Origin of the sequence: Mucilaginibacter gracilis (assembly GCF_003633615.1) — a bacterium.
GTDB lineage: Bacteria > Bacteroidota > Bacteroidia > Sphingobacteriales > Sphingobacteriaceae > Mucilaginibacter > Mucilaginibacter gracilis.
This window is the reverse complement of sequence record NZ_RBKU01000001.1, coordinates 2306854-2364524: the sequence shown is the minus strand read 5'-3', so window position 1 is coordinate 2364524 and position 57671 is coordinate 2306854. Positions and strand designations below refer to the sequence as shown.

Sequence of the window (57671 nt, the reverse complement as noted above, 5' to 3'; positions counted from 1 at the left end):
ATTTTCGGTATAACACGCACCAATTATCATACGTATTTGAGCCGATTTTCCGCCTTTCCATATATCCCAGGCCCTTTTCTGGTTCGAAATAAGCACACTCAGGTCGCTTTCGATATTTTTCCGGGAACTAATCACGTGCGGGATCTGAGCTTCGAGTCTGATTATCAGCTGTTCAGCCTCTCTTTTTGTTGCTAAATAATCATCTTCCTCAAACTTCCCAGCTACGAGTAAGTCCCGGGCTTGCGTGATCCTGGAGTTCGCTTCACGTATTTGGTCCACTAACTCCTTTCGTGCATCGTCTTCCCCTTTATGCTTCAACTTGTAAGCTTTCAGGATACAATCCAAGTAAAATTTGGTGTACCTTTCTTTAGGTAAAACCTCCACGAACTCCTTTTCAAAAACCGTATTCACATCACCCACCTTAAACCTGACAGGACATCCTTTAAAACAGTGGTAGTAATGGTAATAGCCATTGCGCCCTTTGGAGGAACTGCCGGACAGCATTTTGCCACATTCAGGACAGATGAGAAAACCTCGTAAAGGGATATGGTCACCAACGGCGATTTTTCTCGAATCTACTCTTGGTTTTTGCTTTCTGCCGTCCAGGATATCCTGAACCCGATAAAAAATAGCTTCTGAGATCAACGGTTCATGCAGACCGTCAGCCAGGTATTCTTCTTCGTCTTTATGTTTGGGCACCTTTATTTTGCCACAATAAACTGGGTTTCGGATCAAAGTATATAAATTATTTCTGCCACATTTAAGCCCTTTGTTAGTAACCGCTTCGCGGTAAACCTGTTCAGTCGTAAACATACCCTGGGCTATTTGGGTAAAGACCCATTTCATTGCAGATGCGGCGGGTTCTACCGGGCCAATGTATTTTCGTCCGTTTTCATAGGATAGATTGGCATAACCCAATGGCGCTGCCGATACCCATCGGCCTTCTTTTCTCGCTTTTCTTTGACCGTTGAACACATTGAGCGATCTCCGGTCATTTTCAACCTCCGGTGCTGCAAGATAAAAAGCCAGCATCAGTTTATTTTCCGGTACCGTCAGGTCCAAAGGTTGCTCTATCGCCTGGGGTTCTACGCCGAAGCGGCGTAATACATTGATCATATTGTAAGCATCACCGGCATTACGGCTAAACCTGTCCCATTTGGTAAACAGGATCAGATCAGATTTGGTCTTACTTTTTCGGATATTGACGAGCACTTTAGTCCAGACAGGACGCTTGAAAGTTTTAGCGGAATGATCCTCAAAATACACGTGTCGTACCGTGATATATTTGATTTCACAGAATTTCCTTAATACTTCTTCCTGGCTACGCTGGGAGTAACCTTTTTCAGCTTGTTCATCCGTGCTCACCCGGATATACAGATCGGCAACAGTCATCATAATAGTGTTTTTACAATAACTAATTTACCGAAAAATTCATGAAGGGGCAATTCGAATCAATATTTCTAGTTGATTAATAAATATTTAAATATTTTTTAATTAAAACAATATTTAAATATTTGTAAAACAACCCAAGCTTATCATGTCTGAATTTAAAACACCAAATGACTTAGCTGCTTTTGTTTTCTCGGAGCTCAACCGTTCGAAGATTCAGGATGCAAAACCCTCAGAAGAAATCCTACGGGAGATATTCAATACACTATATTACACCAGTCTTCAAACTGAAGAAGGGCAATTTATAAAAGTTACGGTGACGCTGCTCGATCATAATTCGACCGCGAAAGGTAAAGTGCTAGCCTACGATGATTGGGCTTTTTATCCTTTTAAACCGGCGATAGAATTTACGGTAAAAAATCTGGTAAAGCTATCTAAAGCTGCCGATCCCTGGAGTTCAAGCTTGGCGGTTTATTATAATGATCAAGGTGAACTTTTCATCAATGGCATGATCGATCAAACGATACATTACCAAAGTTTTCTAAACTATGAACGAGAAGAAAAACCTGCTCATCCTGGAATATTTCAGACCATGATCAATGGTATAGGCATCTTAAATGTCATGTTGGATTATCAACCGATTGCGTCTCTGAATCAAAATTCGTTAGTTAAACATTACCCAAATGTCTTTGGAATCGGCCCGATATCCGAATATCTCAAAAGGAATATACAATATAACCACAGTTTTTTTGAAGAGTTGATCGAAGAAAAGCTGAGCGAGAGTGATGTTGATATTTGTAACCGGCTAGTGTTGGACTACACCATCCAGTCAATCAGCAGAATTCTATTGAAGATTAAGAATTACCATCACGGCGGAGCGGTATTAATTACTAAAGATTTCAAAAAGGACTTAAATGTCAAGTATCAATTAGGATACGACAGGATCGAGCAGGCTATCATGCACATTTTAAAGGCCATAACGGATGAAGAATTTCTTGATGATGAAGTACGAAATTTACGACGGGCCGGAAGTGATATGCCGATCAAACTTCATCGCGATTATTTGGCTACGGAAGACGAAATTGATGAAAGTTATAATGAGCTTATTGGAGCGATCAGATTTACATCTTCCTTAAGCTGCGTAGATGGTCTGGTATTAATGTCGCCAAATTTGAAAGTGAAAGGTTTTGGAACAGTGATAACAGAAAAGGAACAGCCTCCTTATATACGTGTTAATAAAAACGCAACACCGGGTACAAGAATAACGAAAATAAGCCCTTCTCATTTTGGAACAAGACATCAATCAATGTTCGCTTATTGTTATAAACATCCAGATAGCCTTGGTTTTGTGGTCTCTCAGGATGGGGAGATCAGGGCCATTAAATGTGTAGAAGGCGAGGTCATGATGTGGGAAAATATCAAGGTCTATCAATTTATCAAAAGTAATAAGATGCCTAAACTACCATTACCACCCAAGCCACCAAGGAAGTAATATTTACTTCAGCTTCTTAGCCGCCAGATCACTGATCTTCCAAAGCTGATAGTTAAGATTGTACATCAAGCGGAAAGCTTTACAAGCATGTTCAAGTAATGCTGGCCAGTCCTTACTCATCGGCCATTTGATGATCAAAGAACCAAGATCAAGTGATGTGTAGTGCGGATAATCACCACTCATTTGGTCTACCTGGAACAACATAAAACTTCGGATCATTTGAAACACGGTACTGGTCTTGTTTTCAACGTAAGGTTTTTCTTTTGCGTTTAACCGACCGCCTCCTGTAAATTCAAACTCGCCTAAAGATTTCAGTTCGAGCAGTGCGGTCCAAAAATCATCAGTCATAAACCGGATATTTTCTGAATACAGAACCGGAGCTTCCAGATAAAAGTGATTCCATTCGACACCCCAATGGAAAGCGATGTCCATTTTTTTTGACCGCAATAGAAGATATTGACCAAAGGGAAACATGGAACATTTGGAATTATCCCACTCGTCTTTGAATTTACCATAGGTAAAGAAGTTTTTTGCAATTCCAATCAACAGCTCATTGGTTTGGTAAAATATTCGCACACGGTCATCTTCATCTACCGTCCCTGGTTCGTATAAAAGTTGTAGGTGTTCACCTAACTGATGTTCCCATGTTTCAAAATCTGGTTGGTTCTTATTGATCAGCGTGATTAAATCGGTCATAGTTGATGGTGATTAGCGGCAAATTTAGTAATCCGCTTTACTGACCTAAGTGAGGACGCAGAAAAACATTCCAATTTTCTAATCAATTCGTTATCTTGTCTATCAAAATCCATGTAATGTCGAAATTTGACCTTTATCAAAACTCGGACAAACGCTGCAACAGTTATGCCGGGGCCTACCGCATCAATAATCTCACGTTCGTGTTTTTTATTATTCCGCTTTTTTTTTCATTTAAAGCAACTGCTCAAAAGGCCGAACCAATTAAGTCTGATCGGGGAGAAGTTGTAACGATACATTCCGGCATTCTAAACGAAGATCGAAGGATACTGATCTACACACCGAAAGACACTGCCAATCCCGAGAAAAAATATCCGGTGATCTATGTTCTGGAGACCGACAATCATTTCGCCCAGATGGTAGAATATGCTAAATACCTCAGCCGGCAAGATGTATCTGTCATTCCGCCACTGATTGTTGTAGGGATAACAAATACGGACCGTAGCCGTGACCTTACTCCATCTCACAGCATTGTTGATTATTCTGGGAAACCGGATACCACTGCTCATGCTCCGTATAAGAATAGCGGAGGAAATGAGCATTTTTTGCAATTTATTCAGAAAGAACTCATGCCCTATGTCAATTCAAATTACAAAACTCAACCTTACCGCATTTTTGCAGGGCACTCATTCGGAGCGCTGACTACCATCAACTGCCTCATTAATTATCCGGATATGTTTGATGCATACATTGCCGTGAGCCCATCCTTTTGGTGGGATCAGAAATTCTTGCTGAAGCTCGCGGACAAAAAATTGAAAGCAGGATCAACTTTGTCGAAAACGCTTTTTTTTGCCGATGGCAATGAAGATTCTTCTTCACCCGGATCACCGTTTCATACCGCTGTGTTAAAGTTTGATTCCTTGCTCAAAAAGCGAAACATCAAAGGATTAGATTTCGAATATATGCCCTATCCAAGTGAGAGCCATATGACTGTTCCTATTAAGGCATACTATGACGGACTTCGATTTATCTATCACCAATGGCAACTTCCTCCGGTAAGTGATGAAAAGATCAATCCTGAGATCATTATAGACCATTATAAAGGATTATCGCAAAGGTTTGGGTATCCTATTTTGCCCGACGAAGCATATATCAACAACTTGGCGCAATGGTTAGTGAAAAATCCGGAAACCCTAAATAATGGCATTAAGCTACTGGAAATGAATACAATTAATTACCCGTCTTCTTCGAGAGCCTTTGCCGCTTTGGGCGCAGCTTATGCTTTGAAAGGAGAAAAGCAAAAAGCCATCGCTTCGTACAAAAAAGCCAGCGAGTTGAATCCCACGTCAAATCAAATTAAATCACTCATACAGGAGTTGCAGCAATAATAGCTTTCAAAAGAAATTTGAATGACATGATACCAGCAGAATTTATCGCAAGCGTACAATCAAAAACGGACCTGGTCGAACTCGTTTCTGAGTTTAGCGAGTTGACTTTAGTGGGTAAACAGTTCGTAGGCCCTTGTCCCCTACATGGCGGAACGGGTGATACTTTCACCGTTTCTATAGAAAAGCAGATTTACAAATGCTTTAAATGTGGCCAAGGTGGTAATGCGATCCGTTTTATGGTCGCGTATAAAAAGTTGAGTTTTCCTGACGCGGTGATCTTTCTGGCAAAACGTTTGAAAATGGACATCCCTGATTTTGAGGGGCAATGATGCTTTTATTGGCACCGGGGTTTAGCGGTGACTTACCCATTAAAAATAACAGGTGTGACCAATTATTAAAAATAGCCAGGTCTTAGCTTTTTGGCTATATTCAACTATGGAAAATAACAAAACCCATACCGTTGACGAACTCCGTTTACTTTACAGCATATCGCCCGCCAAGCTCAGAAAACACCTCAAGCTTAATGAAAAAATCTATACGGATGATGACGGAATAAGCCAATTGGAGGGCATGTTAAGAAACTGCAAGGTTATTTATGAACTCAAAACACATGATATTCCCGGCAGAAAAGTCTATGAAATAACCATCGGCGAAAAACAGGCTATATAGCGCTGGCAACATAAACTTTCTCCAAGACCCAGAAGGTCCGGTCGTAAAAAACGGCGCGCCCTGTGTAAGTCAACTTCCCCGGAAAAAGCATCCCGGTCAATTTTCGTTTATGTTCCGTGTCTGCTAATTTGAACGCCCTTGACAGCTCAGGTAATGTATTCTTGGGCTGGGAGAAGATGTCGTCCAGCTGCAAGTCCAGATCAGGCAGTTCATCCAGCGTGCTTTGCATACTTCCCAATTGGGCCTCGCCCTCAATTTTGATCTGCTGGTAATCAACTGGCTCCAGATCACCCGAAAGCATCAGATCCCTCGCTTGATGGATTCGCTCCTGCAATGATTTGATTTTTTGAACAAGCGTTTCGCGCTGGCTGGCGCTGATCCCTTGTTTGACGGCCAATCGTTCCTTAACGACCGCGCGAAATACAGAGCCGAATTTGGCCTGTGCCTTGAACTGATTTAAAAGCGCTATAAACGCGCTATGCACCTCTTCGGCTTTATATCTGCATGGACAGGAGCGAAAGCCGTGATAGTAGTAATAATAGGCGTTCCTGCCTTTACTTGCGCTACCTGATAGTACCCGGTCGCAGGAACAACGGATAAATCCACGTAGCGGCAGTTGACCGGGAACGAAAAACTGGCGTTTCTTTTTACGTCTTCCGCTGAGGATCAACTGAACATCTTTAAATAGCGTCTCCGAAATTAAACCTTCGTGTTGCCCCTCTGCCCAATAAGCAGGCTCGTCCTTCAAGGCCGGTACGATGATCTTGCCACAATAGATCGGGTTACGGATGAGCTTGTAGAAATTGTTCCGCCCGGTCTTTAAACCCTTCTTGACCGCTATTTTCCAGACCTGTTCGGTATGGAATTCCTGTTTCCGGATCTCTTCGAAGACCCAGCGGATAATGTCGGCAGCCGGGTATTTAGCAGCGATATATTTACGGCCATCGGCGGCGCTGAGATTGGCGTACCCGATCGGCGCCGATGACACCCAGCGCCCTTCTTTCCGGGCACGGCGCATACCCTGGAGTACGTTCAGCGCCCTGCGGTCATTCTCGACCTCGGGTGCCGCCAGGTAAAAGGCCAGCATCATTTTATTTTCCGGGATAGCCAAATCCAGCGGCTGATCGATCGCCTGAGGTTCCACACCAAAGCTACGCAACAGACTGATCATCTGGTAGGCGTCCCCGGCATTACGGCTAAAACGGTCCCATTTGGTGAACAGGACAAGTTGCCCATCCTGCCAGCGCTTTTTTTTTAGCCGTAACAAATAGCTTTTCCAGGCCGGGCGGTTAAAGGTTTTCGCGGAATGGTCCTCCCGGATCACCTCACGAACTTCAATGGCATGTTGCTCACAATACCGGCGCAGCATTTCTTCCTGGTTGCGCTGGGAATAGCCCTTATCGGCCTGTTCGTCGGTGGATACCCGGATATAAAGGTCTGCTGCACTCATCGCGTCAAGAAATCATCAATTAAAATGTCGGACAGTAGCGAAAAAAACGACAACAGCTGTTTAGCTTCCTGCGGTGTCAGGTGGATATCCTGCTTTTTCAGCAGCGATAAGATCTTTTCAGGGCTTAATTTGCTTTCCTGGTTCGTCATTACTGGGTTATTAGGCCACAATAATGCGAAAGTGTACAAACGAACAGCCGGGACTTTTCAGGGGACTTCCCGGAAATCGTATAGCCCTATTTAAAAACCACGAAGAGTGCAAAAGTAGCTAAGCCGAATAGGATAAGCGCTTTAAAATGCTATAATTGGCAGCCTTAAAAAATCAGGGCAGTCCCCACCAAAGTCCCCAATCCCAAAACCCCACCCTCCCCACCTTTGGCCTATTCAAAAACGAATAGCCATGAGCAGAACACATGAAAGACCCCACACCCCCTGGAATCCCAGGCTGAGCAATAAGCCCCACATCCAACGCGTCCGGGAGCATCCCCGGCACAGCATCAAAAGGCGCCTGCGCCTCTCCGTGTCACTCCATGAAATAGAAGCATTAGACACGATCATTCCCTAGCCAGAAGGAGACAAAAAACAAACAAAATCAAAAGCGGAAGCGTGCGAAGCAAACGGTGGCTTTTTCCCAGGAAACAGTAAACGACAGTTTACGGCAAGATGTATTTTCGTATACACGAAAAAAATCTTGCCCTCATTCTTCGGGGGAAACCGCTGCGGAACTTGCGGTTTCTGGACACCATAAAACATGTACTGATGAGCCGTAAAAAAGCCGAAGACCAAGACGAAATATTGAGCCATCCCATTATCATGCGGGTGACCGAAAAACAGTTTAACAAACTGGAACAGATCCTAGCCAACAGCAACTGCCAGTCTATAGGGGAAGTGGCCCGGATGATCCTGCAAAAGCAACGCATCCTTTACTTCCATAAGGATATCAGTTTGAACGGGCCAATGGAAGAATTAAGCTGCATCCGTAAAGAACTTAAAGCCATCGGCATCAATATCAATCAACTCACCCGCAGTTTCCATACGTCCAAACAGGAAGGACAGCAAAATTTTTTTATCCTGAAGGTAGCCGAACGCTATGAAAAGGTGGAAGAAAAAGTGGACAGGTTACTCATCATCATCTCCCAATTATCCGCGAAATGGTTGCAAAAATAATCACCGGCAAAAATATCAGGGGCTTGTTATTGTATAACGAGAACAAGGTGGAGGCCCACAAAGCCGAACTCATCATGGCCAGCCGCTTTGGCGGCGACATCGAACAACTGGGTTTCAAGAACAAACTCGCACGTTTCGAGCACCTGACCATGCTCAATAGCCGGGTGAAGACCAACGCGCTGCACATCATGCTGAACTTCAATACCTCCGAAAAGATCGGCACGCCTAAGCTCCAGCAGATCGCGGCCGCCTATATGGAAAAAATTGGTTTCGGCGACCAACCTTACCTGGTATACCGGCACAACGATGCGGCCCACGATCACCTGCATATCGTTAGCACCAATATGCAAATGGATGGCAAACGTATTGACCTGCACAACATCGGCAGGCTCTTATCGGAACCGGCCCGTAAAGAACTGGAAGTAGCATATGGCCTGGTCAAAGCGGAAGGCAAGGGCTTAAAGGAAGCCTTGGGCATCAAACCCATTGATATCGAGAAAGCGGTCTATGGTAAAACGCCGACCAAAAGGGCGATCAGCAATGTGGTCGGCGAAGTAACCGCCACTTATAAATTTACTTCTGTAGCCGAGTTGAACGCCGTTCTGAAACAGTTCAATGTGGTTGCAGACCGCGGCCGGGAAGATACCCTGATGTTTGAAAAGAAGGGCTTGATCTATTCCATCCTAGATCAGCAGGGCCATAAGATCGGTATCCCTTTTAAGGCCAGCAGCCTGAACGGTAAGCCAACATTAAAAAACCTGGAAACAAAGTTTGAGCGGAACAGAGAGCGACGTAAGCCTTTCAAGGAGGATCTGAAAAAGCGCATTGACACGGTATTCGGTAAATACACTTTCAACTGGCAAAGGGGACCTTTTTGAGTGGGCCAAAAGGGGTCATTTTGGTGTGTTTTATCCACCATATCCGCTAACATCGTGGATGGCGCATGAAATGATTTATGGAGCCGCCTGGAAGGATTTAATTGTTTATCCAAGCTTTGTAAATGATTCGTATAGTAGCAATGTCGCCATTCATCCAAATATAGTGCATGACCATTTACAATTTATAAAAGTTATAAAATTCAGAGTTGATGAATTGACTTCTCTCGGTATTAAATATTCAATTGGTAGAGTTGGTGAAATGCACCAGGGAAATATGTATTGGCGGCCAGCAAAAGGAGAAGAATTAGACTTCTCACTCTTACCGATGTAAAATAGAAGAACAATTTCATTTAGCTTACCCAACGTTTTTTACCATGCTATCAGTGTAAAAGAATCGTTCCGCTCAAATGAACTTAAATCGATCAATTCATTCCGAAGAAATGAAGCGTTGTTATTAATGATCACAAACAGAAACCAGGCATTAGAAAGCCTGGTTTCTGTTTTTTGGGAACGGTCTAATAAGCCCTAGGCATATTCTTCCATAATCCGTTTGGAGAGTTCATCTCTTTTGCGCTGATCTAATGAATCACACAATTGCACGTAGCGGGTAATGACATTTTTATTTTCAATGCATATTTTAATCAGGCGACCGGTCGATAAAGATGTAATCCCCTCCGTTTCAATATTAGTAATGGTGTTTTTACTAAAGCCCAGTATAATACTAAAAGTAGAAGCCGCGATCTTGTATTTTTCCCGAAAAAATATGATCTCGTCCGGTGAAGCTGCACCTTTGGCAATATGATAGGCGTTTTTCAGCGCCTTCAGATTTCTTTCCATTTGGCTTTTTGTATAATGCTTCTCTTTGACATTTTTATTGATCATCCCGGTCTCTTCATCAACAGCAAAATCCAGATAGTAGACCTCCTTGTATTCTAAGCGAATACCTTTATGTGGTTTAATGACCGTCGCACTCAACTCTTCAGTCGGAATGTTGTCTCTTGTCAATACTTTCTTTGTTTCCATGATCTTAATTTTTAAAAGGCTGTGTCATCGGATGATTAGGCACATGATTTGAAAACAGTAATATCTGTAAACCATGAACTTCCAAACCGTATTTTAAATAGATCTCTACCGCATCTTTCCCAATGACCGTACAAAATGCGCATACATCAAAATCCGCACTACCAGAGGGATCGATTCCCCGATAGTAGTTATCTGTAGACAAACCCAGGATAGCGTTCTCAATGTCATCGATCTCAATATCGAAATCCAATGACAGGTCTGTCAGCTCATCATTTGCCTTTTTCGTAAATGTAATTTCTATGCCGTCTGCGATTCGTTTTCGGGTTTCATCTAAAAAGTCCTGGATCAGGCTTACATTATTAACGGTGTAGGGTAATTGTCTCATTGGTTGCATTAGGAAAAATTGATAGATCAAAGTTACTATTATTTAGCATAATTCCCAATGATTGGGAATTGTTTTTTATTTTCTGTTTTTGATATGACAGATTTGGCTGATAGAGAGCGATGCCATAAACCAATATTCGTGTTTTGGAGGAACATTTATGATCCTATTGCTGCTTTTAGTCATTACTAAATTTCAAATGATGCCAACCCAAAGGACCAGCCGGAAAAGGTTTAATTACCTATTTTTAAAAACATATGCTAATTCCCCACTTGGTAGATATCGGGTATATTATTTTGATTTAAGATTATCTCACCCTAAATTTCAAAATAAACTCAACTACTGTAAAACGGAACCCCGACGAAACCAAAAAACAGTTGCTCCACGCGGTCGAAAGAATGCTTTTATTGGAGGGATACCGCGGACGGAGGTACTGCCATTTGAACATTTAGAAGGAATTCTTAGTGTTTCAGGGAGGTTTACAAAGGGAGGAAAGATCAATAACGATCACTACCCCTCTTGATCCATATCAAAAGAAGCTCTTAATACGGTATTGTTTAATGGCTATCTTTGTAAGTAATAGATTATAAATACCTGAATATGAGTGGTACGACACATGAGTTATATGATAAGAGACTAAAAAAACCTGTAGTTTATCGAGTTGTTGATTTAAACGAGGATATTACTATGCAGGAAATAGTAACGCTTAAAGTGGGAAAATGCGAGTTGAGATTTGATACACCAAATTTCACTTCAATTTTTTTTAACAAGTCAGAAAAAGAATTGTTAAAAGCTAAAGAAATTTATAAAACACTTATAAATCCAAAGCTGTCAAAAAGGGAACGCTTTGTTCTCTCAAAAGAAGACACGGTAATTCTATTTGACTATTTGGAACATGTTCAGTCTGCAATAACGATTGCTTTTACGGCAGTAGAGTGCCTGGCGAATGATCTGTTGCCAGATAACTTTGTATATGAGGAAAAACGTAAAGGCGAGGAAACGAGGCAATATGATCGTAAGGAAATAGAACGTTGGATTTCAACCATAGATAAGTTATAAGTAGTTGATAATTCATCTTCCTGACCTGTGCGCAATTTTTGCAGTACTTCTTTATTTGGCACCATCGCCATTTGTATCAGTCTTTTTAATTCCGGGTCGGTGATGCGTACCCTTGCCCACCGGTTATAAATGGCCTCCATTTCAATGGATAGCATATTGGTGATACCTAAAAGCTTATGAGCTTGTTTCAATTTATCAGTCGCGCTGGCGGTATGCCGTATTTTTAGGATACCCGAATTGTTTTTTAAGGCGGCATTAAGTGTGTTATTGCAACATATCCTTATCGGCGTAAACGCAATATTGATACTGCCCGAACCGTCATGCGAAGATGTGAGCATTAAATACTGTTCTATTAAATCATTACGCCCCACACGGATATATTCGGGTAGTTTGGCGGTGATAAAGATAACTTCTGCATTACCCAAAGCCCCGGCGGTTTCCACTTTACCCGCAGTGATCACCAAAACCAACTCATCGATATCTGAACTACACTCGGTTAAGACCTGGGCCTTGACCGAAGCGACATAGCTATTCTGATCGACCGATAAGGACCCGTTGTTACTGATCTTGGCAAAAGCTTCGCTGATGTATTCCTGCATGGCCAGGATCTCATCGACGCGCTTATCATTCCTAACCACCGGGTTCACTTGCTTCAGTGAACTGATGTAGGCATCATGCAAATGAAACTCCCCATTCATGATATCCTTTACCGTATTCAGGCCGGAATTCACGACCTGGTACCCTTTCTCCAAATACCCGATATAGACTTGTAGGGCCGCGATCTGCTGTAACAGGTATTTCTTTTGCGTAGCCTTTTGGTTCCACCACTCCTGGAAAGTCTGGGCCTGAACCTTGGGAGAACCAAGGATCAAGAGGCAGGAAATAAGACAAGCTAAAGCTCTAAGCTTCAAGCTTTCAGCACATCGCTTTTTTTCAATTGATCCCATAGAGCTGCTTGATCTGTTTAACTTCCAGTTGTGATTTGGATCGCTGGACACTCAGGGTAATGTTCTGGTTATTGAACTCCCGGAGATCGCTGTAATTGGCATCCATACGGGTGGCCGCCGCGTTGATCAGTTCCAGCCTCTTGGCATCGCTCATCTGCGTTTTAAAGGAATTGACCACGATAAACACCTGGTCCAGGTTTTTGACGCTCTCTTCCAAAATTCCTTTATAGACGCTCTCCATGTGCGTCAGTTCCTCCGGCGTGAAATGCTTGTCCTTGCCGAACAGGCCGATCGCCCAGTTGTAATCTTTGACAATCGCGGTTTGCGTTTCTGCCAGGTCTTTAATGCGCTGGTAGGTCGCGATCATGGATTTGACCTTCACCAGCTCATCATAATAGGTGGCATAGAGCTTCCGCTGCTTCTCTGTCCAGTCCGAGATCTCGTCCAGCTTCAGCTTGGAGAGCTGGTTCTCCACCACCTTTTGGGCGTTCTGCAACCAGATCGTCTTGTTCTGCAAACGCTGGACCTTCAGGTCGATCGCCTTGATCACTTTCTTAATGGCCGCCTTGATCACCTCGGCGATGATGACCTGCGCATTCGCCCCGGAGGGCAAGGCGACCAGGATCGTCATGGCACTAAGCGGCAGGGCCACCATATAGGTTCTTAATTTTTTATGCATAAAATTGTTTTTTAAGGTTTATAATACCGTTTGGCCCGACCGGATATCAGCGGCCAGGGCGGCGATGCCGGGATGGATGCCGCCGAATTTCCCGGCATATTCCATCACTTTCAGCTTCTCCTTTTCCTCCGTAGTATAGGTCAGGTACTCCTCCAGACAAAGCTCGTTGCGGTAAACATGCATACTTTGCCCGCCCTGATCCACAAAGACCTCCCGGTAATTCCGGCCCGGCTCATTGGCTTTATTGAGTGATAGCAGCATCGTCTTGGCCTTATCCGACAAGCCCAATACCTGCTGGATCTGGTCGAACTTGTTCATGAACTTGCGCATATCCAGGAGCAGCTTGGTATCGGAAAGGTTGATCACGGTCTCCTTAATGATCGGCGAACTGATCAGATCCTCCACCTCCTGGGTAATGAGCGCGGCGATCCCATTGAACTTCCGGATGGTCTTATACAAAAACTTGATGAAATGCGCCATACCCGACTTCGCGATCGCCACCCAGGCCTCATCGATCGCCAGGATCTTGCGCTTGCCTTTGAGCTTCCGCATCTTGGAAATAAACATTTCCATAATAATGATGGTCACCACCGGGAACAGGATCTCATGCGACTTGATATTATCCAGCTCGAAAACGATAAAGCGTTCGTTCAGCAGGTCCAGGTTCTCCCGCGCGTTCAGCAGGTAATCGAACTCACCTCCCTTGTAATAAGGGTTCAGGACATAGACAAAATTCCCTAAGTCGAAATCTTTCTCCCTGACATCGCCATGCTGTAAGACTTCCATGTATTCGCTCATCAGGTAATCATAAAAGGAGTTGAAACCCGGAAAAACTTCGGGATTTACCGACAAGTATTCATAATAACCGTTGATGGCACCGGAGATCGCCACGTATTCCGAACGGGTATAATTATCGCTGTCCTTCTTCCAAAGCGCCAATAATAAGGTCTTCAGGCTTTCCTTCTTCTCCACGTCCAAAACATCATCGGCGCCGATGTAAAAAGGATTGAAACGGATCGGGTTATCCTCGGTATAGGTAAAATAATAACCGCCCACCGCATCACATAAGCCTTTATAGCTGCCCCCGATATCGACCGTCACGCAATGCGTCCCCTCATCGTACAGGCTGCGCAGCAGGTGGTTCATCGCCAGGCTCTTACCGGCTCCGCTACTACCGCAGACAAATAAATTGCGGTTGGTGATCAGCCCGCTCTTCATCGGCGCATTGAACAGGTCAAGGTGTACCGGCCTCCCGTAAGCCCGGTCACCCAAACGCAGTCCCGAAGCGTCCGAACGGCTCATGCCTTCCAGGTTAAAGAAGCAGCTCGCCTGTTCGGCGAACGTATCGAAGGTATCGTTCATCGGAAAATCCGCCTCATTACCCGGCATACCCGCGTACCAGACCTGCGGCGCGCCATCCGTTTCCTGCTTGCAGACCGCATCCAGCTGCGCCATCGCCGAACCGACAAGGTTCTTCAGTTCCGTTCTTTCCCCGCTGTTATCCGACCAGGCCAGGACATTGAAATGCGCCTTGACCGGCAAGCGCTGCTGCGCGATCGCCTCATTCAGGAAATCGTTACAGGCATCCCGCGAGATCGCGTTCTCCCGGGAGTAAGCCGAAAGCGACTGCAAACGCAGCTTCTTCGCCTCCAAAGCCTTGATCGTCCGCTGCGCATCGCCGATGAACACGAACTGGTTATAGATGTGGTTACAGTCCAATAGGTGCCCCAAAGGCGAAGCGAAGCCGATGCTATACTTCGTCCGGTCGGTCGAATATTGATCATAATCGATCCTGCTCCCGCAAAGGGCGGGCAGGTCTTCCGCATCGGCCAGCGTATACAGTTCCAGCTGCTGGTCACCGACCCTGATCTCCTCCCTGATATGGATATCCCGGATCACCGGCTGCTGTCCCGGCCTCAGCAAGAACAAATACCGCTCAATGATCCCAGGTTTGTTCGCCGTACCTGCCAGCTCATCATCCGACAAACGTTTCAAAGCGAACAAGCCACTATCCGACAGGATCCGCTCGAACTGCCCGCAAGTGGCGATAAAGTTTTGGAACAAACGCTCATCCTTCGGTTCCACCGGCGCGATAGACTTGCGCAGGATATTGGCATAAGCCGAACTGGACAGCTTCCGCCCCGCAGGCTGCCAGGTCAGAAAGATATAGCAGCGGTGCTCCAAATAAGGCCGACCCGCGAAATGCCGTTCCGAAGCCGCAGCCAGCAAACTCTCTTTAGCCCGCCCCGCATCCGCCTTGACCACCGCCCTGGTAAACCAATCCATTTTATGAAAGACCGTACCCGGCAGGAATACCCGCATCGCTTTGACAAAAGCCTGGTGACCGGCCTCGAAATCGGCTCCCGATTGTGTACCGAACTCCGGCAACACCACCTCGTAAGCGATCGTTTGATCACCCTGCATCGAGATCATCGTCCCTTGCTCCACCTTCCAGATGGGCAGTATTTTTTCGATAGGGATCATGGGGCCTGCCTTTCTGAATTGCCCTGAATTCCTTTCAAACCCGTAAATGTCCGCCTCGAACGAAATTTAACGTAATCAGGCAAACCCCGCTTCGCGAAAAACTTACTCAAGCCATGTACCCCGAAACGTTTCGATAGCCTAAACACCGTAAAGACCAGCCCGCTGCCCAAAGCGAACACCAGGGGCAGCGTTACAAGCAAACCCGCGCCTAACAGGTACAAGGCCACGAACAGCAGCAGCAAGACCACCAGTCCCCCCGCCAGCCAGGCAATGTACTGTCCATACAAACCCCGAAATTCTATCGGCTTGTTAATGCCTTTGTTAATCTCATATACCGAACTCATAAAGCCCTCCCGTAATTTCCCTGCGCACAATACAGGCGCAGGGAACTCATTTTTAATGGTTAATAATCAGGTTAAATACCGAAGAACGATTTGAGCACTGTCGCTACCACGACTAAGAAGATACAGCTACCAAACCAGGCGGCTGCCACCTTATTCGTATCCGGTTCCCCAGCGGTTTCCACTTATTGAATACTTTGACAGCGCCGACCAAGCCGACGACCGCGCCGATGGCGTACATCAGGTTACAGCCCGATTCAAAATACCCTTTAACCTTATTGGTCGCCTCGTCGATCCCGGCCGAACCGTCCTGCGCGAACAGCGACAGCGAACAAAGGACATTGAACACCGCTAAACCCAGGCTTAATAAATACCTCTTCGCCGGAACCCTCCGGCTTAACACTTTTCCGATCTTTTTCATGCAGGATCATTTTTGTTTTCGTTTCCTTCCCGGCCGCACCTTGCGGCCCTGATTCGTGAAGGATTTGAAGATCAAAAGCTTGCCTACCTCAATCGATCATCATTAAAGCGCCGACAACAACTCTTCCGCCGAAATCTTAAAGTCCAGCGTTTCGGATTCCCCGACCTTTTCGGCTACCATCAGGTAAAAAGTTTCCAGCAGGGTGCTCTCCAAAAGCTTGGGATACAAACGCACCGAAGCATTGACCTCCCCGATCAGCTCCGCCTTGGATAGATCTGAAGCCTGAAACAAAGGCTTGACATCTTCCATCAGGTCAAATAACTCCGAACGCAGGATCTCCCCGGAATCGACCGGCACATCGTAAGACAGGTCCCTCGGCACAAAACCGAAATCACCTTGCCCGAGGATACTTACACCCTCGGCTTCCGAAGCCTTCCCCATCAGGTCACCGGGATCTTCTTCAAACTCCTCCTGCCAGGCATGCTTCAAAGGCTCTACCTCCGGCGTCTTCCCCGACAAAAACTCAAACACCTCTTTCCGGAAAAAAAGCAATAAAACGACCAGCAGCCAGACCAGGCTGAAGATCAAAGCAGCAACCAGGAATTGCTGCCATGTGAATGCATGTAACATAAATATTGTGATTTAACCCGGCACGGCATTGTCCCGGGATGATGAGATCAAAGGTTGGGAGAACCTTGTTTTTTGTTTGGGGAAATTCCTGGGAAGTCCCCAAACAAAAAATATAAAACCCTAATTATCAGTCGATAATTTACCATCATCACCGCCACGAGCCTTTTTGATCTTCGCCGCCAGCTGCGCGCGTTTTTCCTTACGCCTGCGTTTGGCCTCCTCCGCCTCCGGGTCATAGGTATTCTTTTTATCGATGCGCAGGTTGATCCCATGCCGCATCCTATCCAGGAAATCCGTCGGGCTGATCTTCTTGCGCCCTTCCAGTTCCTCGAACCGCCGCGCCGGCCTGCCGATCCGCACATGCAAAACCTCCTCCATCCACTCGAAGATCTCCGCCAAACTCGCATTCCCCTCATTCAACTGCTTCGTATCATAGATCCCGAAACCCAGCTCCACCAAATTGATCGCATCACCCGTCCAGCGCATCTCCCTAGTCCTTTTCCGGGACGATGCAGGCGCATGCACCATCGGCGGCGTGCCCGCCATCGCCTCCATCATGGAAGCGCTCAACAGCCCAAAGGCCCGGAACTTCGCGAACAAATACGAACAAGGCGTAGGGAACATCGCGTCGAACTCCGGGATCTCCGGCACCAAGCGGTTACCCGGCTCCGCCACACCCGGAACAAAAAGCAGCTCATCCAGCGAAGTATCCGATAACCGGTAATAAGCATGCTGCAAAGCATATCGCGAAGGGAAACGGTTCACTACCCGCAACTCATCCAGCCAGAAGGCTCTCACTTTTTTTGGCACCGCCACCGGCACAGCCGACCAGATCGCATACCATTCCTGGTGATAGATATACCAGGCATAAAACTTCGGCAATAGCACCTTAGCGTATAAAACCTGCTCTTCCACCGAAGCCAAAGGATGTTCCACCAAATGGCCCCTTAAAAAATCAAGCGATTTGCGGATCACCGCCAGGGCAGGCGTCACCCGGTCCAAGGGCGCATTGAAATGCGCATTGATCTTCACCAGCGCGTCTTCCATTACACGCAGCTCCCGTTCACATACGTCAAATAACATAGTTTAATTGGATTTAAATGAACCCGCTGACTCCCCGCAGGGATATTAACTATCAAAAAATCAGCAGAGAAACGTATGTCTTACACCATAAGCGAAAAAATTGGAAGCATCAAAAATGCAGTACAAAAACAACACCCCGCAATACGTGAAAACCCTTAAGCGGACAAAACACGTGTAATCCCCTGAAATGAAAAGTTAAAAAATTGGATATAAAAGCCACCATCGAAAAATGTACCTCAACCTGTCCAAAAATGCGGAGGCCATTTTTTTATGTACCTCTTCGCCAAGGATAAAGACAATGGCATTCAACAAGCCCAATAAGAAGTTTCAGGGAATGAGGCAAGTGGGGAGTGGCAGATCATGCCCGATGAAGCGGATGAATATGACGAAGATCAACTCCCGCCACTAAAAAACCACCCGACCCTAATGATCGGTCAATTAATTCACACCTGGTTCAGTTAGCAATATCTGCGATATGACCATTCAGAAATATCTTTTTGTTCCTATTTGCCGATATTGATCGGGATGCCGACAGATATACCGATGGAGAACTGATTATGGAGCGGGGATGTACCGCTCCGGGCGAGGTCGGTATATTCCTTTAACACATTCGACCATTTCACATAAGGTACGATCGATAAAAGGTTCTTACTGTCTTTATCGCTGCTGGTTACGTTAAAGATCGCACCCGCCGATAAGGCCAGCTTATCCTGGGTGATCCAGGGATTCCCGTGGCTGTATTTGACTTCCGCATAGATACCAGGTATATAGGATTTCTTCCAGAACATTCCATAAAAATCCGCGAACACATCATAACCGAACCCTTCCCGGAAATCGCCCTCGTAACCCGTACCCGTCTCTTCTTTGGTCAAAGTTTCGGTACTGGACGGAACTTTTCTTAAAGAGTTCAATCCTTTCTATATGCCTTATTATGAGATTATTATAAAACCTATTATCGCCTTAGTTACCCGAAAAGTTACCCTACAACTTTGGTTCTATTTTAGCGATTTTGGGAAAGAACTTGTTCTCTAATTTCAAAGTTAAGAAACTTTTTTCGACTTCAAAACAGGCTTTTTTTATTATAAAAGATAGATTGCATGAGTGGACATTCCGGCATGCTTGACCATGCTGTTCCGTGCGCATTAGATCAATGAGTTGCGTTGTCAGATGATAATTTCGAGCTTTTTAATCAGCAAGTTAGCATGGTCAAAGTGTAACATAATTGCCTGAGCGCTTTTCTGGAACGCTTTGGTCAATGGCTCCAGAATATCCAATTGCAAGAGTTAAAGAAGAAAAAATGATAGAATCAAACAAGTTTCAAACTTCATTTGGTTTCTGGTACACATAGCGTTTTTTTCCGCACTAACCATCCGGCTTAATTTGTTTTTCTTGACCAAACCGAGCAGGATGCCCGATAGCTGGTAGGTATAAACCGTAGTGTTGTAATTGTCCGCACAAAACTGTGCAGTAGCGGAGATGAATTCGGGAATATTCATCTCATAAGCTCTCTCATATTCCGCGAACAGGCAAAAAACATCGTTGTTGTATGCACTGTATTTAGCAGGTCCGACAACCTTCAGACTGTATGTTGTGTTCATGATTATTGTATCTTGCACTTTAACAAAAACGATGTCCTTGAAGCCACTGATAATGAATACTAATAAAAACATCCAGGCCCCTAAGAAGGGGCCTGGATGTTTTTTATCTAAAATGCGATCTAAGCATCCAGGCCATACTTTCGTGTGTTTCCATTAACCCGGTAATAAAATCACTTGTGCCGGCATCATTATATTCGGCAGCAAATGGATTAATGTTTCCGCGAATGAATTCAATGATACTTTCGTGATCTTCCAAAAGTTCTTTCAAAAAGCCCTGGCTATCGTTCTTACTATCGCTTTTTTCAGTTAGGTGGGTAAGTTGAAGCAATTGTGCTAAGGTGGCCGGTGCATAGTGCCCTATTTTACGGATGCGTTCTGCAACGCTATCCATTAGCTCGTCCAGTTCGCCGTACTGGCTTTCAAAAAAGATATGCATGGAGTGGAAATCGGGGCCTTCAATATTCCAGTGCGCGTTACGGGTTTTGGTGTACAGTACAAATTCGTCTGCCAATAATTTACTTAATTGATCTGAAACAGCTTTCCTGTCTGCTTCGTTGATGCCAATGTTAGGTTTCATGATGTTATTTTTTATGATTATATGAATAGATATTTTTTCAACTCGGCAGAAGCCTGCACAATTAAAGATTTCACGGATGGAACTGTTGCCAGTGCGTTCAGCAAACCAAAATCGTGAATCATACCATTATAACGTACGGTAGTAACGGTTACGCCGGCCTCATTCAATTTGCGGCCGTAGGCTTCGCCCTGATCTCTCAGGATATCGTTTTCCGCAACCTGGATCAAAGCGGGTGGAAGGTCTTTTAATTCGTCCAGTGTTGCGTTTAATGGCGATACCAATATTTGCGCGCGTTCGCCCGCGTCGGTAGTATATTGGTCAAACATCCATTTCATTAATGGTGCAGTTAAAAAACGGTCCTGGCCGAATAGTGTATAAGATTCCCAATCGAACCTGGCATCGGTTACCGGCCACATCATAATCTGCAGACTGATTTTGGGACCATTTTTGGCTTTAGCCTGCAGGGCAGTAACGGCGGTCATATTACCACCTACACTGTTACCCACAACAGCCAGACGGCTACCGTCAACATTGATCTCTTTTCCATTTTCAGCCACCCATTTAGTTGCCGCATATATCTGGTTAATAGCTATCGGATATTGCGCTTCCGGAGATGGGGTATAATTTACAAATACAGCTACCACGCCTGATGCCACAACCAGATCGCGAACCAACCGTTCGTGAGTAGGGTAGTCGCCTAATATCCAGCCGCCACCGTGTATAAAAATAAATACCGGCAATTCTTCAGCTACACCTTCGGGGCGAACAATGTTTAAACTGATTTCCTGACCATCGGCAGTGATTGTTTTTTGTGATACTTCAATGCCTGAAAGATCCACTTTAACAGATGCCTGTGCTCCAATTAAAACCTGTCTCGCATCTTCTTTGGATAAAGTTTCCAGGGGGGCACCACCGCTATTTAATACTTTTAAAAATTCTTTAACCTGGCGGTCGATGTGTGGGTCTGTTGCGTAATTTACAATTTCAATTTCTTCAGTGATTGTGTTTTTCATGATATTTAATTTAAAGTGTTTTATAATTTTAATTGCTTTGTTTGTTGATGTAAAAGTAGATGGCAACTGCCATGATCTGAATTGCTATTCGTTGAACAGGCATATTTTGTCGTTGGGATATGCTTTTAGTACTTTGGAGGAATTGCAAATAGCTTACGTTGTGGTAACTTGTTCACTAATGATTCCTCAATCCCTAAATTCGTAGCAATAACATCTTTTGGATTGCCTGCCAGCCACTGGCTCAGATCAATGGCCTCATAGTTCCCATTATTAAACCCGATCAGGATCCGGCAAACCTCATCACCCGTATTTTTAATATAGTGGCCTGCGCCCATGGGTACGTAACCAACATCGCCCGCATTAAAATGCTCAGTAACTGCTGTTGCTTCTGCTAAAAACACGGTCATTTCTGCCGTGCCGGCCAGGTAATATTGCCATTCGTCGGCATTAGGGTGCCAGTGCATTTCGCGCAGTGCACCGGGCTGTAATTCTATAACAGAACCCGTCATCGAAGTGCTGATAGGGAATTCTTTGACAGACACCACCCGTTGTGTTCCTCCACCAGGAATCAGCCTTGGTTGCTGGGCTTCCAAAGGGTAGCGATGCAAACTGGTTAATGCTGGTTCAGGTCTGGCAAAAGCAATTGTGCTGCTTTCGTCAGGATTCGGGCCCAACGCAAAATAAGCTTCTTTATGCGGAAGCTGCGCAACTTCGCCGAGCGTGAGACCGAGGTTTTGGGCAACAACTTCCGGCGGTGTACTGGCTATAAAATCTGTGATGCTAAAGGTATGATCCTCAGAAAAATTGCCATTATCAAAGATCAAAATAAAGTGGCATTCTTTATCGCCTGTTGCCTGTATAGAATGGCCGTATCCTTTAGGGAAATACCATACATCACCCGGGCCAAAATTATCGATAAAAGCACTGCCGTCAGGATGAATGATGGTGGTGCGGGCGTTCCCTGTAATTACATAAGCCAATTCAGCAGCATTGGCATGCCAGTGCAATTCCCGCATTCCCCCTGGTTGTAATCGCATGGATACACCTGCTATGCCTACTGAAGCCGGAAATTCACGAACTGAAGCGCCCCGGGTTATTCCGCCAGGCCCTAATCGTGGTGTTTGTTTTTCAAGCTCAAACTTGAAGCTGATCTGCGGCTTTTCCATAACTCTAATATTAAATTTGGTGTTTGTTATTTGCTGACCTAAAGGTGCGAAGGAGTGATGCGATCTACAGCGTATATTCGTTGAACAGGCACTTATAATCGTTAAATACGTTTTAAACCCGCTAATGCCGGTACGCCAAAATTGGAAGACTATTTTTTTTAACCGATATTTACGCTACCGAATCATATACGATATATATTACACTATGACCTGCCTCATCATTGACGACAATCCCATAGCCCGAGCCACCCTGAGTCAACTGGCGAACCAGGTTAAAGACCTGGATATTATTTGTGAATACTGCAACGCAATTGATGCCTATAATCATTTACAGGCCGAAGAGGTCGACCTGATATTTCTGGACATTGAAATGCCGGAAATGAGTGGCCTGGAGCTGACCAGGAACCTGCGTAATAAAGGAACTATCATCATATTTACAACTTCCAAAAAAGAATATGCAGTTGAGGCGTTTGAGCTTAACGTTGCCGACTACCTGGTAAAACCCGTTACGCCCGCCCGTTTTTTGCAAGCGGTGAGCAAAGCCAGGGAAATTAACGACAGTAAAAAAGAAGACCTCCAGGTTAAGGCCGATGAGTTCATTTTTGTACGGGATTCAAATATTACCCGGCGCATCAGGTTTGATGAAATTTTATACGCAGAAGCGATGGGCGATTACGTGAAGTTTTATACCAAAGCAAAAACATATGCCATTCATGGCACACTAAAAGGTGCAGAGGAAAAATTGCCTGCGGCTAATTTCATCCGGGTTCACCGCTCCTATATCATCGCCATGGATAAGATCGATACTTTGCAGGAGGGTGGTTTAGTGATTAATGGGCAATTCTTACCTATTGCTGATGCTTACCGTAAATCGCTGAATAGCCGGATGAATGTTTTTTAGCCAACCTTCCTTTTTGCCTGTTCAACGATCTTTAATGCCCATCTAACTAATAACCTAATCAGTTCAAAGTCGTTTTATCCAATTTTACCGATTGTTTTTATGAACACAACACCCCGGATAATGGCAAACAAACGTTTTGGTTATTTTATGCTGGTAGCTTTTGGCGTTGCTACTATATTATTGCTCATCATACAGTATAACTTTTCTGCCAATATGGATGCCATGCTGCATGGCAATGAAAAACTGATGGAGGAATTGAGCGCGAGTAATCACCTGAGGGAAATTGACCGGGATATCTTAGGGGTGGAGAGCCGGATCAGGGCCGCAATTGCAACTGATGATACATCTCACCTGGAGGGGATTGATGGAAAAGTATCATCTATAATGGTGTATCTTGATTCTATGGATAATGATGCAGCAGGAAAAACTACAGTAAAGTATCTGCGTAGGCTAAAGCAACTCTCCGAAGAAAAGGTCAATACCAAAAACGCCCTTATTAAACGCTATTTGAAGCTAGGTAACATGAATGACACTACATTCATTGCCAATCCGCGCGCACGCAGAATTTCAGACGAGATCACTTCTGTTACGCATAAAATATATGACATCCGCCAGCAGAAAATAGTTGCCCTAAGCCAGGATAACGTTGCGGGCAGCAGGCATGCCCGGGTTTACAGTAATGTATTAATAGGCTTTATGTTTGTTAGTGGCGCTGTGTTGTGCTGGTTCATCTTAGGCCAGTTCCGCCAGCAAAACAAGTTAATTATTAAACTGGATGCTTCAGAAAAGAGGTCAATTGAAGCTTTGCAGGTTAAAGAAAATTTCCTGGCCAATATGAGCCACGAGATTCGTACGCCGCTTAACTCGATACTTGGGTTTACCAATTTATTGCAACGGCGGGATAAAGACCCCGATTCGGCAGAGTTTATTGAAGCTATCCAGAAAGCTGGCGAAAACCTGATGGCAATCATCAATGATATTCTTGACCTGTCTAAGATCGAAGCAGGGATGATGCGGATTGTGAAAGCCCCGTTCAGCGTGCGCGGGCTCATCCATTCTATCGAAACACTTTTTAAAGAAAGGGTTAATGAGAAGGGTTTGCAGTTAAATTGTAGCGTTGCAGATAACGTACCTGATACCCTGGTGGGCGACGCTACCCGCCTTACACAGATATTGGTGAACCTAATTGGCAATGCGTTAAAATTTAGTGATGGCGGGATGATCGAAGTTCAGATAGATATCGTATCTGCAAATGGCAGCGATATGCAACTGGGTGTAAAGGTTAAGGATACAGGCATCGGTATCAGCAATGAAAAACTCGACAAAATTTTTGAACGCTTTAATCAGGCTGAAGATTCCATCACCCGTAATTATGGCGGAACCGGCCTTGGCCTTGCCATAGTTAAAACGCTAATAGATTTGCAGGGCGGCACTATAGAAGTGCATAGCGTACCCGGTAAAGGAACGGAATTTGCTTTCTATATGCCATATACCGTAGCCAATGAGCAAATCAATCCCGAGCCGCAATTAACTACTCGAGCGTTAAAAGAAGTGGTCAACCCGTCGCTGCAAATATTGGTAGTGGATGATAATGTCATGAACCAAAGTTTGATGAAACACCTGTTAAGCCAATGGGGGACATCTTTCATAATAGTGGGCAATGGCTTAGAAGCACTGGATGCTCTTCAAACCAAAACCTTTGATTTGGTGCTGATGGATATACAGATGCCTAAAATGGATGGTTATACTACCACCCGCCACATACGCGAAGAACTTAAATTGGATACGCCCATAATAGCCATGACTGCCCACGCCATGGCTGGCGAACGCGAAAAGTGTTTGAGCAATGGCATGAACGATTATATTTCCAAACCCATTAATGAGGAACACCTTTTTAAAATGATCGTTAAATTTGTCGGGCCAAAAATTGAAACAGTATCCGCAGCGATGCCAGTTACTGCCCTCCGGTCATATCAATTTATTGATCTTGCTTATATGAAAGATATCAGCAAGGGCAATGTGAGTTACGAACAACTGGTTACGGGTCATTTTATAGAGGGTATACCGGCTGATGTTGATAACCTGGAAACGGCTTTTGTAAAGAAAGATTTACCCGGAGTTAAACGCATAGCCCATGATATGAAAACCAGCGTAGCCATAATGGGTTTGTTACCGCTATTAAGCAATATGCTGGATGCGCTTGAAGATGCTGAAAGTATGGAAGTTGTGCAGCCATCAGTTATAGCTGAGGTGAAAAAAACATGCCTGGCCGCGGTAGAAGAGGCCAGGCATATCTTTTAATAAGGGTCAATATCAATCATTTGATCGTGCGGGTAACAGTAAGCCCAATATTCATCTGGTTCGGCAGATATTACAACGGGGTGATGGGTATGTGCGGCATGTTTAGATGCATGTTGGTTAGGCGACGAATCGCAGCATAAAACAGCTCCGCAAGTTTGGCACGCCCGCAGATGCAGCCATGTACTGCCCGTTTTTACACATTCTTCGCAATAATATTTGTCGGCGGGCTTAACTACCATTAATTTAAGGTGATTGCAAATTTGAGTTTCCATTTTCTAATAATTTTTAGTTAAATATCTATATACAAAAGTTACGGCCATAGCCCCCTCGCCAACGGCTGAGGCTACCCGTTTAATGGAGTTATGCCTGACATCGCCGGCAGCAAAGCAGCCAGGGACGCTGGTTTCTAAAAAGGCTGGTGTAAATGAATTGGACCATTTGCTTTTAAAGGATGGTTCATGCAAATCTGTACCCGTTACCAGGTAACCAGCCTCATCACGTACTATAGGCGTGTCCTTTGCCCAGGCTGTATTGGGCTTGCCGCCAATACATACAAATACAAAGCGGGTTGAATAAACCGCTACTGTTTGATTAAGATTATCTGTTACACTAATTTCTTTTAACGTGTTATCCCCACTTAATGCAGTTATGGTCGAATTAAAAAGAACCTCAATATTTTTCTTATTTTTAATACGGTTAAGCAGGTAAAACGATAGTGTAGAAGCAAGATCACTGCGGCGGATAACCATCGTTACCTTTTTTGCATATTTGCAAAAATTAAGGGCAGCCTGTCCGGCAGAGTTGCCGCCGCCAACAATAAAAACATGTTCGTTGGTGCAAAGCAACACCTCACTAGAGCCCGCGCCATAGTAAATACCTTTATCCAGATAGTGGTCTTCTTGGGGCAAATTAAGCCGACTATACGCTACACCGGTAGCCGAAATATTGGCCTTGGCAATAATTTTACTACCATCTACAAGGTCTACATGCAGTTTACTATCAATAAAACTGGCATTAACGCCGCTACGCATTAACAGTATTTCGGCACCAAATTTTACAGCTTGCTGCCGCGCGCGTTCAGCCAACTCGGCCCCGCTTAATCCGTTGGGGAAACCCAGATAATTTTCAATAAGCGAACTGGTGCCGGCTTGCCCACCGATAGCTTCGCGTTCCACCAACACGGTACGCAAACCTTCTGACGCTGCATATACCGCGGCACTAAGGCCGGCCGGGCCGGCACCGAAGATTGACACATCGTATTCTTTATGCTTAGGCTTAGTAATCCATCCAAGGTTTAAGGCGATAGACTCAATAGAAGGATCAAACAAAAGTTTCCCACCCGGCAATTCAACTACCGGCAAATTTACGTAGTCGGGTAGCGGTTCTTTTACCAGATGCTGTAAGGTATTAATATCAGGCACCGGTATCCAGTCAAAAGTAGCTACGCTGCGCTTTAAGAAATCTCTGATAATGTAGGCCTCGCCGGATTCCATGGTGCCGTAAACTTTTACGGTATTTAACACTGCTTTAGTTGTTTCCATAGCTTTACAATTTAAAAGGCCCTTTTATATTGAAATGGAACATCAACCTTTGCCCCCAGTATGTTAGCTGCGTGCAGCGGAAAATAAGGATCTCTTAAAAATTCGCGAGCCATGATGGCCAGGTCGGCTTTTCCGGATGCGATGATCTCATCAGCTTGTGCAGCTTCGGTGATGGCGCCAACGGCACCGGTTAGGATACTTGCTTCGGCTTTGATCTTTTCGGCAAAGGGGACCTGGTACGAGGGATAAACCCTTGCTTTATCCAAAAACACGAAACCTCCTGCCGAAGCCGTGATCAGGTCTACACCTATTTGTTTCAATATACCGGCCAGAATAACGCTATCTTCTATTTTCCAGGCTCTTTCGTCTTCCAAATAATCTACAGCAGATAGGCGTACCAGTAAAGGCATGGTTTGCGGGATGATCCGTCTGATCTCTTCAGCGGTTTCTACCAACAGGCGGATGCGGTTCTCAAAACTTCCGCCATACTTATCGGTGCGCTGATTAATGATATTTGAATAAAACTGGTGAAAAAGATAGCCGTGCCCGGCGTGCAGTTCAATAGCGTCAAAACCTGCCGCTACCGCCCGTAACGCGGCTGTGGAAAAGTCTTTCCTGATCTTTTGAATGCCCCGTAATGAAAGTTCTTTCGGAAGGCTCATGTTGTTAAAAGGCGCAACGGCCGATGAACTTTTGGTTAGCCAGCCGCCGTTTTCGGGCGTTAGGTACTGCAAGCCGTCATTAGGATGCGACCGGCTGCCCTTGCTGCCAAAATGGGCTATCTGGGCGGCAGTTTTGGCACCCTGTTCATGGATGAATTTGTTTATGGTGCGCCAGCCGGCTATCTGTCCGTCGTTCCATAAGCCAGCATCATAGTGGGTACTACGTCCTTCTTTATTAACGGAAAGGCTTTCGGTTATAATCAGACCGGCACCACCCACGGCCCGGCTGCCCAAATGAACCATGTGCCAGTGCCCAACTTTGCCGTTAACGGCACTAAATTGCTGCATGGGCGATACCGCTATCCTGTTTTTTAATGTCATACCCCTAATTTGGAGTGGGCTGAATAAATTGAGAGTTGCCATGGTTTTCGCTTTAATTTTTGTAATTTTCAATAGTGTCGATATCGCGGATCTCGGCTTTGTCGGGGTTTTCACCAGCATCACGCAAGGCTCTTCTTTGCCTAAGTAAGTCCCAATGTTGGTCAAGCTCCAGCTTTATTTGATGCAGTTGGGCTACTTCCTCATCAGTAAGGTTTTCTTTAACCCAAAGTTTTTCTTCCCTGTCAGTTAAGTTTTTCAGGTGTTTTAATATTTGCAAGTCTTCCATGATCTTTTTATTTATTTCAAGAAATTTGTTTTTAATGTATCCCAAACCTCGCCACCATCGCCTAAAAGCGTTTGCCTTAACATATAAATACCAAAACCCTTTGCTTCGTCAAAATTTATCTGCGGCGGCATGGCCAGTTCTGTTGGGTTGGTTAACACATCTATCAAAACCGGTCCTTTGTGCGCCAAAGCCTTTGCTACCGCACCCGGTAAATCTTCTGAATTTTCTACGCGTATACCCATTATGCCAATTGCCTCTGCCATTTTTGCGAAATCGGGGTTTTTAAGTTCGGTACCAAACGGCGGCATACCTATTACCTTCATCTCCATGGCTACAAAGCCTAACGAACCATTGTTATAAATAATCAGTTTCACCGGGAGATCATACTGGTAGATGGTCAGGATATCGCCCATCATCATCGCAAAACCTCCATCGCCGGATAGGGAGATCACCTGCCTTTCTGGAAACGCAAGTTGCGCGCCAATAGCCTGAGGCATGGCGCTGGCCATAGAGCCGTGGTTAAACGATCCGATCAGCCTTCTGCCTTTTTTCATATCCAGATACCTGGCCGCCCAAACCGTAGGGGTACCTACATCGGCGGTGAATATGGTATCTGGTTCTGCCTGGTCGCTTAAAACTTTGGTGAGGTATTCGGGATGTATTAATCTCCCGGTTTCACCTGCGGCGCGTTTATCAAGATTCTTTCGGTTTTGCTTATATCGGGCCTGGCAGTCTTTCAGGAATGAGGTATCGGTTTTGGCTTTTACCAATGGTATTAGGGCCTTGATGGTTTCACCAATATCACCTGTAAGCCCTAAGTCCAGTTTGCAGCGCCTGCCCAAACGTTCGGGCCTGATATCGATCTGAACAATTTTTGCACCATCGGGATACCATTCCTTGTATGGAAAATCGGTGCCCAGCATCAACAGCAAGTCGCAGTTCTTTACCGCGTGGTTGCCGGATGCCATCCCGATCAGCCCGGTCATGCCCACATCAAAAGGGTTGTCATATTGAACATATTCTTTCCCGCGAAGCGCGTGTACCGTAGGTGATGAAAGCATCCCTGCCAGTGTAATTAACTCATCATGCGCGCCGGCACAGCCTGCGCCGCACAGCAGCGTTATCTTTTCAGCCTGGCTGATGAGCTTTGCCAGTACATTAAGGTCGGTATCTGATGGTCGGGTAACCGGGCGGTTCAAAAACAACGGATGCTCCAGTTCGTCGTTGTCAATTGACTGTATGGCCACATCTCCTGATAAGCTCACTACCGATACCCCTTTTAGGCTAACAGCTGTTTGAATAGCTATTTGCAATACCCTTGGCATTTGCTTGGCGGAAGCAATAGTTTCGCAATAATAACTGCACTCGCGAAACAATGCCTCGGGCCTGGTTTCCTGAAAATAGCTGGTGCCTATTTGCTCGCTGGGTATCTGTGCGGCAATGGCTAATACTGGTGCATTACTGCGATGCGCATCATACAATCCGTTTATCAGGTGCATATTGCCCGGGCCACAGCTGCCCGCGCAAACCGCTAATCTACCTGTCAATTGCGCTTCTGCGCCCGCGGCAAATGCTGCTGCCTCCTCATGACGGTAGTGGATCCATTTTATTTTACCTGATTTGCGCAGTTCATCGGTAATTCCGTTGAGCGAATCGCCCACTACGCCATGTATGTGTTTTACACCGGCGTGTTCCAGTATCTCTACTAATTTTGATGCTATGGTTTGTGACATGATAATTCAACTTTTAAAGTGTATGCCTATTTAGGTAAGCGGATCCTGATATTTACTCAAATCGTGGAGGATGGCTATCATTACTAAAAAACGCTTTGATGGGGCAACTCATGGTAAAGGCTGTAACTTCCAGGTAAAATATAGCCGGGGCTATAAAATACAAAGTATGTGTGCCGTAAGTCCAGTCGATAGCGGATAACATGGGCATGGTCATCACAAAAGCAGCCCTGATGACCGATTCTTTCACAGTCAGATTTTCCGGTGCCTCGGCGTTGAACCAACTCCCGGCTGACTTTGGTTTTGAAACTATTTCCCGTTTAACTTCAGTATCCGTTTGAACCGATTTTTTTACACGTTTATTTTTTGTGTGTACAAAGGAGATGTGAGGTGGCAATGCTAATGCTTTCATGGCGACTATGTTTTAATGTTGTTTAATTATATTCTAAAATTAGCGCCGTAATCAAAAAAATCAATATCGCTTTCGTCGAATAAGGAAATACAGTCGTTGAAAACAAGAAATGGGCTGTTGAGCTTAAAGCATTGAAGCACACGGCGGAGAGGTATGGGTGAAAAGCCAGCCATACAAAGGCTTCCTACAGAGGCTACAATACCGGCTGTTTCTTATATTTGATCAAAAAATTAAGCAGATGCCAATTCATGTGGCCATTACACGTAAAGTTTTGCCCGGTAAAGAGCAAGAGTTTAAAGACGCTCTCCAACAATTTATGGGCGAATCGTTCCGGCACGACGGGGTACACGGCGCCAGCATCATATCTGGCCCCGATGGTGATGCCGACCGGGAGATTGGCATATTGCGTACCTTCAAAAACAAGGCGGAGCGGGATGCCTTTTATCATTCCGAACATTTTAGAAAATGGGAAGAATATGCATCAACGATAACAGAAGAGCCTGTTTACCTGGAGTTAAACGGCCTTGAGGCATGGTTTAGGTCAGCTTCAGCACCGCCGCGATGGAAAATGGCGCTGGTTACTCTTTGCAAGGTTTTTCCAACCAGTATTTTTCTCAATTTATCCATTGGCCCTTTTATAAAGGATCTTCCTTTAATTATTCGCCTGTTCATTATCGCTGCGGTTATGGTAGGTATTTTAACCTGGATAGTGATGCCAAGGCTTACCCATATCCTGAAGAAATGGCTCAGATAATCCCGTCGATAAATATTAAGGTAACAGTTACACCAACTTGCTTCAATGTACACTTGTAAACTTCTCTTTTCCTTTAAATGCAGGAATTAGTATACTGTTGTTAATAGGCCTTGTAGTCGGTGTAGCCGTGCTCCGCACCTCCATAATGAAGTCGTCTATCCGGTTCATTCAAAGGCAGGTCATGTTTTAGACGATACGTAAAGTCCGGATTGGCAATAAATGATTCCCCGAAACCAGCGAGATCTATAAAGTTTTCCGCTATTAAAATTTCAGCTTTTGCTTTGTCTATCCCTCCTGTTAAAATAATTGAACCTTTAAACCAATTACGAAACCTGTTTAGAAATCCTTCCGGTAATGCGAAACTCCCCCTGGATTTCTGATCCATGAGATGTATGAATATGATACCGCGCTCACTCAGTTCTTTAGCCAGGTAAGTATAAGTTTCCTCAATTTCAGGATAGTGCGGCAGTTCATGCAGGCCTCCATATGGCGTCAGCCGAATGGCTACTTTGCTCTTACCTACCGCTTTAATGCAGGCATCTATACATTCTAACAAAAACCGGCATCTGTTAACTACATTACCTCCATAAATATCATTACGGTTATTGATAGCCGGGTTTAAAAATTGTTCAATAAGATAGCCATTTGCGCCGTGCAGTTCAATTCCATCAAACCCGGCTTCGACAGCATTTTTTGCGGCATTTGCAAAATCGTTAACTACAACGCCGACCTCTTCGGTATTTAAAGCACGAGGTATTGAGCAATTGACAAAAGCTTCTTTTCCATCTTCGTCATATCCCCAGGCAAAAGAATTTGATGCCCTGATATTTGATGCGCCAAGGGGTGATTTTCCATTCGGTTGATTGGTTACATGCGATACACGGCCAACATGCCAGAGTTGGGTAAATATTTTAGTGCCCTTATCGTGGACAGCGTTTGTAACCAGTTTCCATCCATTGACCTGGGCTTCGTTAAACAATCCCGGTATATGCAATACCCCCATTGAAGTTGGCGATATAGCCGTGCCCTCGGTAATAATCAACCCTGCACCTGTTGTACCTGCACGTTGGGCATAATATTTAGCATTCATTGCGTTAGGGATGCTATCAGGGTTACGCGCCCTGGTCATTGGAGCCATGACGACGCGATTAATCAGGCTTAATTGGCCCAAAGTGAATTTTTCAAATAATTGCATTTGTTAAAGTTAAATAGCTGGTAATATGATTAAATAGATTGACGATCAGGATTTTGGATTATCGGCGATCCAGGTAGGATAGTCGGTGTAACCTTTGGCTCCGCCACCGAAGAAAAATTTCCGGTAAGGCTCATTCAACGGCAACCCATTCTTTAAACGGTAAGGCAAATCCGGATTGGCAATAAATGGCCTCCCAAAAGATATTAAATCAGCCCATCCCGCCGAAAGAGCTGCTTCAGCACGTTCAACAGTGTATTTACCAGTATAAATTAAGGTATGATTAAAAGCGTCCCTATAGGCTTGTTTGAAAGCTATCGGCATCATTGGTGCATTATCCCAATCTGCTTCAGCAATATGTATGTACGCAATCCCTATTTTATTGAGAATCTTGGCAGCCTCTATGTAAGTGATTTCTGGCGTAGCATCCCGGGCGCCCATCAGCGTTGTTAAAGGAGCCTGCCTAACGCCCACTTTTTCCGGGCCAATGGCATTGGCTACTGCTGTTACTACCTCTTCAAGAAATCGCAGCCTGTTCGCAATGCTTCCACCGTATTCATCCGTGCGCAAATTTGTTTCCGAATCTATGAACTGCTCAATCAGGTATCCGTTGGCCCCATGTAATTCAATGCCATCAAACCCTGCTGCTATCGCATTTTTTGCGGCTTGCGCGTATTCTTGAATGATCTTCTTAATTTCAGAGACGGTCAACTCACGGGGCATCGAATGCTGTACCATTTCTCCGGCTCCTGCGCCTGGCCCATTTCCCGATCCATCTAAAAAAACCTTCACCCCATCTGCAAGTATCGCCGAGGGAGCAACCGGCTGCGCGCCGTTTTCCTGCAACGTAACGTGCGAAATGCGCCCCACGTGCCATAATTGTGCAAAAATCAATCCGCCGTTTTGATGTACACTTTCGGTTACCAGTTTCCAGCCGGCAATTTGTTCCGTATTGAAAATCCCAGGTGTCCATGCATAACCTTGTCCTTGTTTACTGATTTGGGTACCTTCAGAAATAATTAAACCAGCCGATGCACGTTGGCTATAATACTTCGCCATCAATGGGGTAGCAATTTCTCCTTTAGCGGCTCTTGACCTGGTCATGGGCGGCATTACTATCCTGTTCTTCAGATCATATTGTCCCATTTGGTATTTACTAAAAAGCATAACTTTATTGTTAGTGAATCCCTTTAGCGGAATCGGCAACAAATTTCGCCAATCGTTAACTATAATTAAAATAAGCTAATTAATACATTTGTATCATAATAATGATAATTAAAGATGAGATTAGATATTGAATGGCTGCGAACATTTAAGGCAATATATGAAAAGGGAACGTTAACCGGCGCAGCAGAAATGTTGTTCATCTCACAGCCTGGAGTAAGCCTGCACCTCCATACATTGGAATCCTACACAGGATATAAATTATTTGAAAGATCGGCCAAAAGGATGGTACCTACAGAACGTGGCAAAGTTTTGTATAACGCTATTTTTGATGCCGTTAACAAACTGGAGCTCGTCGAAGAACTTTTCCATAAAAGCGCCAAAGAAGATCGAGTTACCATCAGTATCGGAATGTGTTTCGAAACATTTCAATTCATTTTGGAAAAATACATACCCGCCTTACCATTTAATGTAATCATTAAATTCGGAGAATACGGGCAAATGTTACACGACCTGGAAAGCGGGTTGCTTGATTTGATCATCACCCCGCAAAAGGGGAATGATAAAGTTGTAAACTACGAGCCCTTCGGTACAGAACGCATCGTAATGATCTGCGGATCAGAAACCGACACCGTATTAATTGACAACTTACTCCGTAAACATCAAAATGCAGAGGCCGAGATATTGTTAAAGAAACAGCTCTGGTACAGCACATCTGCTGATACGGAATATTTAAAACGTTTTTGGCAACTTAACTTCAAACATCATATCGACTTTAGGCCAAATTTTATAGTGCCCAATGTTTGTTCTATTGTGCGCTGTTTATCAGGAAACCAGGGATTTTCTGTAATACCTGATTTCCTTTGCAGAGAGGAACTCGTTTCAGGATCAATCAGGTTGTTTTGGGACGGAGATGTGCCGATTGAAAACACCCTGTACTTTGGCACAAGGAAAAATACCATTTACCGGGATGAGATTAACACCATCAAAAATATATTCAAGGAAAAAGAACGATTTGGCGAACTATCGAACGTAAGTAATTGAAATACAGAAATCAATACAAATAGCGAGTGAAATTTAAAGTCAGTATTTTTTTCAGGAACTAAGCTTTTAAACCTGTAATTTTTTCTGTGCGCTAATTTATAGCATTTAGCTTTCGCTGAATCGATAACAGACAAGATTGAACATTCGAGTTTAATAAGCTTACGGATGCTTCTAATTGACTCAATAGTACTGCACGGGTTTGTAAATCATCCTCTGAGTAGCTTCCTCCTTTCTTAAACAGCAGATCGAGCGTTTGGCTACTGGCACCGTTTAACTCAATCCCCAACCATCTTTTTTTTATGTTTTGCTGTACAGATAGGTTGTTATTGCCTATGTTAAGCTCGTTTCCGTTCATTAGCTGCCATATAAATTCGGGGTATTGACTGGAAACCCGCGGCTCGGTCCAAACATCAGATAGCAGATTTCTTTCATAGGTAAACGCTATTTTATTATGTCCTGATTGCAGGAGTTTAGCACCCAAATAGGCCGATACAATGGCTCCCCCGATAACGATCGTATTTTGAGGTGTGCTGCTTTTTACGAAAACCGGTGCCACTGTAGTTGCCGAACCAGCGAATATGGCTCCTATAGTTAAATTATTAGTTCTCTTTTTTTCATACCCATCCAAGTACCCTGCGGCTCTTTTCGTCCTTTCGGTTTCACAATTCAGCTCAGATGACAGTTCATCGAAAACCGTTTTTACCCTCCATATTTGGTCCTGTAGTTGGTGTCTTAACTCCAGTCTCCTAACCCTTGTCCTAGCAGACGAGTCATTTTGATTTACAAACAGTTTTTTGATAAGGGGTACCATTCCTGTAGCATTCGCTACCAGAATTTCTTTCCTGGTAAGATTGTTGCTTAATAACGAATCATTTTTAAATAAGGAATCAGGGTTAATAAATGAGGGTCTAATTTCTGTAAACTCTGCATTTATGTTTGAAATACAATAATCGTCCTTCATAATCAGCCGTAAGTTTTCTGCTTTTTTGGATATTGTACACCCCGTAAATAGAGATGAGAGTCCCATTAATAAAACTGAAGTGGCAAACAGTTGGTTTTTATTTTTCATGTTGAAATTGTTTAATTTGCACTTTGTACAAATTCTTCTTTTGCATAAAGTTAATGAGGGATCATTCTGGGTTGATAATCCTATTCGTTGAGAAGGCAAAAAGTGTCGTTGAATATGCTTCGAGAATATATGGTGATAAATATTTGCTGGGGTCAAAAGCCTTGTTCATCTTAACCGAATCCCAATATAAATCCTACGAATTCCATAAAAGCTTTTGCTTATGAGAGAACCAAGTTAGCCAACCGAACGCCTTAGAGATCAAGTTGTCTTTTGTTATTGTATTTACCCGTAATAGTATTATTTTTCAAGATGCCTGCAATTTTCCATCCATTTATCCACCTGCTATTCTTGGGTATTATTGCCTTATTCCCGGTAGTGAATCCCATAGGGTCAGCATTAATCATTCTACCATATTTTGCTCATCTTGATAAGGCTGAAAAGCGGAGGGCGGTTAATAAAATTACGATCTATGCTTTTTTTATATGTACCGTGTCGTTATTTGCAGGTCATTGGATATTAGAATTATTTGGTATTTCCATTCCGGTTATTCAACTGGCCGGGGGCATAATGATTTCCAAAATGGGTTGGGAGTTTCTTTCATCAGACAAGCAGGATGACAACCCGCAAGACGATCTTCCTGATGGTATAAAGCCATCCGGTTTCGATACCATAGAAAATAAATTATTTTATCCAATCACCTTTCCCATTACCACAGGGGCGGGTACCATTTCTGTACTGTTTACACTTAGCGCGCACAGTGCCTCACCCGATATGAAAAGCTATCTTATCAATACAGGTGCTATTTTGCTTTCAATCATTTTCATGTGTGTTCTTATCTATATATTTTACCTGAACACCAAAGTGTTGGTTGCATATCTGGGTTCAAATGGTGAAAAAATATTCAACCGGATTACTTCATTTTTGATATTCTGTGTAGGGCTCCAAATTGCTTTTACAGGTATAAAAAGCCTTTTTAATATATAGTACAACTGCAGTTTTTAAGGCTCATGAAGTTATTGCAGTTGATATAGATTTACAAGCCCCTCTTATTACATCAAAAATGGATTGCCTAATCTCAAGGTAACAGTCAACAATGAGCTGGGGAAAATCAAAGATTCGGGCCATGCTTAGTGAATATAAATATTGATCTGAATAAGCATTTTGAAATATTCCTAATGTTAAAGTGGTGTTGAATACCTGTTAAATCATTATATTTGAATTAAAGTCCCTTAATGTCAATTTATAGTAAACTCACAGATACTGATTTGGCCGCTTTGTTAACGCAAAGCAATAGGTTGGCTTTTGCAGAAATCTATGATCGGTATAAAGGTATTTTATTTGTCCATGCTTACAGACGGCTCGCCAACTCAGAAGAAGCAGAGGATGTAATCCACGACCTGTTCATTAATTTATGGAACAAGCGGGAAGATCTGAACATCAAGAACCACATGTCGGGTTATTTGTATACCGCGTTACGCAATAGGATATTTGATGTGATTAGCCGCAAAAAGATTGAATCAGCTTATATGGCTTCTATTGATTTAAACTTAGTAGCATCCGCTTACATTACAGATCATAAGGTACGCGAAAGCGAACTTGCTAAAATAATTGAAAAGGAAATTGCCGCACTTCCTGAAAAAATGCGTGAGGTTTTTCTATTGAGCAGGAAACAAAATTTAAATCATAAGGAAATTGCTGAAAAATTGGGAATTTCGGAGCAAACTGTTTCAAAACAAATCACCAGGGCCTTAAGAATACTAAGAATGCGTTTGGGAATTGTTGTATATATTATTTATATCTTTAAATTACACTGATTTTTTTTAAGAATTTTAGGAAATTGGTTTGTTTTGGCCAAGTGCGTGGCCATTTAAATTAAATTTCTTTATTTTTTATGCGGATTTGCGAAAAGCAAACAAATTTAATGGCAAAACTAATTCAACTATAAAAAAAAAGAAGTTTTTCTGCCCGTTTTTTTATTGATTCAGGCACAATGTGGTTTATCTGCAAGGAAAATTAATAAATATTTTACTTTTTTTTAATTTAACGTACCTGTTAAGCTCCAGCTAACCGTCTTTAGTGTATAGTTGATCAAAATCCCTCAAGTATGGATAAACATGTACTCCAAAATTTACTTCTGAAGCACAAAGCCGGCGAATGTTCGGAAGAAGAAATTGCAATACTTGAGAACTGGTATTTACAATGGAAACCAAATGAAGAATTGCAAGTACCGCATACTGCAATTCAGAAATCGGTTGATGATGTATGGAATAGAATTGAGCGGGACTCTATATCATACAACGCTGTAAAACAAATGTGGACACGTATTGCTGCCGCCGCTGCAATATTAATTCTATTTGGTACCGGAATTCACTTTTATAGGGCAAAAAGCAAGGTTTTAACACCAACTGAAATTTCGGCCATAATGCCTGGCGGGAATAAGGCTATCCTTACTTTATCAAATGGTGCCAAGGTTTACCTGGCTGACGAGCCAAGCGGGAAAACTATCAAGCAAACCGGAGTAACCATTATTAAAAGCACAGATGGCGAAGTTAGCTACAAAGCTGATGCAACCAACAATGATGCCGTTGCTTACAATACCATCAATACCCCAAACGGCGGACAATTTCAAATCATTCTTCCTGATGGCTCACATGTTTGGTTAAACGCGGCGTCGAGCATTCGTTATCCAACCGTTTTTAACGGAAGCGAGCGTAAGGTGGAAGTTACTGGGGAGGTTTACTTTGAGGTAGCGAAGAATGCGCAGAAACCTTTTAAAGTGAAGATTAATCAAGGTGCCGAAGTAACCGTTTTAGGAACGCATTTTAATATTAATGCCTATACCAACGAGCCAGTTATGCAAACCACGCTTGTTGAGGGAGCTATTCGTATCACGGCTGGTAATCTTTCCGATAAGTTATTGCCGGGGCAACAGGCCAATGTTGGTCACCTGCCGTCAGGTTCGGTCTATTTAAACAAAGTTGAAGGTGCCGATATTGAACAGGTAATGGCATGGAAAAACAATTTATTTAGTTTTCAGGATCTGCCGTTTGATAAGGCAATGCGGCAGCTGTCGCGCTGGTACGATGTGGAAGTGGTATACCAAGATGGCGTACCGGATACCCGTTTTGGTGGCGAGATGGGGCGTGATGTTAATTTTTCAAAAGTATTGTTCTTCTTGTCGAAGTTGAACATACACTACAGGATGGAGCAAGGCAAGCGCCTTGTGATTACAAAATAAGCATCTAACTTTTAAATATTGATTAAAAAATGAAAGCAAAGACATTTTGTTATAGGATATCTATTGTCTTGATCGTGCTGCTCTTTAGCTCGTTTGCAAAAGCGCAATCAGTCACGTTTTCGGGCAAGGATGTTCCCCTGGTAAAAGTATTTACCAATATTAAACAACAAACGGGTTACTCGGTATTTTATACCGAAAACCTTTTAAAACAAGCCAAGCCTGTTACTTTAAATGTAAAATCTTTGCCACTGTTAGAATTTCTGGGCCGGTTATTTAAGGATCAGCCTGTGGATTTTATTATTGAGAATAAAACCATTATGCTCATACCAAAAGGAGCCAAAACCAATGTAGTGCCAGGCATTGTAGAAGGTATGGTGGTTGATTCGTTAACCGATAGCCCTTTGCCTGGAGCAACTATATCGGTTTACACTAAAAATAAGGCAACAACAGCCGATAACAAAGGCCGGTTTACCATAACAGCCGTAACAGGTGACAGGCTATTGATCTCTTTTATTGGCTTTAAACCTTATTTCTACACAGTTGGCGAAGAGAACAAAAAAATAAAAATAATTCTTGCTGCGGTTGATCATAAGTTGAATGAGGTAATGGTTACAGATGGTTATCAGCAAATTGACAGCCGAAATTTAACCAGCGCCATCACTACTTTAAAAGCGGCAGATATTTTAGTGCCCGGTATCTTCTCTATTGATCAGGCGCTGGAAGGGCGTGTTCCCGGCATGTTTGTGCTGAATAATTCGGGCGAGGTTGGTGCGGCGCCTAAAATACGCATCAGAGGAACATCATCTGTTTTAGCCAGTCGCGATCCGGTATGGGTGGTTGATGGTGTTGTGGTTAACGACCCGATAGGCGTCGATCCTCAAAGTATTAATGATCTTGATTTTGTGAGCCGTTTGGGTAATTCCATCTCGGGACTAAATCCGTTTGATATTGAACAGATCGATGTTTTGAAGGATGCTTCTGCTACAGCACTGTACGGTGTCAGGGCCGCCAATGGAGTAATTGTGATCACAACCAAAAAGGGACATGCAGGGCCATCTGTAATTAACTACAGCAGTTCGGTTAGTTTCAATGCCCGTCCCAGCTACAGCGATCACAATATCAACGTGATGAACTCTGCAGAGCGTATAAACTACTCAAAAGATGTTATAGCCAGCGGTATAGCCTACCCGTCAAATATTAATTATGTAGGATACGAAGGTGCAATTAGTAAATTATATGCCGGGCTTTACACTTACGATCAATTTCAGCAAGCAGTAAACAAACTGGAATCAAATAATACAGATTGGTTTAAGGTGATCACCCAAAATGCTGTCTCAACCAAAAATGATTTGAGTATTTCCGGGGGCACTGATAAGCTTGGCTATTTCGCATCAATCGGCCAGGCGGCCCAAACCGGCACGCTTAAAACCGAAGGGGTAAAACAATATAATATTTTTGTAAAACTGAACGCCAAACTTACACCTAAGTTAACCTGGGATATTAACCTAAGAAACAATATAGAAACCCGTAATTACGTGGCATCATCGGTTAATGCATTATCATACGCATACAACACAAGCCGGGCCATACCAGCCTATAACGACGACGGTTCGCTAAGTTACTACGGCCGACAGGATTTCTTTACGGGCAAAAATTTCAATTTTAACATTTTGAATGAAATGCAGCATTCAAAGGATATCAGTGATAATTCAGGTGTGAACTTAAGTACCGATCTAAACTATAAACTTAACCGCGATTTGAATGGCACATTTTTACTTTCCTATTCCCGCAACAATACCGACGAAAAAATCAGTTATGATGATAATACGTTTTACGCAGCAGGCCTGAGGCAAAGCGAATTTGGGGTAACGCCAAATCCTTTGTCTACTCTATTGCCTTATGGGGGACAATTAACCACCAACCATATTTTAAATGCCTCGTACCTGGTTAGGGGCCAGCTTAATTACAACAAGCAAATAGGGCGTAAAAAAAGAGACAATTTAAGTTTAATTCTCGGATCGGAAATAACATCCAACAGCTATAATGGATCTAATATTACCCGAAGAGCGTTTATGCCCGATAGGGGCGATTCTTTTGCTCCCGTAAACCCGGTTACGTATCCGGCTTATGCGCAATGGGCCAATGTAACCAACGTAGATCAAATTACGGAGAGCCTTAGTAATCTTGTATCCGGTTATTTTTCAAGTACCTATAGCTTCAACAACCGATACATTTTCAATTTTAATACCCGTACCGATTATTCAAACAAATTCGGCGCATCGAGTCAGGAGAAATTCTTACCAACGTGGTCGCTCTCCGGCAGGTGGGATATTACACAAGATTTTTTCAAAAAATCAGAAAGTGTTGATATGTTGGCGCTCAAGGCTTCATACGGTTACCAGGGAGATATACTGGATAATGCTACCCCAAATTTGATTATTAAACAAGGTACTCTTGACCCTATCACCGGTCAATATTCTTCTACCATTTCATCTTATCCTAATCCCAATTTAAATTGGGAGAAAACCGGACAATTTAACCTCTCATTAGATTTTGCATTGTTTCACAAGATCAATGGTTCGATTACCTATTTTAATAAAAAAACAACCAATGCTTTTTTGAATAAACAGGTAAGTGATGTAAATGGAAGGACAACATATGTCGTAAACTCAGGAACGATCGAGAACAAAGGGATAGAATTACTGTTAAGCTTTACACCGATTAACAATTTGGGAACCAGCAAGGAACGGAAAGGCTTTGTATGGCGCGTTGATCCTGAACTGGGCCAGGTTATTAATAAACTGCTTGCCAAAGCTATCGATAATAACGGTCAAAACCAGTCTGTTGGTGTTTCAAACCCTAACACCTATCAAAACTACCTTAATGGATCACAAATCATCAATGGAAAACCGGTAGACGTTTTTTACTCTTACCAGTTTAATGGTTTAAACCATCAGCTTGGATACCCCACGTTTAAAAACGTATCTGCAGCTGATAACCTGATCTATGCAAAGGAAACACCAGACCAGGTATACCAAACGGTATTAGCAGCTTCCGGAAATCGTGTGCCTACGCTTCAGGGTGGCATTAATAACTATATTAGTTATCGCAATTTCACATTTAGCTTTAACCTGGCTTATAGCTTAGGCTCTAAAATTCGTTTAAGCAAGCTGTACACCGGTTCAGATAATCAAATTTATCTATCGGGAACAGCGGCCCCATTGCCAGAGCAAAATGTACCCTTACTGTTTTTAAGCCGTTGGCGCAAACCCGGTGATGAGGTATCTACTAATATACCAGGACTGTTGCCGGGAACATTATACGCGAGTACTTTAACTAATTCTTCCGCAGGACAAACTTACCAATATGCGCTAAACATGTGGCAGATGTACGATCAATCGGATATCAGGGTAGCAAGCGGCGACTTTTTAAAGATAAAAACGATGAGTTTCAGATATGCCTTGCCGGATAGGTTGATTAAGCGGATTGGATTTAAGTCGGCAGCGGTAACATTATCAGGCATCAACCTGTACACATTCGCAAGCAAAGCCCTTAACGGACAAGATCCGGAGCAAACCGGCTTTGATGATACTGTGCAGCTTCCGCAGCGCCCAACATATTCTTTTGGTATTGATGTTTCATTCTAAAAAAACTATTGTTATGAAAGTATTAAAATTTAGGCATCAGGTATTTCTGATCCTTTTACTATCCGTGTTGACGTCAGGGTGTAAAAAATTCCTTGCAGAACAATCTCAAAGCCTGCAGTATGCCAACACATGGACAAAGCTTCAGGAGGTATTGAACGGTACGGGGTATATGCCGCATTACCTGCCGCCAATTCCAACTACATCCTACAAAAATCAAGCTCCACCGGTTTACTTTGCCTGGCTGAATGCCATGGATGACGATATTACCGAAGCTGTAATATCGCCTTACTATACAGATCAACGTAACGATGTGTTCGGCTTTTACACCTGGCAGGCTAACCCCTTTGTTAGCAACACGTATGTAGTTGGCACCGATGATACCTGGGCAAAGGTGTATGTTAATATTAACGCCTGTAATGTAATAGCCTATCAGGCAACGACCTTGTCAGATAATCCAGCCGAACTGAAACGAATACGGGGCGAGGCGTTGTTTCTGCGGGCCAATTATTATTTTTACATGGTTAATACCTATGCGAAAGCGTATAATCCAGCTACAGCCAAAACAGATCCGGGCGTACCTTTAAAAACTGCAGAGTTTGTTCAGGATAACCTCTTCACACGGTCAACCGTTGATAGCGTTTACCAGCAAATGGTGACAGATTTAAAAGATGCAGAAACCCTGCTTACGGGTGTAACGCAAAGTTCTATCTATCATGTTGATGTTAATGCTGTTAATATTTTGCAAAGCAGGATTTACCTTTACATGCAAGACTGGGCAAACGCTGCCGCTGCCGCGGATAAGGTAATAGCCAGAAAGCCCTTGCTATACAATCTGGCCAGTTACCAGCCACATACCAGTTTCTTTTCATCAAGTTCGCCGGAGGCGGTATTTACACAAGGGGGTAACGCGATGTGTTTTTTGATGAGCGAAAACTTCCCCAAAACTTTTCAACCATCGCCCAATTTGATGAGTTTGTATGATCCTACCGATTTACGGTTAAGCTCCTTTTTTGAGAAAGATAACCTGGGTAAATACCGATACACCAAAATGTACATTTCAAATACCTATAACGTACAGCCTATTGAAGTATTTGCCGATAATTTTTTTATGCGCAATGCCGAAGCTTACCTCAACAAAGCTGAAGCTGCGGCCATGTTGGGTAATACTGCCGATGCTAATACCGCCATCAACAGTTTGCGCAAGTCGCGGTTTTTGGCGGCGAATTATATCCCGGTTAACTTAAGCGATGCCAACCTGATCAACTTTGTGAGGGATGAAAGAAGACGTGAACTTTGCTTTGAAGGCCACCGGTGGTTTGATTTAAAGCGATACGCTGTGAATAATAAGTATCCCTTTACAAAAACCATTGTGCACACCTACTCTGATGTAGTTTACGGCAGTGCACCTTTTTTGAAGGCAACATTGACCTTAGTACCCGGTGACCCGGATTATCTGATCCCCATCCCAGCAGCAGCCATTGTATTTAATCAGGGTGCTTTAGTACAGAACCCGGCACGCCAGAACAGAACTTTTTAACTTTTTAAAACCGATAAAAATGAAAAAATATATCAGCTTCTTTTTGCTTTGTGGGATGCTTGGCCTGGTTTCTTGCAAAAAGACTAACCCATTGGTTGTGGATCCTAATATGCCCGATCCATTTACCAGATATGATAATTCATCCAGTACGCTTGATCATCAAATATACCAGGTTTATACCTCAACGGGAATACCCTTGCTGTATAATGATACCTTGACTAAAACGCCTTTTAACAGGTTAAATATCGGGTATCATTTAACCAGTTTAGATTCTTTAGTTACATTTAGGCTATCAAAAAGCACGGATGATAAACTTGCCGCGGTAGCCTTTATTCGCGATCAAATCATTCCTGCTTTAGGAACCAAGCTAAAACCATATTCCATCTTTATAGTCGATTCCGTTTTTACCTATTCCATTTCTTACTACGGAAAGACCAAAGTTATGCTGACAACTTACCAAGGCCTGAATACGGTAGTGATAGGCAAAATCGGTCAGATCAGAAGCATGATACCCGACTCCATCAAAACCTATAAACGAGACATTTTCAAATCTATTTTAAGCGGAAGCTTGGCCAGTCAGACGTCTTTACTTACTAACTTTTATGCCGTTAGTGCGGCATATTACAATAAAGCTGTTTATGGTCCTACGCTTACCTCTTATTATCTTCCCTATTTACCGGAAGAAGCTTATGGTATGCTCGCACCTAATGGGGTTACACCGTCAGTTTATTATGTTTTACCGTCGCAGGCTACCGATGTTTCGCAATATCTAAACGTAATGTTGGTTTTATCGGCAAGTGATTTTGCCGCAAAATATGGTAATTACCCGTTGGTGATGACTAAATACGCACTTTTAAAACAAGCTTTAATTTCATTGGGATTTACGTTTCCGCAATAATAAATAAGTTATGAGGTTTTTTTTAACAGCAATTGCATAGCTGTATCACCCAATTATTGCCCAAACAACGCCGTCACGGAAATATTGAACCCAATAATTTATAATCATCTGTAATTTTTATGAAAAAGTTTATCACAGCAATCTTAACAGTATGCTCATTTACAGTTATTGCGCAGCAACATTTTATTATAGAAGGTAAAGTGGGTACGCTTGATAGTCGAAACAAAGCTTACCTTACTTTTCTTACCTCCTCCGGTAATTTTAAAACGGATTCGGCCGTATTAAATAATGGTTTGTTTGCCTTTAAGGGAGAAACCGCCGATATTGTAGATGCAAGTTTGCTACTGGTACATAGCGGTGAGAACATGTGGCAGATAACAAAGGCTGATAGATTATTCCTGATACTTGAAGAAGGAACCATAAATATATCTGCCAGCGATTCGCTTATCCATGCTAAAACAACCGGCACACCATTAAATATAGATTATGCCGAAATTGCAAAGGCGAAGGAGCCAGCCCAATTAAAAATAGCGAGTTTACAAAAGCTTTATAAAGATTATCAGGCGCAGGGCAAAGCTTCTGATTTTGAAAAGCAATATGCTACCGAGTTTAAAGCAGCTTCGGATGCGTGTGAGAAAATTGATTTTGATTACATCAGATCACATCCTAACTCTTACATGAGCTTGCTGATATTACAAGTTTATATCACATCAAAATCTATAAGTCAAATCATTGAACCACAATTTAATGCTCTTTCACCCGCTATTAAAAATTCACAACTGGGTAAATCAACCGTTGTTGAAATTGATAAGTACAGGAATGTTGAGGTAAATGCCCTGGCACCTGATTTTACTCAGCCAGATACTGCCGGAAAAGATATTGCACTGTCTTCCTTAAAAGGCAAATATGTTTTAGTTGACTTCTGGGCGAGTTGGTGCAAGCCATGCCGTGCAGAAAATCCGAACGTTTTAAAGGCGTATAATACATATAAAAACAAAAACTTTGTGGTGATGGGCGTATCACTTGACAACCCTAACGCAAAAGAGCAATGGCTAAAAGCAATTGCAGAAGATCACCTCAGTCAGTTTATCCAAGTTTCTGATTTGAAAGGTGGCAGTAATGAAGCGGCCTTACTTTACCAGGTACGTAGCATTCCGCAAAATTACTTAGTTGGCCCTGATGGCAAGATCATTGCCAAAAACTTGCGCGGCGATGCCTTGCAGGAAAAATTGGCTTCATTATTCAACTAATAGGTGGCTGCTCTTGGTCACCGCATATCAATAACTAACAAACACATCTTTAAATAGAAAAATATGAAAACAATGAAAAAAAATCTAGCTTTGGCCATACTTTTTATCTTCGGATTGATGCCAATAAGCAGTTTTGGTCAGCAAAAAATATTCAAAGTTAGGGTGCAATGGCAAGGGGGGGATGGCAAACAGGTTTTACTTAGCCGTACCGAAAATGGTTTGGAAATTAAGTTAGATTCTGTACATATTGTTAATGGCACAGCCGACTTGAACATACCCGCTACAAAACTTTTTAGTTCTGTTTATCTTAGTCTTAATCACGCTTACATGCAGGAGCTCCTGGTGTACCCAGGCGTAACTACTGTACAGGTTACCAATGATGCAGCATCATCAGTTGGTAGTACAGTTAAAATTAGCGGCGATTTAAGCCAGCAACTTTATCAGGAAAAGCTGCACGTGTTTATGACCGGGTTGCTGGCCAATATGGCTCGTTCTCATGCTTTACGCAAAATTGGTAAAGATTCGGTTAAGAAGGACTCCATTATGGCGCATTATAGGGTTAAGTTTGATAGTCTGCAGCATGCACAGGACTATATAACCACGAAGTACCCTGATGAAGATATCGCTGGCTATATTTTAACTTTACGAGCACCTTTTTTATCAGTAGCGGAAAGAGAAAAAGAGTTTAACAGCCTATCGGCAAGAGTGAAAAATGGCCCTTATGGAGTTGCGGTTAAAGATATAGTTACGTCTATAGAGAACCGGAAAATCGGACATCCTGGTTTTCAATTCGCTGAGAACACCAAGGATAACAAGCCTGTTAAATTAGCCGACTATAAAGGTAAATATGTACTTATAGACTTCTGGTCTTCTACATGCGGGCCATGCCTCAGAATGGCTCCAAAAATGAAGAAGTTGTATGATGCCTATAAGGACAAAGGGTTTGAAATTATTGCTGTATCGCTTGATAAAAAGCGTGAAGATTGGCTTCGAGCAGCAGAGCAACATCAAATTAGCGGTATTTTGGTATCATCGTTAAAAGGTGGCGACGATCCGATTGCCAAATACTATGGTGTGCAACAAATGCCAGCAATGATCCTGATCGACCGTCAGGGCAATAATGCCGGACAGGTGGACCCTGAAAAACTTGATGAAAAGCTTGCCGAGATTTTTGACAAGATCTAATAGTTAACAAAAACTTATTATGGAATACCTGTAAGCAGATTTATATGTTGAAAAATAGTTTATTGTGTCTGTTTATCTTGATACAATCAGCATCTTTCACATGGGCACAATCCAACGTGCCCATGTCTTTTGAAAAAGATTGCCAGAAAGTAATTAAAGAAGTTAGTCCTGCTTGCGTTAAAATATCTGCCTATGATCGGGTTTTAAAGAAAACCGACAATGGGAGCTTTAGCGGTGTGGTTGTGACGGTGGATGGGTATATACTCACTGCTGCTCATGCTACGATTGCAGGCCAAGGCTATACAATTCAATTTCCGAATGGAAAAAAATGTATTGGCACAGCTCTGGGCAGAGTACAATTTGTAGATGCTGCCCTGATAAAAATTGATAGTGCCGGTTCATGGCCTTATTGCAAAATTGGTAGATCAAAGGATTTAAAAATTAATCAGCCGTGCTTGAGTATTTCTTATCCTGCAAGCTTAAGTTTACTTTCTCGACCCGTGGTACGACTGGGGTATATTATCAATCCTACGGCAGATTCCTGCAAGATCCAAACTACCTGCTTAATGGAACCGGGAGATTCCGGCGGAGCTCTTTTTGACTTGAGCGGGCATGTGATAGCCTTACATAGCCGCATCAGAAAGTCGCTTACCGAGAACATGGAAAACCCGGTTGATAATTACCTAAAATATTGGCGATTATTACTAACCGGTCAAACTTTTCCTAAAGGATTTATACCTGCCGATTCCAACAGCATAGAAACGCCGTTTTACCGTAAACAAGATAAAGGGTTTAAAGGTTTAGACGGAGTTGAAAACAGCATTGCCAAAGCGTTAAAAGACAAGAAAAACGTATGTGTTCACATTAGTAGCAGTAGGGGGCAATTTAAAGTTTATGCTTTGGGGACCATCGTTACGGTGAACGCTAAAAAATTTATTATTAGTAAAAGTTCGATAGTTGGGAATGATCCTCAAATAAATTTAATCAATGGAGTATCCGTAAAAGCAGAAGTGATAGGCAGAGATGCAACGAACGATCTGGTGCTGATTGCTGCCGATGATCTTCCCGGCGGAATCATGATGAGGCGCGAAACTACCAATACAACGAGTGTTGAAGATGAAGGGCGCTTTCTGGTTTCTGTATCGGATAGTTTAAATACCCGTATTGGTGTTTTAGGTTTAAACTCAATCAACGTCCCGCGCTTTTCAGCAGGCTTTCTGGATATCAAGTTTATTGACGTAAACGGTAAAATAAAAGTAGGATACTCCGATTATACATCAAGCCAATCTTCTGCATTACAAATAGGCGATGTGGTTCAATCTTTAAACAAACAAAATATAAACTCGCTAAACGGTCTTCATAATAAGATAGATAGCTTAAGGCCGGGAGACGAGGTGGAATTTGGTGTTTTGAGAAATGGTAAAGCTGTCATAGTAAAAGATGTGATTGGGAAAAGATCAAAAGTATTTAATAGGCATATAGCCGACTTTTTTCAGGGCGGTCCAAGTCTACGAAACGACGATTTTAATGATGTTTTTGTTCACGATGGCCATATACTACCTAAAGAATGTGGCGGACCGGTTTTTGATTCCAAGGGTGAATTCGTTGGAATCAATATTGCAAGGCTGAGCAGAGTCAATAGTATCGGCATACCGTACACAGCAATTTACTCTTTTCTGATATCACAATTAACAAAGATATCATCGTTATGATTGGATATTCCGGGAGGCTTGACCAGGCTATTTCGTGCGCTTTGGAGCACCGAGTTGTGTAAGCAATTAAGAAAATCGCAATTAATAATCAATAAATTAATATGGTCAAAGTGTTACGGAATTAACTGTTTGCTATTCCGGAACGGGGTGATCAATGGCTCCGGAATGTCCAATCTATCGCAAATTTCAGTTTTGGCTTGTCCTGTAACCTGTTTTTCTCATGTTTTAAAAATTGCTTTTCCAGCCAGGGTAAAGTTGGTTTGGTGTAGAGTGAACTTGATTTGATGGGAATACCTACTTTATTGCCGTTTGCATCCAGCAGGCTATAAATCAGTCCTTTGTTTTGGAACATTTGGCTGTCTTCTGCTCCCCGATCAGCGATAACATTAAACTGTTTCAGTACCGCATTTAATTCGGCAATCGAAGTGAATTTATAGGAACTGATCGCTGCATTTACCGTATTGCTGATTGCCCGTTTCGTCGGCAGTTTTCCGTAAAGCGCCTTTTCAATATCAATGGCTTTAATGGCAGATTCAGTTTTATAGGTCTTGCTTTGTGCCTTGACCAGCTTAAATTCCTCTTCGATTTCTTTTCTTGCCCTTTCGGACTGGTTGGCCCCGATGTTATGCAGGTCTATCCGCTTGCCGTTTGCCTGGATATTTGTGGTGACTAAATGGATGTGGTCGTGTCCCGCATCATTGTGACGGTAGGCTATAAATGGTTGGTCGCCAAAACCGATCCTGTCCATATAGGTGATGGCTATCTTTTGCAGGGCTTCATCTGTCAGTCTTTCGGCGGCATCAAAATTCAGGGAAATATGGAGTGTATTGGTTTTAACGTTCGGGCTAAGCATGAGCAGGTTTCCAAACCGGTGCAGCTTTTGGTTAAAATTCATCCGCTCGATATCACCGGCAAAGCCGCTGGCTAGAATCAGTTCGGCTTTGCCCTCCAGCACTTTGTTTTCGTTATAATGCAGTGCGCCCCTCAAACTTTTTCCTGCTATGATCTTGGCAACCATTTTTCAGCTAATCGGTTAATGAGTATCAATAAGCTATCCGTTTTAGCTTCTACTTTTTCATATAGTGGTAGTATTCTCCTGATTTGAAATGCCTGCGCATTCTCCCTTTTGTCACTATGAAATGCTTTGGTGATCTGGTTGATATTGATGCCTATTGCCCGCAGTTCTTTACGGATCAATGCCAACTCTTCCATTGTAGAATTGAGGGTAATGTCTTTATAAAAAAGGGTGATCTTTTCTTTGCTCAGGATCTTCCTTGCCGCTTCTCCGATGGTGTGGCAGTCACTGCTTTTACTGATCTTTTCCAGTCTTTTAAATGCGGCATCGGTTAACCTGATCCTTAACACACGGGTCAATGTTTCTTCGGGATTGGCAGATTTTTTCCTGGGCATTACATTAGTCGTTTTATGTTTCCAGAAGGGGCAAGTTCCGCAGCCCCTTCGTTTCTTGTGGTAACAAGCAAAGAGGTTTCCGTAGACGGAAATACATCTTTGCTGCACCCTAAATGGGGGCTGCGCGACCTGCAAAATCCTGCTGGAAATTGGTTTGGCACTAAACATTTCATCATTGGATTGCGGGCTTTATCTGAACAGGTTTTGTTCCTCTTTGAGTTGCCTTTGTTCTTCCTCCATCGGTAGCATGGATCGTAAAAGCTGCCGGATTCTCTTACGTTCGGGGATGGCTTTTTTCTTTGGCAGCACCTCTTTATAAGCAAGCTTATCGGGCTTGGTATCTTTGCTTAATTTTACATTTTGTCTCATGGCATAATTTTGTATTTGCCAAAGATTGACGGTAAAATTTGCAGGTCTTCCCATGCTGGGAAGGGATGGGGTTTTTAAACAGCCTGCGTTTTGTAATAGCATCCACATGCTTGTTAAAGAATATTGCATAATTTAGTACGACACTTGTTGCTATGGAAGAATTGAAATTGCATTGCGCTGGCCTTATTAATCGAATGGACGGAGAACTGTTAAACATTAGATTAGAATACCCAGCTACTCAAAAATGGTCGCAAAAATCTATTCCCTATATTAAAACGCTTCTTGAAGAGTTAAGAATTTACATTCTAAAGCATCCTTTTAAAAAGAGATCAGAGGAAATCTATTTTTTCAAAGAGGTTAAGCCTGTAGTTATGGGCAAGCTTATTTTTATGTGTGAAGTCCATAATAAAGAAATATTCCGGCCAATTGCAGGAAGTGCAGAGGAAAAAGATTATTTGGCCAATGAGGTTGAAAAGATCGAAGACTTCTTTCATAACCACCAGGATTTATATGAATATTATCGGGATGTCGCTGACGTGGATAAAACACACCAAAATGACCCCTTTTGGCCCACTCAAAAAGGTCCCCTTTGCCAGTTGAAACTTTAATCCTGATATACCGGATGATATAGATTTTAATACGTTACAAATGATCAGCGGTAACAGCGATCTTCCAGAGCGCATGTTAGATGCACTTGATAACCTGAAAGATAAATGGGAAGAAGAGGATAGAGATATTGATTATGATGATTCAGATGGGGGTAAACCGAAAGAATAAATTAGCTTTTAACTTGAGTATCCATTATCTGTTTCATTAAAATGAAGGAAAATTTAACACCTTCTTTTTCCGAAATGATATCTTTAAGTAAGATTTTTGTATCCGGTTCGTAAGCAATTGGAAAAGAAATAGACAAATAAGTCATTCGTTTAAACTTAGGTTCCCAAAAGCGATATTTAACTTCCGGCTTTCCAAGATACTTTTTAATAAATTTGTCTATAGTAAGCCCCTCTTTATGCCAGTTTACCACCGACTTGTTAACCCAAACATCATCCCATTTTTCAAAGAAGGGAAAATGCGCAAAAATATTTCTTACAAACTTAAAAACCTCACTCCCAATTTCTGATTCCATCGGTGGCCGCTCTTTTTTCAGGGATTCTATTACATACTTTATTGGTTCATAATTTAGGAGTTCTGCATAAATTGCAAATGACTGAGATATTTTAGAAAATCTTTCCCAATCATTCTTCAGCCAAAAATCTTCATTCATAACCTCATCGAATAGATCATAAAAACGATTATATGCCAGGGTTAAAAACTGAAACTCGGCGGAAGTAGGCTTTATCGAATCATTCATTTTAGAAGTTTTTACTAAGATATAATTAAAGTTCCCAATATAGTCCTATGTTGGGAATGGCTCTTATATAGTCTTCGCAACTTTGATTTTAAACACATTATAAGCCTGCGTATGGAATCAGAACATCATAATCAAAGTAACATTAGGCCGGAAATCGCCGTCCAAATTCTTGCTAAAAACGGCATTAAAGTCAATGTCGATGAAGCTAAAAACATCTTGGAATTGCTATTTTTTTTAGTTAACTTGTCTGTAGATCAATTAGTTGATCAGGATAAAAAACCTTGATTTTGCGCTTTATAGGTGCATTTTCAATATTGTTTACTTAACAGCTTATTATGAAAAAAGCAATTCTCTACATCCGCGTAAGTACGGATGAACAAGCAGACAAAGGCTACTCCCAACGTGACCAACACGAACGTCTGCAACGCTATTGTGAGCAAAACTCCATTGCGGTTTTAAACATCATTTTTGAAGATCACTCTGCTAAAACATTCAACCGTCCAGCATGGACAAGGATGCTTTCAGAACTACGGAAAAGCAAATCTAAGCCTGATGCTATTCTATTTACAAAATGGGATAGGTTCAGCAGAAATGTTAGCGAATCTTATCAGATGATCGGCGTTCTATCCAAGTTAGGAGTGCAGCCCATTTCGATAGAACAGCCGCTGGACATGACCATTCCTGAAAGTAAAATGATGCTGGCTATCTATCTTGCCGCAGGTGAGGTAGATAATGACCGCCGGGCATTAAATGTATTTTACGGAATGCGGCGGGCAAAAAAGGAAGGGCGTTTTATGGGTACGGCTCCACTTGGTTATAAAAACCTTTCTTCCCCTGAAGGAAAGAAATATATAGCGCCCTTTGAGCCGGAAGCTGGAATTATGAAATGGGTATTTCAGGAGATATCAAGGAATGTATTTGCAGTTGACCAGATTAGGAAAAAAGCTAATCAACTTGGACTGGTATGTACCCGAATGACCTTTTGGAGAAATGTACGCAACCCTGTTTATTGCGGCAAATTGATAATCAAGCAGCACAAGGATGAAGAGTCGTATATAGTGGACGCACAACATGAGCCGTTAGTTTCACAAGCATTATTTTATGATGTACAGGACATCTTAAATGGACGAAAGCGCGTCCCTGCCGCAAAATTACTTTCTATGGAACTCTTACCACTAAGGAACTTTATTAAGTGCAACAAGTGTCATAAAATGTTAACTGGTAGTTCTTCAAAAGGTAAGCACAAACATTACTACTATTACCACTGCGACCATATTTGTGGTGTGCGGCATAATGCGATTGAGACAAACAAATTATTTCTTGATTTACTTAGAACATGGGTGCTAAATCCCGCCGCTGTAGAGTTGCTAAAACTGGTAATATCCTCTGTATACAAAAGTCGAACAAAAAATGAGTTCAATGCAAAAACGCAAGTGATGACTGACATCACAAAACAGAACGAGAAAATTGCGAAAGCCCGGCGGCTATTACTGGACGAGGAAATTGAATCTTCGGACTATAAGGAGATAAAAGCGGATTGTGACGCTGTAATCGCACGTTTAGAGGTAAAATTACAGGAAGTTTCTGAATCAAAAGTTATTCGATTAGACATTGATAAATTGACCGATAAGATCATTTCCACGTTTTGTAACCTCGATAAAGTATTTGAAAAAGCAACACTCCAAAAACAGCGTCATATCCTGTGTTCACTTTTCCCCGAAAAAATCGAATTTGACGGGGAGGGACATCGAACACCTCGGGTCAACACAATAGCCAAAGCTATTTGGTTGATTAACAATGAGTTAGGTAGCTTAAAAACAGATACAGCGCCTGACTTTCAGACGCTGTATCGTGGGGTGGTCCCGACGAAACTATTTTATCTCCGGCAACTATTTAGTTTTCAATATCTTATGTGGCTTTGATCGCGTTACTCACCGAATCACTCACCAGCTAAATCATTCAGAATGACTGCAAATTGTATTTTAAAGATAAGCATATTATTTTAACTTTCAAAACGTATTCTCAAAAAATCAAACCAAATTGTGTCTACTTTTATTGTTGAAAATTTAAGCGAAGCCATGAACGAAAAAGAAACAACTGCAACCAACAAATTTTTGAGCCTCGTACTAAGGCATCAGCCGCAACTGATCGGTATTGATTTGGACGAGCAGGGCTGGGTAAATGTAAACGAGCTATTAGAACAGGCTAATGCATATGGTCACCATTTAGATCTGGAGTTATTAAACCATGTGGTTGAAACCAGCAGTAAAAAACGTTTTGCATTTGATGAAAACAGGCAAAAAATTCGCGCCAGCCAGGGACATTCAATTGATGTTGAATTAGGTTATGAGGCGCAAATACCGCCGGACGTACTTTATCACGGCACGGGCGAAAAATCTGTGGCTGCCATTCAGAACACTGGTCTTGAAAAACGGAGCCGGCAACATGTACATTTAAGTAAGGATATTGAAACAGCAATACAGGTTGGAAGCAGACACGGCAAGCCGGCAATATTTAATGTACTTTCAGGCGAAATGTATAAAGAGGGCTACATATTTTACCTGTCTGAAAATAGGGTTTGGTTGACCGACCGGGTGCCTGCCCGGTTTTTAAATCTAAACACTTAACAATATTGAAATATGATCAAGCCGGAATGGATACCCTCGGGATATCATGACAAAACTAACGAGAATCTAGTTGTTGAAGTGACTAAGATCAATTATAGTTTGAATAATCGCAAGCCTGCACCACCTAAAACTGGCTTTAAGCGGAAAGTGTCAAATAAGCTCACAAATTAACCCCGCCAAGCTTCTTACTTCCACGAAGTCATCATTAATAAATTGCGTGTTCGTATGCGAATCTGTGCAGATCAGCTTCTTAATTAATCCACTATCTTTCAGTTTGTTGATGCCATCGTTCACAAATAAACCATGGGTAGTAATAACATAAATATCGCCGGCACCGGCGTTTTTATAAGTTTTGGCCGCATTGATAATACTGCCGCCAGAGCGGATCATATCATCATAAATGATAACCGTTTTGCCGTCTACATCAGCATTAATAGCGCTTACCTCGGTATGGTCGCCTTTCAAACGACGCTTCAGGATAAAAGCGGCGTTTACGCCCAGGTCGTTAGCTAACGATTCCACCCATTTAGCCCGACCCGCATCGGTGCTGGCCATTACAAAGTTATCGCCACCGTATTCAAGAGCTGCTTTTATCACGATGTCTTTACAGTAAACATGTACCGGGTAAAGATCATGCTCAAAGTAATATTGAATACCTTCAGAGTGCAGATCGAAGAGTAAGACTTTATTCCCTCGGTTTGATCTTGGAATAGCCGACAGTAGCCGAGCCCGAGTTTTAGCAGTTACAATTTCACCGCTTAGCACCGCCCGCTCCATGGTTGAATAACCAAAATACGGGATAACCAGCGTTAATGAGTTAGCTCCATAGCTAACCAATGAAGATGCCAGATCATACAGTTCTAAAGTAGCGCCATCGTTTACAGTGCCGCCGATCAATACCACATTCCTGTTCTCTATTTGAGAGATAATGCGTTGATAACGCTCGCCATCGGTAAAGTGGCTTACTTCCAGTTCGCCTTTCTCAAAATCGCCGCAAGCCATTACCTTTTCGGCCAGGTACTCATAACCCTTTATGGCGAATAATAGCTTTTTCATATGTAACTAGTTAGCATTTATTTTTACCTGTTCAAATGTAATGGTATTTAGCAGTTTGCCATTTTCAAAAACGGTGTACAACTCATTGGCTAATTCTAAATGTTCCTGCTCGTTTACCGTTTTAAAGAAGCCATTTATTTTTACCAGTTTTAAACGGCCGCCCTTGCTCTTTTTAAAGCTTGGGGTGATGTTACCCTGGGCATCCATCTCGGTCGGGCTTTTTTCTACGGCTACTTCCTGTCCGTTAATTACTGCGCTGCTGCATTTCAGAGCAAATTTCTGAGTATCGCGATCAACCTTTTGCAGTAAGGCTCCCCCCATACCCAGCACAAGGTTTTCGGCGCTGATCTCATTTGCTTTTAGAGCATTGTAAATGTTAATGATCTCAGCATAATTTACACCATCGCCTTGGATTACTCTTACTTGAGGTGGTAATACTTTATATCCTTTGTTATTGGTGGTAAAACCGAAGGTTTCGAACAAGATCTTAAATATCTCCAGCAAGGTCATGATCGGGTCGCCACTATCTGGACGAATTACCAGGGTACCCTGCAGGGCCGACGCATTAGGAATTTGTTTTAGCGATTAATGAAAGAAGAAATTTATGGTTCCACCCGGCCATTTTTCTTTTTGCTTTCAGGCTGGCCTTACTGGTTTTGTCGGCTTTTAGGATATTTAGGGCTATCTTTCTGACTACGGCAAGGTTTTGGGCGGTCTGTTTGTTCCGTGTGGTATTGTAATCTTCGCCAAATCCGACATCCAACTGCCAGTGCAATTGGTTCTCAATGCCCCAATGTGCGCGGATGGCTTGGTTAAAATAGGCAGCATCAGCACGGAGGCTGGAGATATAGTAGCGGTCTTGTATGGAGTGGCTGTCACCTATTATCCTTTCCGAGGTTATTTTGATGATGGTCTTTATTCCCTTCCAATTTTCCTTTTCGTCAACCCAGTTAAGTTCATGAATGACTTTGCAGTCTCTGATCTCCGCCCGCCCGTGGCCCTTATCCAGGTGCTGGCTGTAACTGTCTTCTTTAAAGTTGAACTGATTGATTACCTGTTCATAAAGTGTTTCCTGGTTCTGTTTCAAAGCAAGGATATAATCGCCCTGGCTTTCGACAATCTGTTCAGCAATCGCTTTCTGTGTACCCATTGCGTCGATGCTTACTACCGCCCCTTTGATGTTCAATAGCGATAACAATGCTGGGATCGCCGTAATCTCATTGCTCTTGTCATCCACTTTTTGTTGCCCCAGTACCAACTGGTTACGACCCGACCAGGCGCTTACCAAATGCAAGGCCCCCAACCCCTGGTGTTTGCAGGCGCTGTTACAGATGCTCTTTCCATCGATAGCGATCAACTCCTTTTCGCCAGACAGGCCCGACTCCTCAAGACCCCGGCTAAGTTCCGCTGTCCAGGCACGAAA

58 protein-coding genes and 1 pseudogene (2 of these 59 only partly in view) are annotated in these 57671 nt (G+C 42.9%); 25 read left to right on the top strand and 34 right to left on the bottom strand.

The window, feature by feature from the left end; translation table 11 throughout:
- Nucleotides 1-1392, bottom strand: the 5' portion of a protein-coding gene (locus BDD43_RS10085; RefSeq protein WP_121201949.1) for a recombinase family protein. Its footprint begins 174 nt before the window's first position; the window shows 1392 of its 1566 coding nt (coding positions 1-1392); it begins with the start codon at nt 1390-1392; its stop codon lies beyond the left edge, outside the window.
- A gap of 145 nt (nt 1393-1537) precedes the next feature.
- On the opposite strand from BDD43_RS10085, the gene BDD43_RS10080 reads away from it, so the two are divergent.
- Entirely contained in the window at nt 1538-2881 is a 1344-nt protein-coding gene (locus tag BDD43_RS10080; RefSeq protein WP_121197556.1) for a putative sensor domain DACNV-containing protein, read from the top strand.
- A gap of 3 nt (nt 2882-2884) precedes the next feature.
- Here BDD43_RS10080 and BDD43_RS10075 read toward each other — a convergent pair whose 3' ends face one another.
- Complete coding sequence (locus BDD43_RS10075; RefSeq protein WP_121197555.1) at nt 2885-3577, bottom strand: hypothetical protein; 693 nt, start codon at nt 3575-3577, stop codon at nt 2885-2887.
- A 116-nt stretch (nt 3578-3693) separates the two neighbouring features.
- Between BDD43_RS10075 and BDD43_RS10070 the strand changes: the two genes are divergently transcribed.
- The 3 genes from BDD43_RS10070 to BDD43_RS10060 all read left to right on the top strand — a co-directional run bounded on the left by BDD43_RS10070 (nt 3694) and on the right by BDD43_RS10060 (nt 5631).
- A complete protein-coding gene (locus BDD43_RS10070) occupies nt 3694-4962 on the top strand; it encodes an alpha/beta hydrolase (RefSeq protein WP_121197554.1) in 1269 nt (422 codons plus the stop codon).
- 26 nt (nt 4963-4988) lie between these two features.
- Complete coding sequence (locus tag BDD43_RS10065; protein ID WP_121197553.1) at nt 4989-5291, top strand: CHC2 zinc finger domain-containing protein; 303 nt, start codon at nt 4989-4991, stop codon at nt 5289-5291.
- 106 nt (nt 5292-5397) lie between these two features.
- Nucleotides 5398-5631, top strand: coding sequence for a hypothetical protein (locus BDD43_RS10060; protein WP_121197552.1), 234 nt, complete (start codon nt 5398-5400; stop codon nt 5629-5631).
- Here the strand turns inward: BDD43_RS10060 and BDD43_RS10055 are convergent.
- Together BDD43_RS10055 and BDD43_RS29970 are read right to left on the bottom strand one after the other, a co-directional pair.
- The gene (locus tag BDD43_RS10055; protein ID WP_121197551.1) at nt 5624-7081 is read right to left on the bottom strand and encodes a recombinase family protein; all 1458 of its coding nucleotides are present in this window, start codon (nt 7079-7081) and stop codon (nt 5624-5626) included. The two genes, BDD43_RS10060 and BDD43_RS10055, sit on opposite strands and share 8 nt — an antisense overlap.
- Complete coding sequence (locus BDD43_RS29970; RefSeq protein WP_162847022.1) at nt 7078-7230, bottom strand: hypothetical protein; 153 nt, start codon at nt 7228-7230, stop codon at nt 7078-7080. Before BDD43_RS29970 ends, BDD43_RS10055 begins: the two co-directional genes overlap by 4 nt.
- Before the next feature lie 609 nt (nt 7231-7839).
- On the opposite strand from BDD43_RS29970, the gene mobC (BDD43_RS10050) reads away from it, so the two are divergent.
- From mobC (BDD43_RS10050) to BDD43_RS10040, 3 genes are read left to right on the top strand one after another with little or no spacing between them, the layout of a single operon-like run.
- The gene (gene mobC, locus BDD43_RS10050; RefSeq protein WP_121201948.1) at nt 7840-8247 is read left to right on the top strand and encodes a plasmid mobilization relaxosome protein MobC; all 408 of its coding nucleotides are present in this window, start codon (nt 7840-7842) and stop codon (nt 8245-8247) included.
- Nucleotides 8232-9125, top strand: coding sequence for a relaxase/mobilization nuclease domain-containing protein (locus BDD43_RS10045; protein WP_121197550.1), 894 nt, complete (start codon nt 8232-8234; stop codon nt 9123-9125). The genes mobC (BDD43_RS10050) and BDD43_RS10045 overlap by 16 nt, the downstream gene beginning before the upstream one ends.
- A gap of 58 nt (nt 9126-9183) precedes the next feature.
- On the top strand, nt 9184-9456 hold the full coding sequence (locus BDD43_RS10040) for a hypothetical protein (RefSeq protein ID WP_121197549.1): 273 nt from the start codon (nt 9184-9186) through the stop codon (nt 9454-9456).
- A gap of 194 nt (nt 9457-9650) precedes the next feature.
- Here the strand turns inward: BDD43_RS10040 and BDD43_RS10035 are convergent, their stop codons facing one another.
- The 14 genes and pseudogenes from BDD43_RS10035 to BDD43_RS09965 form a co-directional block, all read right to left on the bottom strand.
- Nucleotides 9651-10148: a transcriptional regulator gene (locus tag BDD43_RS10035; RefSeq protein WP_121197548.1), complete on the bottom strand. Its 498-nt coding sequence runs from the start codon at nt 10146-10148 to the stop codon at nt 9651-9653.
- Nucleotides 10149-10152: 4 nt separating this feature from the next.
- On the bottom strand, nt 10153-10542 hold the full coding sequence (locus BDD43_RS10030; RefSeq protein WP_121197547.1) for a hypothetical protein: 390 nt from the start codon (nt 10540-10542) through the stop codon (nt 10153-10155).
- 887 nt (nt 10543-11429) lie between these two features.
- Entirely contained in the window at nt 11430-12461 is a 1032-nt protein-coding gene (locus tag BDD43_RS10020) for a DUF932 domain-containing protein (RefSeq protein ID WP_246001525.1), read from the bottom strand.
- 61 nt (nt 12462-12522) lie between these two features.
- Nucleotides 12523-13215 (bottom strand): conjugal transfer protein TraI, encoded by a 693-nt coding sequence (locus tag BDD43_RS10015; protein ID WP_121197545.1) that lies wholly within the window; start codon nt 13213-13215, stop codon nt 12523-12525.
- An 18-nt stretch (nt 13216-13233) separates the two neighbouring features.
- A complete protein-coding gene (locus BDD43_RS10010; protein ID WP_121197544.1) occupies nt 13234-15699 on the bottom strand; it encodes a TraG family conjugative transposon ATPase in 2466 nt (821 codons plus the stop codon).
- Nucleotides 15696-16043, bottom strand: a complete 348-nt coding sequence (locus BDD43_RS10005) for a DUF4133 domain-containing protein (RefSeq protein WP_121197543.1) — start codon at nt 16041-16043, stop codon at nt 15696-15698. Before BDD43_RS10005 ends, BDD43_RS10010 begins: the two co-directional genes overlap by 4 nt.
- A 71-nt stretch (nt 16044-16114) precedes the next feature.
- Nucleotides 16115-16461 (bottom strand): annotated as a pseudogene (locus tag BDD43_RS10000) (DUF4134 domain-containing protein).
- Nucleotides 16462-16563: 102 nt separating this feature from the next.
- Nucleotides 16564-17091 (bottom strand): hypothetical protein, encoded by a 528-nt coding sequence (locus BDD43_RS09995; RefSeq protein ID WP_121197542.1) that lies wholly within the window; start codon nt 17089-17091, stop codon nt 16564-16566.
- 120 nt (nt 17092-17211) lie between these two features.
- Nucleotides 17212-18138, bottom strand: a complete 927-nt coding sequence (locus tag BDD43_RS09990) for an RteC domain-containing protein (RefSeq protein ID WP_162847021.1) — start codon at nt 18136-18138, stop codon at nt 17212-17214.
- 539 nt (nt 18139-18677) lie between these two features.
- Nucleotides 18678-19085: a hypothetical protein gene (locus tag BDD43_RS09985; RefSeq protein WP_121197540.1), complete on the bottom strand. Its 408-nt coding sequence runs from the start codon at nt 19083-19085 to the stop codon at nt 18678-18680.
- A 372-nt stretch (nt 19086-19457) separates the two neighbouring features.
- The gene (locus tag BDD43_RS09980; protein WP_147425603.1) at nt 19458-19772 is read right to left on the bottom strand and encodes a hypothetical protein; all 315 of its coding nucleotides are present in this window, start codon (nt 19770-19772) and stop codon (nt 19458-19460) included.
- 103 nt (nt 19773-19875) lie between these two features.
- Nucleotides 19876-20349 (bottom strand): Dps family protein, encoded by a 474-nt coding sequence (locus tag BDD43_RS09975; RefSeq protein ID WP_121197538.1) that lies wholly within the window; start codon nt 20347-20349, stop codon nt 19876-19878.
- A 17-nt stretch (nt 20350-20366) separates the two neighbouring features.
- Nucleotides 20367-21362 (bottom strand): alpha/beta hydrolase, encoded by a 996-nt coding sequence (locus BDD43_RS09970; protein ID WP_121197537.1) that lies wholly within the window; start codon nt 21360-21362, stop codon nt 20367-20369.
- 125 nt (nt 21363-21487) lie between these two features.
- Entirely contained in the window at nt 21488-22528 is a 1041-nt protein-coding gene (locus BDD43_RS09965) for a cupin domain-containing protein (protein ID WP_121197536.1), read from the bottom strand.
- A gap of 205 nt (nt 22529-22733) precedes the next feature.
- On the opposite strand from BDD43_RS09965, the gene BDD43_RS09960 reads away from it, so the two are divergent.
- Nucleotides 22734-23429: a LytR/AlgR family response regulator transcription factor gene (locus BDD43_RS09960; protein WP_162847020.1), complete on the top strand. Its 696-nt coding sequence runs from the start codon at nt 22734-22736 to the stop codon at nt 23427-23429.
- Nucleotides 23430-23528: 99 nt separating this feature from the next.
- Nucleotides 23529-25730, top strand: a complete 2202-nt coding sequence (locus tag BDD43_RS09955) for a hybrid sensor histidine kinase/response regulator (RefSeq protein WP_121197534.1) — start codon at nt 23529-23531, stop codon at nt 25728-25730.
- Here BDD43_RS09955 and BDD43_RS09950 read toward each other — a convergent pair.
- The 6 genes from BDD43_RS09950 to BDD43_RS09925 are packed head-to-tail and all read right to left on the bottom strand — an operon-like array spanning nt 25727 to nt 30742.
- Complete coding sequence (locus BDD43_RS09950) at nt 25727-26002, bottom strand: UBP-type zinc finger domain-containing protein (protein ID WP_121197533.1); 276 nt, start codon at nt 26000-26002, stop codon at nt 25727-25729. The genes BDD43_RS09955 and BDD43_RS09950 overlap by 4 nt on opposite strands.
- Before the next feature lie 3 nt (nt 26003-26005).
- Nucleotides 26006-27271, bottom strand: a complete 1266-nt coding sequence (locus BDD43_RS09945; RefSeq protein ID WP_121197532.1) for an NAD(P)/FAD-dependent oxidoreductase — start codon at nt 27269-27271, stop codon at nt 26006-26008.
- A gap of 11 nt (nt 27272-27282) precedes the next feature.
- Nucleotides 27283-28356 (bottom strand): NADH:flavin oxidoreductase/NADH oxidase, encoded by a 1074-nt coding sequence (locus BDD43_RS09940; protein ID WP_121197531.1) that lies wholly within the window; start codon nt 28354-28356, stop codon nt 27283-27285.
- Nucleotides 28357-28366: 10 nt separating this feature from the next.
- Entirely contained in the window at nt 28367-28600 is a 234-nt protein-coding gene (locus tag BDD43_RS09935; RefSeq protein WP_121201946.1) for a DUF2630 family protein, read from the bottom strand.
- Nucleotides 28601-28611: 11 nt separating this feature from the next.
- Nucleotides 28612-30333: a ubiquinone-dependent pyruvate dehydrogenase gene (gene poxB, locus BDD43_RS09930; RefSeq protein ID WP_121197530.1), complete on the bottom strand. Its 1722-nt coding sequence runs from the start codon at nt 30331-30333 to the stop codon at nt 28612-28614.
- A gap of 52 nt (nt 30334-30385) precedes the next feature.
- Complete coding sequence (locus BDD43_RS09925) at nt 30386-30742, bottom strand: hypothetical protein (RefSeq protein ID WP_121197529.1); 357 nt, start codon at nt 30740-30742, stop codon at nt 30386-30388.
- A 238-nt stretch (nt 30743-30980) separates the two neighbouring features.
- Between BDD43_RS09925 and BDD43_RS09920 the strand changes: the two genes are divergently transcribed.
- Nucleotides 30981-31496 carry an antibiotic biosynthesis monooxygenase gene (locus BDD43_RS09920; protein WP_121201945.1) on the top strand — a complete coding sequence of 172 codons (516 nt, stop codon included), beginning with the start codon at nt 30981-30983 and terminating at the stop codon, nt 31494-31496.
- A gap of 100 nt (nt 31497-31596) precedes the next feature.
- Here the strand turns inward: BDD43_RS09920 and BDD43_RS09915 are convergent, their stop codons facing one another.
- Together BDD43_RS09915 and BDD43_RS09910 are read right to left on the bottom strand one after the other, a co-directional pair.
- Nucleotides 31597-32691, bottom strand: a complete 1095-nt coding sequence (locus tag BDD43_RS09915; protein ID WP_121197528.1) for an alkene reductase — start codon at nt 32689-32691, stop codon at nt 31597-31599.
- Nucleotides 32692-32736: 45 nt separating this feature from the next.
- The gene (locus tag BDD43_RS09910) at nt 32737-33855 is read right to left on the bottom strand and encodes an alkene reductase (protein ID WP_121201944.1); all 1119 of its coding nucleotides are present in this window, start codon (nt 33853-33855) and stop codon (nt 32737-32739) included.
- A 114-nt stretch (nt 33856-33969) separates the two neighbouring features.
- On the opposite strand from BDD43_RS09910, the gene BDD43_RS09905 reads away from it, so the two are divergent.
- Nucleotides 33970-34896, top strand: coding sequence for a LysR family transcriptional regulator (locus tag BDD43_RS09905; protein ID WP_121197527.1), 927 nt, complete (start codon nt 33970-33972; stop codon nt 34894-34896).
- A gap of 91 nt (nt 34897-34987) precedes the next feature.
- Here BDD43_RS09905 and BDD43_RS09900 read toward each other — a convergent pair whose 3' ends face one another.
- On the bottom strand, nt 34988-35965 hold the full coding sequence (locus tag BDD43_RS09900; RefSeq protein WP_121197526.1) for a hypothetical protein: 978 nt from the start codon (nt 35963-35965) through the stop codon (nt 34988-34990).
- 309 nt (nt 35966-36274) lie between these two features.
- On the opposite strand from BDD43_RS09900, the gene BDD43_RS09895 reads away from it, so the two are divergent.
- The 9 genes from BDD43_RS09895 (at nt 36275) to BDD43_RS09855 (ending at nt 49432) form a co-directional block, all read left to right on the top strand.
- Nucleotides 36275-36949, top strand: a complete 675-nt coding sequence (locus BDD43_RS09895) for a MarC family protein (protein ID WP_121197525.1) — start codon at nt 36275-36277, stop codon at nt 36947-36949.
- Between the two features lie 248 nt (nt 36950-37197).
- Nucleotides 37198-37779 carry an RNA polymerase sigma factor gene (locus tag BDD43_RS09890; protein WP_121197524.1) on the top strand — a complete coding sequence of 194 codons (582 nt, stop codon included), beginning with the start codon at nt 37198-37200 and terminating at the stop codon, nt 37777-37779.
- A 290-nt stretch (nt 37780-38069) separates the two neighbouring features.
- Complete coding sequence (locus BDD43_RS09885) at nt 38070-39203, top strand: FecR family protein (RefSeq protein ID WP_121197523.1); 1134 nt, start codon at nt 38070-38072, stop codon at nt 39201-39203.
- Between the two features lie 29 nt (nt 39204-39232).
- Entirely contained in the window at nt 39233-42850 is a 3618-nt protein-coding gene (locus BDD43_RS09880) for a SusC/RagA family TonB-linked outer membrane protein (protein ID WP_121197522.1), read from the top strand.
- 13 nt (nt 42851-42863) lie between these two features.
- Nucleotides 42864-44387 (top strand): RagB/SusD family nutrient uptake outer membrane protein, encoded by a 1524-nt coding sequence (locus tag BDD43_RS09875; RefSeq protein WP_162847019.1) that lies wholly within the window; start codon nt 42864-42866, stop codon nt 44385-44387.
- Nucleotides 44388-44406: 19 nt separating this feature from the next.
- Nucleotides 44407-45285, top strand: a complete 879-nt coding sequence (locus tag BDD43_RS09870; RefSeq protein ID WP_147425602.1) for a hypothetical protein — start codon at nt 44407-44409, stop codon at nt 45283-45285.
- A 119-nt stretch (nt 45286-45404) separates the two neighbouring features.
- The gene (locus BDD43_RS09865) at nt 45405-46535 is read left to right on the top strand and encodes a TlpA disulfide reductase family protein (protein ID WP_121197519.1); all 1131 of its coding nucleotides are present in this window, start codon (nt 45405-45407) and stop codon (nt 46533-46535) included.
- Between the two features lie 63 nt (nt 46536-46598).
- Nucleotides 46599-47720 carry a TlpA disulfide reductase family protein gene (locus BDD43_RS09860; protein WP_121197518.1) on the top strand — a complete coding sequence of 374 codons (1122 nt, stop codon included), beginning with the start codon at nt 46599-46601 and terminating at the stop codon, nt 47718-47720.
- Between the two features lie 122 nt (nt 47721-47842).
- Nucleotides 47843-49432 (top strand): trypsin-like peptidase domain-containing protein, encoded by a 1590-nt coding sequence (locus BDD43_RS09855; RefSeq protein ID WP_162847018.1) that lies wholly within the window; start codon nt 47843-47845, stop codon nt 49430-49432.
- 151 nt (nt 49433-49583) lie between these two features.
- On the opposite strand, the gene BDD43_RS09850 is transcribed toward BDD43_RS09855, so the two are convergent.
- The 3 genes from BDD43_RS09850 to BDD43_RS29685 form a co-directional block, all read right to left on the bottom strand.
- Entirely contained in the window at nt 49584-50450 is an 867-nt protein-coding gene (locus BDD43_RS09850) for a relaxase/mobilization nuclease domain-containing protein (protein WP_121197516.1), read from the bottom strand.
- The gene (mobC, locus tag BDD43_RS09845) at nt 50432-50842 is read right to left on the bottom strand and encodes a plasmid mobilization relaxosome protein MobC (protein WP_121197515.1); all 411 of its coding nucleotides are present in this window, start codon (nt 50840-50842) and stop codon (nt 50432-50434) included. The genes BDD43_RS09850 and mobC (BDD43_RS09845) overlap by 19 nt, the downstream gene beginning before the upstream one ends.
- Before the next feature lie 189 nt (nt 50843-51031).
- A complete protein-coding gene (locus tag BDD43_RS29685; RefSeq protein WP_147425601.1) occupies nt 51032-51211 on the bottom strand; it encodes a hypothetical protein in 180 nt (59 codons plus the stop codon).
- 152 nt (nt 51212-51363) lie between these two features.
- Between BDD43_RS29685 and BDD43_RS09835 the strand changes: the two genes are divergently transcribed.
- Together BDD43_RS09835 and BDD43_RS30790 are read left to right on the top strand one after the other, a co-directional pair.
- A complete protein-coding gene (locus BDD43_RS09835) occupies nt 51364-51819 on the top strand; it encodes an RteC domain-containing protein (protein ID WP_121197513.1) in 456 nt (151 codons plus the stop codon).
- A 40-nt stretch (nt 51820-51859) separates the two neighbouring features.
- A complete protein-coding gene (locus tag BDD43_RS30790; protein ID WP_262707408.1) occupies nt 51860-51988 on the top strand; it encodes a hypothetical protein in 129 nt (42 codons plus the stop codon).
- Between the two features lies 1 nt (nt 51989).
- Here BDD43_RS30790 and BDD43_RS09830 read toward each other — a convergent pair whose 3' ends face one another.
- Nucleotides 51990-52565, bottom strand: coding sequence for a hypothetical protein (locus BDD43_RS09830; RefSeq protein WP_121197512.1), 576 nt, complete (start codon nt 52563-52565; stop codon nt 51990-51992).
- A 111-nt stretch (nt 52566-52676) separates the two neighbouring features.
- Here BDD43_RS09830 and BDD43_RS29965 point away from each other — a divergent pair, with 111 nt between their 5' ends.
- From BDD43_RS29965 to BDD43_RS09820, 3 genes are all read left to right on the top strand, one after another.
- Complete coding sequence (locus BDD43_RS29965; RefSeq protein WP_162847017.1) at nt 52677-52850, top strand: hypothetical protein; 174 nt, start codon at nt 52677-52679, stop codon at nt 52848-52850.
- A 50-nt stretch (nt 52851-52900) separates the two neighbouring features.
- On the top strand, nt 52901-54487 hold the full coding sequence (locus BDD43_RS09825; protein ID WP_121197511.1) for a recombinase family protein: 1587 nt from the start codon (nt 52901-52903) through the stop codon (nt 54485-54487).
- A gap of 120 nt (nt 54488-54607) precedes the next feature.
- Nucleotides 54608-55192 (top strand): RNA 2'-phosphotransferase, encoded by a 585-nt coding sequence (locus BDD43_RS09820; RefSeq protein ID WP_246001521.1) that lies wholly within the window; start codon nt 54608-54610, stop codon nt 55190-55192.
- Between the two features lie 150 nt (nt 55193-55342).
- On the opposite strand, the gene BDD43_RS09815 is transcribed toward BDD43_RS09820, so the two are convergent.
- The 3 genes in view from BDD43_RS09815 to BDD43_RS09805 are tightly spaced (at most 28 nt apart) and all read right to left on the bottom strand, a layout consistent with a single transcriptional unit that may run on beyond the window.
- The gene (locus BDD43_RS09815; RefSeq protein WP_121197509.1) at nt 55343-56248 is read right to left on the bottom strand and encodes a ribose-phosphate diphosphokinase; all 906 of its coding nucleotides are present in this window, start codon (nt 56246-56248) and stop codon (nt 55343-55345) included.
- A 6-nt stretch (nt 56249-56254) separates the two neighbouring features.
- Nucleotides 56255-56785 carry a hypothetical protein gene (locus BDD43_RS09810; protein ID WP_262707449.1) on the bottom strand — a complete coding sequence of 177 codons (531 nt, stop codon included), beginning with the start codon at nt 56783-56785 and terminating at the stop codon, nt 56255-56257.
- A 28-nt stretch (nt 56786-56813) separates the two neighbouring features.
- Nucleotides 56814-57671, bottom strand: the 3' portion of a protein-coding gene (locus BDD43_RS09805; protein WP_121195558.1) for an ISAs1 family transposase. 264 nt of this gene lie beyond the right edge of the window; 858 of the gene's 1122 nt are visible here — the last part of the coding sequence; its start codon lies off the right edge, out of view; its stop codon occupies nt 56814-56816.

Excerpts from the sequence above, each read along its gene's own strand:
- BDD43_RS29685 (WP_147425601.1), bottom strand. The coding sequence starts at position 51,211 with ATGAGACAAAATGTAAAATTAAGCAAAGATACCAAGCCCGATAAGCTT.
- BDD43_RS10070 (WP_121197554.1), top strand. The coding sequence starts at position 3,694 with ATGTCGAAATTTGACCTTTATCAAAACTCGGACAAACGCTGCAACAGT.
- BDD43_RS10030 (WP_121197547.1), bottom strand. The coding sequence starts at position 10,542 with ATGCAACCAATGAGACAATTACCCTACACCGTTAATAATGTAAGCCTG.
- BDD43_RS09945 (WP_121197532.1), bottom strand. The coding sequence starts at position 27,271 with ATGGAAACAACTAAAGCAGTGTTAAATACCGTAAAAGTTTACGGCACC.
- BDD43_RS09830 (WP_121197512.1), bottom strand. The coding sequence starts at position 52,565 with ATGAATGATTCGATAAAGCCTACTTCCGCCGAGTTTCAGTTTTTAACC.
- BDD43_RS09880 (WP_121197522.1), top strand. The coding sequence starts at position 39,233 with ATGAAAGCAAAGACATTTTGTTATAGGATATCTATTGTCTTGATCGTG.
- BDD43_RS10035 (WP_121197548.1), bottom strand. The coding sequence starts at position 10,148 with ATGGAAACAAAGAAAGTATTGACAAGAGACAACATTCCGACTGAAGAG.
- BDD43_RS09865 (WP_121197519.1), top strand. The coding sequence starts at position 45,405 with ATGAAAAAGTTTATCACAGCAATCTTAACAGTATGCTCATTTACAGTT.
- BDD43_RS09825 (WP_121197511.1), top strand. The coding sequence starts at position 52,901 with ATGAAAAAAGCAATTCTCTACATCCGCGTAAGTACGGATGAACAAGCA.
- BDD43_RS09850 (WP_121197516.1), bottom strand. The coding sequence starts at position 50,450 with ATGGTTGCCAAGATCATAGCAGGAAAAAGTTTGAGGGGCGCACTGCAT.
- BDD43_RS10055 (WP_121197551.1), bottom strand. The coding sequence starts at position 7,081 with ATGAGTGCAGCAGACCTTTATATCCGGGTATCCACCGACGAACAGGCC.
- BDD43_RS09835 (WP_121197513.1), top strand. The coding sequence starts at position 51,364 with ATGGAAGAATTGAAATTGCATTGCGCTGGCCTTATTAATCGAATGGAC.
- BDD43_RS10040 (WP_121197549.1), top strand. The coding sequence starts at position 9,184 with ATGGCGCATGAAATGATTTATGGAGCCGCCTGGAAGGATTTAATTGTT.
- BDD43_RS10015 (WP_121197545.1), bottom strand. The coding sequence starts at position 13,215 with ATGCATAAAAAATTAAGAACCTATATGGTGGCCCTGCCGCTTAGTGCC.
- BDD43_RS09980 (WP_147425603.1), bottom strand. The coding sequence starts at position 19,772 with ATGAACACAACATACAGTCTGAAGGTTGTCGGACCTGCTAAATACAGT.
- BDD43_RS09860 (WP_121197518.1), top strand. The coding sequence starts at position 46,599 with ATGAAAACAATGAAAAAAAATCTAGCTTTGGCCATACTTTTTATCTTC.
- BDD43_RS09890 (WP_121197524.1), top strand. The coding sequence starts at position 37,198 with ATGTCAATTTATAGTAAACTCACAGATACTGATTTGGCCGCTTTGTTA.
- BDD43_RS10065 (WP_121197553.1), top strand. The coding sequence starts at position 4,989 with ATGATACCAGCAGAATTTATCGCAAGCGTACAATCAAAAACGGACCTG.
- BDD43_RS09995 (WP_121197542.1), bottom strand. The coding sequence starts at position 17,091 with ATGTTACATGCATTCACATGGCAGCAATTCCTGGTTGCTGCTTTGATC.
- BDD43_RS10080 (WP_121197556.1), top strand. The coding sequence starts at position 1,538 with ATGTCTGAATTTAAAACACCAAATGACTTAGCTGCTTTTGTTTTCTCG.
- BDD43_RS09910 (WP_121201944.1), bottom strand. The coding sequence starts at position 33,855 with ATGCTTTTTAGTAAATACCAAATGGGACAATATGATCTGAAGAACAGG.
- BDD43_RS09815 (WP_121197509.1), bottom strand. The coding sequence starts at position 56,248 with ATGAAAAAGCTATTATTCGCCATAAAGGGTTATGAGTACCTGGCCGAA.
- BDD43_RS09925 (WP_121197529.1), bottom strand. The coding sequence starts at position 30,742 with ATGAAAGCATTAGCATTGCCACCTCACATCTCCTTTGTACACACAAAA.
- BDD43_RS09875 (WP_162847019.1), top strand. The coding sequence starts at position 42,864 with ATGAAAGTATTAAAATTTAGGCATCAGGTATTTCTGATCCTTTTACTA.
- BDD43_RS10075 (WP_121197555.1), bottom strand. The coding sequence starts at position 3,577 with ATGACCGATTTAATCACGCTGATCAATAAGAACCAACCAGATTTTGAA.
- BDD43_RS09855 (WP_162847018.1), top strand. The coding sequence starts at position 47,843 with ATGTCTTTTGAAAAAGATTGCCAGAAAGTAATTAAAGAAGTTAGTCCT.
- BDD43_RS30790 (WP_262707408.1), top strand. The coding sequence starts at position 51,860 with ATGATCAGCGGTAACAGCGATCTTCCAGAGCGCATGTTAGATGCACTT.
- BDD43_RS09965 (WP_121197536.1), bottom strand. The coding sequence starts at position 22,528 with ATGGAAAAGCCGCAGATCAGCTTCAAGTTTGAGCTTGAAAAACAAACA.
- BDD43_RS09935 (WP_121201946.1), bottom strand. The coding sequence starts at position 28,600 with ATGGAAGACTTGCAAATATTAAAACACCTGAAAAACTTAACTGACAGG.
- BDD43_RS09905 (WP_121197527.1), top strand. The coding sequence starts at position 33,970 with ATGAGATTAGATATTGAATGGCTGCGAACATTTAAGGCAATATATGAA.
- BDD43_RS09870 (WP_147425602.1), top strand. The coding sequence starts at position 44,407 with ATGAAAAAATATATCAGCTTCTTTTTGCTTTGTGGGATGCTTGGCCTG.
- BDD43_RS09915 (WP_121197528.1), bottom strand. The coding sequence starts at position 32,691 with ATGCAATTATTTGAAAAATTCACTTTGGGCCAATTAAGCCTGATTAAT.
- BDD43_RS09895 (WP_121197525.1), top strand. The coding sequence starts at position 36,275 with ATGCCTGCAATTTTCCATCCATTTATCCACCTGCTATTCTTGGGTATT.
- BDD43_RS09950 (WP_121197533.1), bottom strand. The coding sequence starts at position 26,002 with ATGGAAACTCAAATTTGCAATCACCTTAAATTAATGGTAGTTAAGCCC.
- BDD43_RS09955 (WP_121197534.1), top strand. The coding sequence starts at position 23,529 with ATGAACACAACACCCCGGATAATGGCAAACAAACGTTTTGGTTATTTT.
- BDD43_RS10045 (WP_121197550.1), top strand. The coding sequence starts at position 8,232 with ATGGTTGCAAAAATAATCACCGGCAAAAATATCAGGGGCTTGTTATTG.
- BDD43_RS10060 (WP_121197552.1), top strand. The coding sequence starts at position 5,398 with ATGGAAAATAACAAAACCCATACCGTTGACGAACTCCGTTTACTTTAC.
- BDD43_RS10010 (WP_121197544.1), bottom strand. The coding sequence starts at position 15,699 with ATGATCCCTATCGAAAAAATACTGCCCATCTGGAAGGTGGAGCAAGGG.
- BDD43_RS09990 (WP_162847021.1), bottom strand. The coding sequence starts at position 18,138 with ATGGAAGACGCGCTGGTGAAGATCAATGCGCATTTCAATGCGCCCTTG.
- mobC (WP_121201948.1), top strand. The coding sequence starts at position 7,840 with ATGAGCCGTAAAAAAGCCGAAGACCAAGACGAAATATTGAGCCATCCC.
- BDD43_RS10005 (WP_121197543.1), bottom strand. The coding sequence starts at position 16,043 with ATGAGTTCGGTATATGAGATTAACAAAGGCATTAACAAGCCGATAGAA.
- poxB (WP_121197530.1), bottom strand. The coding sequence starts at position 30,333 with ATGTCACAAACCATAGCATCAAAATTAGTAGAGATACTGGAACACGCC.
- BDD43_RS29970 (WP_162847022.1), bottom strand. The coding sequence starts at position 7,230 with ATGACGAACCAGGAAAGCAAATTAAGCCCTGAAAAGATCTTATCGCTG.
- BDD43_RS09920 (WP_121201945.1), top strand. The coding sequence starts at position 30,981 with ATGCCAATTCATGTGGCCATTACACGTAAAGTTTTGCCCGGTAAAGAG.
- BDD43_RS09900 (WP_121197526.1), bottom strand. The coding sequence starts at position 35,965 with ATGAAAAATAAAAACCAACTGTTTGCCACTTCAGTTTTATTAATGGGA.
- BDD43_RS09960 (WP_162847020.1), top strand. The coding sequence starts at position 22,734 with ATGACCTGCCTCATCATTGACGACAATCCCATAGCCCGAGCCACCCTG.
- BDD43_RS29965 (WP_162847017.1), top strand. The coding sequence starts at position 52,677 with ATGGAATCAGAACATCATAATCAAAGTAACATTAGGCCGGAAATCGCC.
- BDD43_RS09940 (WP_121197531.1), bottom strand. The coding sequence starts at position 28,356 with ATGGCAACTCTCAATTTATTCAGCCCACTCCAAATTAGGGGTATGACA.
- mobC (WP_121197515.1), bottom strand. The coding sequence starts at position 50,842 with ATGCCCAGGAAAAAATCTGCCAATCCCGAAGAAACATTGACCCGTGTG.
- BDD43_RS09975 (WP_121197538.1), bottom strand. The coding sequence starts at position 20,349 with ATGAAACCTAACATTGGCATCAACGAAGCAGACAGGAAAGCTGTTTCA.
- BDD43_RS09885 (WP_121197523.1), top strand. The coding sequence starts at position 38,070 with ATGGATAAACATGTACTCCAAAATTTACTTCTGAAGCACAAAGCCGGC.
- BDD43_RS09970 (WP_121197537.1), bottom strand. The coding sequence starts at position 21,362 with ATGAAAAACACAATCACTGAAGAAATTGAAATTGTAAATTACGCAACA.